This window comes from Pseudogracilibacillus sp. SO10305 (assembly GCF_037072005.1).
In the GTDB taxonomy this organism is placed as follows: domain Bacteria; phylum Bacillota; class Bacilli; order Bacillales; family Amphibacillaceae; genus Pseudogracilibacillus; species Pseudogracilibacillus intestinigallinarum.
In genome coordinates this window covers 57,672-104,231 of sequence record NZ_JAXHDE010000012.1, presented here as the reverse complement: position 1 = coordinate 104,231, position 46,560 = coordinate 57,672, and the positions used below count along the sequence as shown (strand labels likewise).

Genomic DNA, 46,560 nt, shown 5'->3' with positions numbered 1-46,560 from the left:
TCAAAACCATCACCCACTTGCGGAATTATGACAGGGAGACCACAATTACACCTCTAAAGTACATCTCTACTAAAAAAAATTTCATTACCACATTACACCCGATTCAAATGGTTGTCTTTAAAATTAGTCATATATTTTAGACCGTATCCAACCGTTCGATCCATTCCAATATGTGCAATCCAAATAAGGCTTACCATGGTGAAGATTTGATAATGCAAAAAATAGCCAACTAACAATAAAACAATTGGTGTTGTATACGTATGAAAAAGATTGTACAAAATGGCTCCTATTTTATTATTCCATACATAACCAATTGCTGATATATCTGGTGCGAGTAAAAGGATCGCAAATAGTAATCCACTAAAACCCAAATAGAAATATACATAGGTACTTACGATAAAGAAAACTAACCCTTCTACGTGTAAAAGTAATTTGTTCAAGCGAGAACACACCTTCCGACGATCCGTTATTTATATCAATTTATGTTAATTTTATCATATTTATGATAAGAGAGAAGAAATATAAAACAGTACCTTGTAATGAACAGTACCGTATGATAAAATCTTTTTATAATGGTATGAACTATAAGTTGGTACTATACATTGTATAGTAGTGGAGGAGAAAACAATGAATGTTCAATTTAAAAAAGGAGTATTAAACTTATGCGTGCTTGTATTACTTGATAAACAAGATCACTATGGTTACGAGTTAGTCCAAAAAATATCGGATCAAATTTCGATATCAGAGGGATCTGTTTATCCACTTCTGCGTCGTTTGACAAAGGAAGGGTATTTTACAACGTATTTAAAAGAATCTACAGAAGGTCCGCCACGAAAATATTATCAATTAACAGAGTTAGGGCGTTCGTATTTAGATGAACAATTAGTAGAGTGGGAGAAATTTACCCGTGGTGTGAATGCATTGATAGAGGAGGGACGACATGAATAAAGAACGGTTTATTAAAGAGTTACGGAGTGCCATAGCAAAAATACCTAAAGAAGAACAATTGAAAATTTTACAAGACTATGAAGAATATTTTCAGATGGGCCAATTGGATGGGAAAAGTGAAGAAGAAATGACAGTAGCTCTAGGCAATCCTAAATTAATTGGAAAAGAATTAGTGGCGACATATCAAATTGAAAAAGTTGAAAAAAACACTTCCATTGGAAACTTTTTAAAAGCGACTTGGATGGTAATAGGTTTAGGTTTTTTTAATTTAGTTATCGTACTTGGACCATTTCTCGTTATTGCCTCACTACTTCTTGCTAGTTGGGGTGTCGGAATAGGGTTTGCCGCTGCTCCGTTCGTCGTGTTAGTGAATGTGGCTATATACCCAGAGGTATTTTTACTGTTTGATTTGTTTAATTCGCTCGTACTTTGTGGATTAGGCCTATTCATCATCATCGCATCTTATGGTATGACGAAAGTATGTATGAGAGGTTTTATTCGTTATTTAAAATACAATACGAAACTTGTAAAAGGTGGGCTTGAGCATGCTTAATATGAAACGCTTATCTGTTTTAGCGGCAATTATTTTTATGATAGGATTGATTGGTAGTATTATGACATACAAAACCGTTCCAAAAGCAGATACTGTAACGGGAGAATTAGGTAGTACGGATTTTTCGAACATAGAAGTAAATGCCAGTGACGGAGAAATCTCGGTTTCATCTACAAATGAAACAAAACCTAAAGTAGAGGTCATAGGTTATAATCTTGAAGAAAACTTTTCCTTAAATATAACTAATGGAACTTTACATGTGAACTATAAAGATAAATCGAAAAAGTTTTTTAGTTTGGGCTTCGATACTCGGAATGTTAAAATTCATTTATTTGTCCCAGAAAATGAGTATGATGTAGTGAAGGCAGAGGCAGATGATGGAAAAGTTAATACGGACGGTTTACATGCGAGTGAATTGACATTGCATGCAGATAATGGACTATTAGAGGTGAAAGAAAGTAATGCAAAAAAAATGGAGGTAACCTCCGATAATGGCGAAATTAGAGTGGATGGCGTCACAGGCGAAACAGTTAAACTCCGAGCGGATAATGGGAGAATCATTTTTAGTCATGCAGACATCGAATCTTCGGAAATATCGACTTCAAATGGAAAAATTGAATTAACGGAAATTGCCGGTACTATATCCGCGAAAGCGAATAACGGAAAAATTCATTTTACGACAACAACATTAGCATCACCTTTAGAGTTCGTTACAGATAACGGAAAAATCCATATTGAAACAAGTGAAAAACCGACAAATGCGGAAATTCATGCTCAAGTTGATAATGGAAGTATTACTTTATTTGGTGAAAAGACTTCGCATGGCACATATGGAGCTGGAGAAAATAAAATAAATTTACGCGCGGATAATGGAAAAATAATCGTAGACAATTAAAAAAACACAGATATAATTGTTTTACGTGAAAAATGTATGTTGACTAAAACAGCTTACATATAGTAAACTATGCATCATATAAACATGAAAGGGTGATCCAATTACATGAACAACTAATCCTATTTTAAAGAAAAAAATTCAATAAGCACGGGAATAAGTTTGCCCATTTAACTTATTTCATCTCGCTTATATGATGTATTTTCGGAATAGGATTAGATCGTTATATGTAGTTGACCTTTAGAGAGGTAACTCTTTTAAGGTATACACCTATACGGTTTTTTAGCCTCCTATTCTGAATGAATATGGGGGTTTTTATTTTCCCCTAAATACGATATCGGGAGGAAAATATATGCTTTTACTTGAAGGAACATCGCTAAGGTATTTTATTCATGAACATTTATCACTTCAAATAAATAGTTTACAAGTGCACGATGGCCAGCGAATCGGTTTAGTTGGAAGAAATGGATGTGGAAAGACAACATTATTACATATAATTGCAGGAGAATTATTAGCGGATGAAGGAACGATTGCTCCGTCTACTTTTGTCAAATTAGTTCCACAACTAAAACGAACCGATACAACAAAAAGCGGAGGAGAAATAACACAAGAATATTTACAAGATGCTTTTAATAGTGAAGCAGGATTGTTGTTATTAGATGAACCGACAACAAATTTAGACGAGTCTCATATTGAGTGGTTAGAAAAAGAATTGCAATCGTTTCAGGGTGGACTAATCGTTGTGTCACACGACAGAGTATTTCTTGATCAATTATGTACAGAAATATGGGAACTGGATGATGGACGTATCACAATCTATACAGGAAACTATAGTGATTATGCGCAACAAAAAGAGTTGGAAAAAAATGAACAACAATTAGCATATGAAAAATATGAAAAAGAAAAACAGCAATTGAGAGAGGCAATTAGAAAAAAGGAGGAAAGAGCACAACGGGCAACGAAGAAACCGAAACATTTAGGTGCGTCTGATGCGAGACAAAAAGGGGCAAAGCCATATTACGCAAACAAACAGAAGAAATTAAGGAAAACTGCTTCCGCTTTTGAAACAAGATTAGAGAAATTAGAAAAAGTTAAGAAACCAAAGGAATTACCAAACATAAAAATGGATATGTTACAAAAGGAGCCGCTTCATTATCACATTGTTCTTCGTACCGAACAAATGAAGGCCGAGGTAGGAAATCGACGGCTATGGAAACCGGTTGACTTTCATTTGCGTAATGGAGAAAAACTTGCCATCATTGGGAAAAATGGCGTCGGAAAAACAACGTTATTAAAGAAAATATTACATGATGATAAAGAAATAATACGATCACGAGCAATTAAAATCGGTTATTTCGCACAAAATTTGACGATTTTAGATGGTGAAAAAACTATATTAGAAAATGTACAATCATCCTCAGAACAAAATGAGACATTTATTCGTACAGTACTTGCGCGAATGCACTTTTTCAATGACGATGTTCATAAAAAAGTAAATATGTTAAGTGGTGGAGAAAAAGTAAAAGTTTCATTATCGAAAATTATTTTAAGTGAAGCGAATTTGTTAATACTAGATGAACCGACAAACTATTTAGATATCGCTTCCTTAGAAGCATTAGAAACTCTTTTGACAAATTATGTGGGCACAGTTATCTTTGTTACACATGATCGGATGTTTGTCCGTAATGTCGCAACAAAAATATTAGAAATAAAAAATGAACATATACGTATTTTTGATGGAACGTATGAAGAGTACGAGAAACAACAGATTCCTTCACAAGAGAAGGGAAATGAAGACGAACTATTGTTATTAGAAACGAAAATTGCAGATATTATAAGTCGGTTAAGTATAGACCCTTCCGAAGCATTAGAACAAGAATTTAAAAATTTACTCGAAGAAAAAAGACGCATGAATAAAAATTAGCAATGAAATTTGTCAGTATTAAAGAGCAGATATAATAAGACTTTTTTAAGTATAAAAGAGAGTAATTCATCTTTTACTTAAAAAGTCTTATTTTTTATTGTATGATATACCACCTTATGATACATTATAAATGGATATATCATAAAGTGATACACAGGAGGAGAAAATGAAACCATTTGAACCATTAACAGATTCGATGTTTTATATTATGGCGGCATTCACTGAACCTCGACACGGGTATGCAGTCATGAAATTAATTGAAGATACGACAGCAGGTGATTTTACAATTGGACCAGCATCATTGTATACAATTATAAAAAAACTGATGAAAGAAAATTTTATTAGATTACATGATATTTCAGATGGAAGGAGAAAAGTGTACGTATTAACAGAGCTAGGGCGTAACGCATTGGAGTGGGATTTGGACCGACGGAAAGCAATGGTTCATTTAGCAGAGAAAGGTTTGAGAGGAGAAGTAAAAAATGAAGAAAAAGACTAAATATATGATGTCTGGTGGTCTCGCTTTTTCGGAGAAATCAGATATGAAAAAGTTAAGCAAGAAATCATTACAAGGATGGCATTTAAAGAAATTTAGTTTTATGGGATATGGGTTAGAAAAAGGAGAACCATCTGAAGTCATCTATACGATTGATTATCACTTAGTGGAGGAGAATGATAAGGAGGAGTACTTTGAATTATTTGAAATGGCAGGTTGGGAGCATGTCTGTTCAGAGTATAATATGCACATATTTAAAGCCCCGAAAGAAACAGAGCCTATTTATACAGACAAAATTACAACAATAGAGAAATATAACCGTCTAAGAAAACCATTACAGAAATGGGCAATCAGTATCACTTTACTTCTATTAGTTTTTATTATGCTTACTACACTTACGACAGGAATTGTTAAGGAAATAAGTGTCATAGGGCTATATATTATGATTGTTTTGTTCGTACCATCTATCATGACATTTATTGCAGCCTTTACCAGACAATTGAAAAGCACTAGAAGGGGAGAGTTGTAATGCAACGTTTGTAACTGTAAAATGCCAAAGAGAAATATGTAAACAAAATCAACATGTCTGAATAAAAGGAGTAAACATGTTGATATACTTGGCAAAATTAAAAAAGGTTAAAAAGCAGCACCTTTACAACTTAGTAAAGTTATAAACGGCTGAACACAAGTTATTAAATGCTTAAAACCTTAAAAGTTTTGTTCAATTTAGTGTTGACATTCCAGTCACCCAAGAAATATCGCTGTAGATAATGACGGAACAATAATATTTAATATAAAAACGTAATTGATAAATCGAAGTTACAATTTGTAGCTTCGTTTTTTTCGCCCTAAATGTTAGACAACAAATCAATCATGTTACACACAAAAATATGAAAGAGAGACATATGAAGCACAAATATAAGTATGAAACTGCCATACTGTAATTATTATGAGTCAAAGGAAAGGGGCTGTGTGCAATGATTACGCTAAAAAATATTTATAAATCATACAATGGAAAAGTAGTTCTGGATGACATAAATGTAACGATACGAAAAGGAAGTTGTTTCGGATTGGTCGGTCCGAATGGGGCTGGAAAATCGACGCTCGTAAAAATTATTACTTCGATTATTCGAAGTGACAAAGGCTTCCTTTATATAAATGGAGCTGAAAAGGGAAAAAAAGATTTATACAATATTGGTTATGTTCCACAACATATTTGTTTAGAAGAAAAGCTCACAGCGATACAGAACTTACGTTATTTTGGAAAATTGTATGGGCTACACGGAAAAGAATTACATGCACAAGTTGAAAAGGTATTAGAACAGATCGGTTTAACAGTATACGGAAATGAGAAAGTGAATACTTTCTCAGGAGGAATGAAACGGCGCTTAAATATAGGTTGTGCATTCATGCATAAACCGACAATTATTATAATGGATGAACCAACAGTTGGAATTGATGCACAATCGAGAAATTATATATTCGAGATGATAGAAAGATTAAAACAACAAGGAACGACCATTATTTATGTAAGCCACTACATGGAAGAAGTAGAACAACTTTGTGATGAAATTGCTTTGATGGATCATGGTAAAGTGATCGAAACAGGTACTATATCTATGTTATTAAATAAGTATAGTCAGCCGTCGGTTTTTGTGAAAAGAAAACCTAATCATGTCATTGATTTACCTACTGTTACAAATGTTCATCCTAAAAAGGATGGTTATGTATATAAGACGGCATCTCCGCTACAAGTGATGCAAGAAATAATCGAAGATAGTATTAAAAATGATTACCATGTAGAACAGTTAGAAATAATGCGACCGAAGTTAGAAGAAGTATTTTTTCACTTAACAGGGAGTCAACTTCGTGAATAGGTATGCTAAACTATAGAAAGTAGGGATTAAAAATGAAAGCAATCATGCAGACGGAAGGGATCAAGCATTTACAAGACCGTGGAATGATCTTTTGGGCGGTTATTTTACCTATTTTATTTACAGTATTATTCATTAGTTTATTTACATCTGGTATAGAGGAATCAATGAAAGAGGAAGTCATTATCTCGATTGTCCCAGGCTATGTTGTCATGTTTATCTTTTTTATTATGATATCGATGGTAACAACTTTTATAAAGGATAAAGAAGGGGGTATGGTTGCTAGAATAGCTAGTACGCCTATTTCGTCCATCGCTTTTTTACTTGGAAAATGGATGCCATTTATCTTCATCGTGTTCATTCAAATAGCAATCTTATTTACATTTGGTAAAATCGTTTACCATATTCCACTAGGAAATCCTTTATATATTGTTATTATTTCTCTGTTTATTACATTTGCAGTAACAGGTTTAGGGTTAGCTTTAGCATTATTCGTCCGATCAGAAAATATGGGAATTGCATGTACACAGATCATTGCGCTCGGTGGGGCGATGTTAGGTGGGTTATGGATGCCAATTGATACGATGCCAAGCATTGTTCAAACTATTGCAAAAGTAACGCCGCAATATTGGGCACACCAAGCATATCAAGGAGCAATGACTGATACATTATCCGGTGGCGATTTATTATTATCTTTATTTATTTTATTCCTTTATGGCAGTATCGGTTGTCTATTAGCTTATATACGCTATCCGCGTTTTTTGAACGAAGCTAAACATTAATCGTTTAGGGGAGGGGAAACATGAAAATTCATATTGACCTTGACGATAAATTTGAGGAAACTTCCATTACAATACAAGCGAAAGAATGGTCCAAAGAGTTAGATGACTTAATTTCAATGATTAAACAACAAAAACCACAACGTTTATTCGGTGTGAAAGAGGAGCAAACGATATTATTAGAACCTGCTAATATCGATTATGTTTTTGTGGAAAATCGAAAAACATATGCTGTTGTTCAAAAGGAACAAATAGAGGTTAGAATGAAGTTATATGAAGTAGAAGAGGTGTTGGTGTCTCGACATTTCATGCGATTTTCCAAATCTGTTATAGGGAATTTACACCAAATTGCCCGATTTGAATTATCTTTTAATGGGAATCTATGTGTTTATTTTCATTCGGGAAATAAAGAATATATTACGAGAAAATATGTAAACAGCATAAAGGAAAAGCTAATGATTGGAGGGCTTACAGATGATAAGTGAGATCATGAAACGTGCTATATATGGGCTTGCTTATGGAGGGGTTGTAACCTTTATCGCCTTAACGGTATTAATGTTTGCAAATATGAACCCTTCCATCCAAACGATATGGCTATATACGAGCATGGGATTCGTTTTAAGTATATATTTTGCCTTTGCTTCTTTTATATTTGATGTAGAAAAATGGAGCCCACTAAAAAAGACAATCATCCATTATAGCCTGTCGATTATCGTTTATTTTATAATCGCTATTTCTGTCGGTTGGGTTCCAATTCGTATTGGCCCAATATTCATTTCTATTATAATGTTCACAGTAGTGTATCTCGTCTTTTGGTATAGCTATCGCATATATTATAAACGGGTGGAAGCTTCTATGAATGAGTCTTTAATGAAAAATAAATAACACACTTATTGTAATGTTCTTCTAATAAAAAGATTTCAGCAATTTTTTGCTGGAATCTTTTTGTCGTTTCGTGGCTATAAGTTTTGTTAATCTGTCGAACGATTTTTGGAATGACTTTGTAAATTTCGAGCATTATTGACATGAGTTATGTGGTGCAATATACGTATCCATTGTGCAACACCAAAAATAAATTCAAAGGAGTTAATGTGATGACGTAACGATATGTAGATGATCTGGCACTTATGTGTCAAGGACCGATGCTCTTAAAGTAATTTCATGCAATAAGTAGAAAAATAGAAACAATATAAGGGGGAATTTTCATGAACAATGTATTAAAAATTAGTAGCAAAAAAACAGTCGTATTTTTAGTCATATGTTTATTATTTATTTCTTTTCCTATCTCTTTTCTACAAACGAATATTATCATTGCAGAAGAACAACATACAGAAACAAAAGAAGGGCACGGGTCCATTTTAAATAGTGATGGGGCACGAGATTATGAACGAGCTATTATAAATAAAAGCGTTTCTTTTGGTAATAAACCAGGCGAATATTTTATCGATTTACATGTGAAAGGAAAAGAAAAAACCGAACAAACGACAACAGATATTGTACTCGTTTATGATAATTCAAATAGTATGGAAAGTAGAAATCGTGTCGGTATTGCAAAGGCTGCGACGACCAATTTTGTCCAACAAATATTGCATGCAGATAATGCATTGTTTCAATTTTCCTTAGTTACATATGGAAGTGCTGTTTTTGATGGTAGAGAACGTAATTGGCCAGCTGGGAATACAACGACATATGAACATGGTCCAACGAATGATTATTCGTTCAAAACTTTTACTAAAAATCCAGCAGATATTACGGACAAGCTTCCAGGTAATGTGCCTTCTAATCGTGGAAAAACATGGGATGGTGGAACGTTTACTCAACAAGGATTAGAAGAAGCGAGTAAAGTATTAGCACAAAGTACAGCAACGAATAAAGTGGTTATTTTAATTACGGATGGTGTGACTACTTTTAGTTATGCGGATGATCGCAAGTCTGTTGTAGGAGATGGATCAAACTATGAAGCGGCACATGGAAATCGAACGATTGCTGAGAGTAAAGCACTGCAAAATAAAGGATATGATGTCTTTACGGTTGGAGTGGAATTAGCGGCAGAACAAGGGATTACAAAAGGTGAAGCAGAACAATTAGTGCAGCAAATCGCTTCCTCTCCGGACAAATCGTATGTAATCGATGATGTAGCAAAATTAGAAACATCTTTACAAAACATTGGGAAAGAATTAGTCGATACAGTTGTCGATGGGAAAATAATAGATCCGGTTAGAGAGCAATTTATTATTCAAGAAAATGATAGCTTTACGAAAGCTTCAGATGAAACTTTATCAGATGGTCATTATTATGTTACTGCTACAAATGAACATATACTTCAGGATGTATCTGTATTTGTCGACAATGACCAAGTCATGGTCGATGGATTAAATTTAGGGGCAAATGATGAAATAAATATTCGGTACAAAATTCAAATTGATACAGAACTGGAACATATGATTCCGAATGTATTGTATGAAACGAATGGAGAGGCTGTATTAATTCCTATCGTAGAGACATCTGAAGCATATACATTTCCAGAACCGAAAGCATCGGCTGTATCTACATCGGTTATCGGGGAGAAGGAGTGGCAAGATTTTGGCTATGAAGTGTATCGACCAGATGAAATTATGGTAGAGTTACTTCGTACGTCTGATGGAGAAAATATCGTTGTAGATGAAACAGAAGTAACGGCCAATAAGGAAGGGAAATGGACTTTTAGTTTTGAGGATTTATTTTTATATGACCGAACAGGAGAGACGATTGATTACACAGTCCATGAAAAAGATGTCGTACATTATACGATGGATGTAGATGGAACGACAATAGTAAATATGCTGGATCAACAAGCTTCGATTGAATTAACGAAGGTAGGAAAGGGATCGCTAGAAAATGACGACAAAGTAGAAGTTGGAGAAAAAATAAACTATGTATTTACAATAAAAAATAATGGAAATATCCCGCTAGGAAACATTCACCTAACCGATGACATGGTAGGGTTGAGTGATATTCAATATGAAACAGTGAATGATGAAGTAGTTGCTGGGAAAATAAGTGATGTCATTTTGGAGCCAGGTGATCAACTTGTTGCTACTGCAACATATAAAGTAACAGAAAATGATTTAAAAGAAAATGTGATTCATAATGTCGCAATCGTTGAAGGAACACCAACTGTACCGACACCTGGACCTGACTTTGATGATACGCCTATACAGGATGAAGATGTATTTGACATCGAAGTCATCGAAGGAGAGTCAAAAAAAGATGATGCAATAGTGAACGAAGTAGAACAAGTAAGAAATGGGGACGATGAAACACCGAAAACAGATGAGCAATTGAACGAAGAAGAGACGACTGTGGAAGTTGTAAAAGTAGGGGAGGAAACGGGAGCAAATAATACATTAGAGGAACAGGCGAAAAAAGGATTACATCTACCAAATACTGCAACAAATACGTATACGATCATGCTTATCGGGGCTCTGTTAGCTATTATAGGAATTGGTTTCTTCATTTGGAGGAGAAAAGTAAATCGACAAGTGTGATTGTGCAACTTGTAAATAGAAAAAACACGTTTGTTCCATGATCACATGAGCAAACGTGTTTTGTTTTGAAAGTGATTTATTTGTTCGTTCGGACAATTTTTGTCCCCAATAATGAATCTTTGACAGGGCAAAATGCATCCACATGTGCCAATAATGCTTCAATATTTTCGTTGGCAGAAGGGGAATCGACTGTGACCTCATAACGAATTTCTTCGTAACCAACTTTTGCATCGGGGTCTATGCCACGGAAGCCGTCTGGATTTAAATCTCCTTCAACATGTACTTGTAAGTCTTGAATTTCAACATTGAACTGTGGAGCAAATGAATGAGCTAGAACATTGATACAACCACCAAGTGCAGCTAAAACGTACTCCAAAGGATTAGGACCTTGATCCGTTCCACCTAATCGGGGCGGTTCATCGATGATCATTTCATGTCGATTTATTTTGGCAATAGAGCGGACACCTTCATCTGAACGAATATGTGCTTGAAATGTTACCGTTGGCATATAATATATCCTCCTAGATTATTGTAAAATGAGTAACCATATGTATAATCCACATAATGTCATGAATAGAACTGGAATTGTTAACACGATTCCTACTTTAAAATAAGTTCCCCATGAAATTTTGATTCCTTTTAATGCTAACACATGTAACCATAAAAGTGTTGCTAATGAACCAATTGGTGTGATTTTTGGACCTAAATCAGCACCGATAATATTGGCATAAATAAGTGCATCTTTCATGACTCCAACTTGATCTGTCTCGGCAACTGCAAGTGTATTAATTAAAATTGTAGGTAAGTTGTTCATCACAGAAGATAAAATAGCAGATAAAAAACCCATAACCATCGTTCCGATAAACAATCCATGTGAAGCACCATAATCAATCAGTTGGGCTAACAAGCTCGTTAATCCAACATTTCTTAACCCGTATACGACAACATACATTCCTATTGAGAAAAAGACGATAGCCCATGGTGCACCTTTCATTATTTCTTTCGTATGTACAACAGGACTTTTTCTAGAAACGATTAAAAATAGTATTGCAACGATCGAAACGATTATGGAAACAGGGACACGCACGAATTCACTTCCAAAATAACCTAATAAAAGAACCCCTAATATTGGCCAAGCTAGATAAAATAACTTTATATCGCGGATTGCTTCTTTCGGTTGTTTTAACTGATGCATCTGATACGTTTTTGGGATACTTTTACGAAAATATAAATAAAGGACGATGATACTTGCGAGTAATGCAAATAAATTTGGCACAATCATATGGATTGCATATTCGACGAAGCCAATACCAAAATAATCTGCTGAAACGATGTTAACTAAGTTACTTACGATAAAAGGTAAGGACGTAGTATCGGCAATAAATCCACTTGCCATAATAAAAGCAAATACCATCTTGTCATCAAAATGAAGGGCGCGCACCATCGCTAATACGATTGGTGTTAATATGAGCGCAGTTCCATCATTTGTAAATAAGGCAGAGACAATCGCTCCTAAGATGGTCACATAAATGAACATAAGGACTCCATTTCCCTTCGCAATACGTGCCATATGGAGTGCGGCCCATTCGAAAAAACCAATATGATCTAAAATTAATGAAATAATAATAATACCTATAAGGGCGAGTGTGGCATTCCAAACGATATCGGTAACTTCAAGGACACTTTTAATATCGACGACACCGACGATAATAGCGATAACAGCTCCACCACAGGCAGACCAACCGATTGATAGATTACGAGGTTGCCAAATAACGAGAATGAGCGTAATGACAAAAATCGTTATAGCTAAAAAAACTTGCACGAATAGGCCCCTCCTTTATATAAAATATTTTAAGAATAGATGAAATAGATTTAAAACATCACATTTATCATATAGAAGTTAAGGAATACCGTCAATTACGGATTTATCAAAATTGTCCGTCTGATTTTATCGAATAACTTGATTTTTCAGAAAAATCTTATTATACTTTTCTTTATCTCATTAAACAAATAATATAAAAATTTGAGGGGGAGCAAGATGAAGAATACGAAAAAGTTTATCCTTACGATGATTGCTGTTATGGCAATGGTTGTCCTCGCTGCATGTGGTGGGAACAGCTCAAGTTCATCGGATAATGATAATGGAAACAACAATGGTGGTGGAAGCGGTGAGACTGTTTCTGCAAACATTGGTGTAGTTTCATTTATGACCGGTTCAGGTGCGGCTTATGGAGAGGCGATTACGAACGGCCTGAAATTGGCACAAGAAGAATTAAATGAAGCTGGCGATGTTAATATTGAATTATTAATTGAAGACTCAGCTGGGGAAGCAGACCAGGCATTATCAGCTGCTCAAAAATTAATGAACTCAGAGGATATCGTTGGATTAATCGGACCGACTTTAAGTACAGAGTTCGAAGTAGTGGCACCAGTTGCAGATCAAAATGGTATTCCAATTTTAGGAACATCTGTTACAGCAGAAGGAATTCCACAAATTGGTGATTATGTATTTAGAGACTCTATTCCTGAAACATTAGCAATTCCTGCTTCAGTTGAAAAAGCAGCAGATGAAGTGGATGCAAAAACAGTTGCATTATTATATGGAAATGATGACGTATTTACAAAAGCTGGCTATGATGCAATGAAAGCCGCGGCTGAAGAGTTAGATTTGGAAGTTGTTACGACAGAAACGTTCCAACAAGGACAAAGTGACTATAAAGCACAACTATCAAAAATTAAACAAGCAGACCCTGATTTAGTTTTAGCTTCTGCATTATATAATGAGGGTGCAGTATTAATGAAACAAGCTCGCTCAATGGGTATTGACGTTCCATTCGTCGGTGGAAATGGATTTAACTCTCCACAAGTAATTGAAATCGCAGGAGATGACGCAGATGGATTAGTAGTTGCAACTCCTTGGTTTACAGATAGTGATGATGAACGTGTACAAGCATTCGTTGAAAAATATACAGAAGAGTTTGGTAAAGCACCAGACCAATTCGCTGCACAAGCGTATGATGGTTTATATATTATGGCTGACGCATTAAAGCGTGCAGGAGATGCAGATTCTGAAAAACTACGTGAAGCTCTTTTAGAAACGCAAGACTTTGAAGGGATTTTAGGAACGATGTCATTTGATGAAGAGGGAGACATCGTAATGGATCCGATCGTTCTAACGATTAAAGACGGAAAATTTGTTGAGATGGAATAAAAAATAAAGAATGAATGATTGATGAAGCGATAAAGAGAAGGTTTGTTTGAACACGAACATTTGAGAAGAATCATTTTATTTTCTTTAAAATTGTTCGTGTTTTACCCTTTATTTTATCGTTTTTTCATGAATAAGGATGTGATAGCATGTTTCTAGAACAATTAATTAATGGTTTAACGACTGGGAGTATATATGCTATGGTTGCCCTCGGGTATACGCTCGTATTCGGTGTACTCGGTATCATCAATATGGCACACGGGGAAATTTTTATGTTCGGTGCTTTTATGGGTGTTGTTATTACTACAACATTTGGGCTTCCATTATGGTTAGCATTTTTAGTTGCGGCAATCGTAACAGGAATTATGGGATATTTATTGGAATTATTAGCTTTACGACCTTTACGAAAAAGTTCAGAAAGTTCGCACTTAGCTCCGCTCATTAGTACGATAGGGGTTTCTATCTTTTTAGAAAACGCAGCAGACCAATATTTTGGTTCTGGAAACCATCCAGTTGAAAGTGGTTGGTTGGATACTAGTTTTACGATTGGTTCTGTAACGATTTATACAGTCCAACTAGTCATCTTTTTTATTGCGATTGCATTAATGATTGGACTTTCTTACTGGTTATTAAAAACAAAAGGTGGAAAAGCATTACGTGCCACGGCAGAAGATTTAGATACTGCTAGTTTACTAGGGGTAAATACGAAGAGAATGATTACAGCAACAGTCGTATTAGCATCTGTCATTGGTGGTATTGCCGGTATTCTAGTAGGGATGGCGTTTAGTTCTGTAAACCCACAAATGGGATTAGCTATCGGTTTAAAAGGACTTGCAATTATCATTTTAGGTGGAATGGGTAGTGTGAAAGGTGCGGTAGTTGGTGGAATGATTCTAGGATTATCTGAAACAGTTATCGTAGCGATCGGTCTATCAGGTTATCGTGATGCAATTGCATTCGTGATGATCATCATTATTTTATTACTACGTCCTCAAGGATTATTTGGAAAGAAAACAGCATAATTGGATGCATTTAGGAGGTGAACGAGGATGTTAGGTGAATTTATTAACCCATATTATTTACAAGTGGCTTCTTTTATTCTTATTAATATTATTTTAGCTTTAAGTATATATATTACACTTGCTTCAGGGCAATTATCATTAGGTAGTGCGGGTTTCATGGCGATCGGTGCATATACGACAGCACTTTTAACAACGAATTTTGAAGTGTCTATCATTGTTGGAATTATCGCTGGTACATTGTTAGCTGGAATATTAGGAATTATTATCGGCATTCCATCATTGCGTTTAACCGGGGTGTTTTTAGCTATTGCGACATTAGGTTTTGGTGAAATTGTCCGAGTCGTTCTAATTAACACCGAGGAAATTACAAGGGGTGCGATCGGTATTTCAGGGATTCCCCAATTAGGAAAAGAAATATTAACTTTTTTCGAAGGATTTGGATTTGATCCAAATAATCTCGGATTAACACCAAACCAATTCGTGTTTTCAGCAATTTTTCTCGTATTACTTATTATTGATATTTTATTAATTTGGTTTTTCCTAAGACAAAAAAATTCACGTGTCGGTCGTGCGTATTCGGCGATTAATATGGACGAGGATGCGGCAGCAACGATGGGAATTAATGTGACATATTATAAAGTATTGTCATTTACACAAGGTGCAATTTTAGCAGGATTTGCTGGGGCATTATATGCACATGTTTTATCGTATATTAGTCCAGCAGATTTCTCTTACCATAAGGCAGTTGAAATATTAGTATTCTCCGTATTTGGTGGTAGTGAAGTAGTCGTTGGGGCTATTTTTGGAGCATCATTTTTAACATTATTACCCGAAATATTACGTAGCATTAGCGATTATCGCTTTATGATTTATGGGGTACTCCTCGTTGTTATGATGGCTTATAGACCACAAGGAATTATTGACGAAAGAATGTTACGTTGGGTAAAAAAACGTTTTAAAGGAGGGAAAAAAGATGGTACTAAACGTGAAGAAAATTAGTAAAAATTTTGGTGGAATTCAAGCGTTAACAGATGTTTCCTTTTCAATTAATGAAGGAGAAATTCTTGGTATCATCGGCCCGAATGGTGCAGGAAAAACGACGATGTTTAATATGATTACTTCGTTTTATACACCTTCCTCTGGAGAAATTACATTTAAAGATGAAGTAATTAGTGGATTGAAACCACATAAAATTACGGATAAAGGAATTTGTCGTACATTCCAAAATATCCGGCTTTTCCCAGAAATGACGGTATTAGATAATGTGCTCGTTGGGACACATAGCCGTACAGTATCTGGTGTGTTAAAAAGTGTTTTACGAACGAAATCACAAAAACAAGAAGAAAATAATATTCGTGCAAAAGCGATGGATTTATTAGAAACGGTTAATTTATTAGATCAATATGATGATATTGCAAAGAATTTATCTTATGGGCAACAACGTCGGTTAGAAATTGCACGGGCATTAGCGAGTGACCCGAAACTAATTCTATTAGATGAACCAGCTGCAGGAATGAACGAGCGAGAGACGGCAGAACTACACCATTTAATTATGAAAATTAAAGAGATGGGTATTACGATTTTATTAATCGAACATGATATGCCACTCGTTATGAAAACTTGTGATCGTCTCGTTGTATTAAACTTCGGAAAGAAAATTGCAGAAGGTGATCCAGAAGAGATTCAAAAAGACCCTGAAGTAATTAAAGCTTACTTAGGTACTGAAGAGGATGATGAAAGTGCTTAAAGTTTCGAATGTACACACATATTATGGAAATATCCAAGCCTTAAAAGGAATCGATTTGCATGTGGAAGAAGGAAAAATTGTTACGATCTTAGGGGCAAATGGTGCAGGGAAAACGACGATGATGAAAACAATTATCGGATTTTTACGTCCCAAAGAGGGCTCGATACAATTTTTAGGAGAAGATATTACGAATGCTCGACCAGATCAGTTAATTCGAAAAGGATTGACGCTCGTTCCAGAAGGACGCGCCATGTTAGCGAATATGACCGTACTGGAAAATTTAGAAATGGGAGCATTTTATCGTTCAGATAATGAAGTGAAAAAAGATATGGATCGAATGATGGAAATCTTCCCTATTTTAGCGGAACGAAAAGAACAATTAGCCGGAACAATGTCTGGTGGACAACAACAGATGCTTGCAATAGCTCGTGCATTAATGGCACGTCCAAAATTATTGTTGCTGGATGAGCCTTCTATGGGTCTTGCTCCTTTAATCGTTGCAGATATTTTTAAAATGATTAAAGAAATTAATAGTGACGGAACGACGATTCTTCTAGTAGAGCAGAACGCGAAACAAGCATTAAAAATTGCTGACTATGGGTATGTGATCGAAACAGGCCGTCTAGCAATGGAAGGCGAAGCAAAAGAATTGCTTGAAAACACGAGTATTGCTGAAGCGTATTTAGGTGGATAAATGAAAAAGGTAATGATGACGGTAATCTTTTGCCAAATCTATCATTACCCTTTTTCTTTTGTATGGACATCGAGTATATACAGATAGTTAGGAGAGAAGACGATGAAGGTTTCTTTATTTATGACTTGTCTTGGTGAAATGTTTACACCAAAAGTTGGAATTGATGTGGTAGAAATATTAGAACGGCTCGGATGTGAGGTAGATTTGCCACAAGCACAAACATGTTGTGGACAAGTTGCTTACAATGGTGGGTACCGTGAAGATGCGATAAAAGGAGCAAAACAGACGATTAAAGCGTTCGAAATGTCTGAGTATGTAGTGACACCGTCAGGATCATGTGCTGGAATGATTTATGGCTATGTCGATTTATTGAAAGATGATAAATTTTGGCTAGAACGTGCACAAGCATTGAAAGAAAAAACATACGAATTTACACAATTTATCGTAGAGAAGTTAGGAAAGACAAACATAGGGGCATCGTTTCCAAAAAAAGCAACCTATCATGCTTCATGCCATATGACACGGTTATTAGGGGTATCGAATCCACCACGTCAACTTTTGGATAATGTGGAAGGATTAGAAATAGTCCCTTTATCGAATTATTATGATTGCTGTGGTTTTGGTGGGACATTTTCGGTAAAAATGTCCAAAATATCAGAGCAAATGGTGGATGAAAAAATTCGTCACATAGAAGAGTCAGGAGCAGAAGTAGTCATCGGTGCAGATGGTAGTTGTTTAATGAATATAAAAGGAAGATTGGAACGATTACAAAAACCGATTCAAGTTTTGCATATTGCGGAAGTATTAAATGATGCATTCAAAAAGGAAGGAGAGAAAAAATATGTCGATTAAAATTGGAGACCTTCCATTTAAAGAAAGTGTCGAAGAAGAAGTAAAAGATACATTTATGCGTAATGCTATCGCGAATGCACAAGATAGTTTACGAAGTAAAAAACTGAGTGCAACGGAAGACGATACTCAGTTTGGAGACTGGGAAGCATGGCGTGAAGCGGGGGCAGAGATACGACGTCACACATTAAATAATTTAGATTATTATTTACATATGTTGAGTGAAAAAGTACAGGAACGTGGGGGACATGTGTATTTTGCTGAAACACGTGAAGAAGCAAGTGATTATATTAAACAAGTCGTCCAACAAAAAGAGGCGACAAAAGTAGTGAAAACAAAATCGATGGTAACCGAAGAAATCGAATTAAACAAAACATTAGAAGGAATCGGTTGTGACGTATTAGAAACAGATTTAGGGGAATATATTTTGCAAATTGATGAAGATCGTCCATCACATTTTGTCGCTCCTTCGTTACATAGAAATAAAGAACAAATTCGTGATATGTATACAGAAAAGATTGGATATACAGGCACAGAAGACCCATCAGAATTAACGAGTTATACGCGAGAAGTGTTACGTGAAAAATTTGTTGAAGCGGAAGTTGGTATTACAGGATGTAATTTTGCCGTTGCAAATTCAGGTTCTGTTGCACTTGTAACGAATGAAGGAAATGCAAATATGGCTACAACTATGCCAGATACACAAATTGTCGTAATGGGGATGGAACGAATTGTTCCAGATTGGGAAGATTTAGACGTATTAGTTAGTTTACTTTGTAGAAGTGCAGTCGGGCAAAATTTATCAACATACGTGACAGTTATAGCACCAGATACAGAAGAGGGAACGGTCGATGTACCGAAAGATTTTCATTTAGTTATTTTAGATGGTGGGCGCTCAAATGCTTTAGGGACGGAATTCCAAGAAGCATTACATTGTATCCGTTGTGCTGCATGTGTGAACGTATGCCCTGTTTACCGACAAATTGGTGGGCATGCATATGGAACGATTTATCAAGGACCTATTGGAGCAGTTTTAACGCCGATTTTAGAAGGGTATGAAGAATATGGTGATTTACCATATGCATCGAGTCTATGTGCAGCCTGTACGGAAGCATGCCCAGTAAAAATTCCATTACATGATTTATTAGTTCGTCATCGTGAACGGATTGTTAGTGGAGAAGGTGATTTTAGCCAGGCAGAAAAAGCAGCAATGAAAGGATATGGTTCTGTCGTTGCGACACCATCATTGTATGAATTAGCGATGAAATCGGCAAAAGTTGGTGCTACACCATTTAGAAAAAAAGGAAAGATTTCAACTGGTGTCGGACCTTTAAAGGAATGGACAGATATTCGAGATTTCCCAACACCAGACGGATTAGACTTCAGAAAGTGGTTTAAAAAACATAAGGCTGGTGAACATCATGAATAAAGGGACCATTCAACATAGAACGAAATTTTTAGAAAAAATCGCAGGGAAAATGCATCGCAAACCGAGAGATATGGCGAACCCGATTGAACGTCCTAAACGATTATTTACACCAGAAAAGGATGTTTTAGCACATATTGCAGGTGTAGACCTATTACCGGTGTTTTATAGGGAATGTGAAAAAATTTTAACCGACGTAGTGGAAACGACTGCTGCATCATTAGATAACGTATTAAGAAATTTAGTAAAAGCACATGGAAATGGCGAAGTAGTTATTTCCAAGGACGCTCGCTTTACAGCATTTGGTTTAAAAGATTTTTCGGAGGAAGATTTTGTTTATCGGTGGGATCCGGCCAAAGGTGAGGAAAATGTTATCGTGACTGAACGAGCACAAACAGGCATTATGTTTTCAGATATTACGTTAGCGGAATCGGCGACAATGGTCATGTTTAATGATAAAGATAAGGGTAGAGCGATTGGACTTTTACCGGAGACATTTATCGGTATTATTCCGTTAAGTACGCTAGTACCTCGCATGACACAAGCTGCTGAGGAGATTAACCGTCGAATTGAAGCAGGAGAAACGATTGCCTCATGTGTGAATTTTGTGTCTGGACCAAGTAATAGTGCAGATATTGAATATAATTTAGTTGTAGGTGTACATGGTCCAGTGAAAGTGTCGTATATTATTGTGACAGATCGTTAATATTCGGAATGGATACGTAAAACGATGAAGAAAAGAGTTTGAAACAAACAAAGGGTTAAAAGCAATACGAATGATAACTAGAAATAGCTAAGTATATTTTTAGGACGAGAATCTCGCATTTTATATTCGTATTACGAAATCTTTTACTAACTTATGTTTCAAACTCTTTTTTTGTTTTGATTAAATGATAGAATAAAATGACAAAAAATTGCTGAAATAAGCAGTTCTATATGTAATTTTCATCAGAATTATGATAAAATTAAATGGAATTTACCTTAAATTCGGACAAGTAGGTGACGCAAAAATATAACTATTTCGTTTTAGAGAAAAATAACGAAAAGGATGACCTAATCAGGAGGTGAATTCCTTGTATTGATCGAGGTACAAGGAACATATTTGATTATATTAAATATAACTTTAGTCGCCTTATTAATTTTAATGACAGCATTTTTCGTTGCAACGGAATTTGCTATTGTAAAAGTAAGAACGACAAGAATTGATTATTTAATTGAAGAAGGAAATAAAAACGCAATACTCGTAAAGAAAATTTTAAGTAATTTAGACGGCTATTTATCTGCCTGTCAATTAGGAATTACAGTTACAGCCCTTGGACTAGGATGGTTAGGAGAGCCGACAATTATGCGATTGCTCGGTCCATTGTTTGATGAGTTAGCCATCAATCAGGCGGTAGCGTCTATCTTATCATTTGGTATAGCTTTCTTTACGATTACGTATTTACACGTTGTTATTGGAGAATTAGCACCAAAAACAATAGCCATTCAAAAAGCAGAAGCTCTTACATTATTTTTAGCAAGACCATTAATTTTGTTCTATAAAATCATGTACCCATTCATTTGGTTATTAAACGGGTCTGCCCGTATATTCATTCGTTTATTCGGATTTAAGCCGATGGACGGGCATGAAGTAGCACATACAGAGGAAGAGTTACGCATTATTTTATCGGAAAGTTATAAGAGCGGTGAAATTAATCAAGCTGAAATGACATACGTGAATAATATTTTTGAATTTGATGAACGAGTTGCAAAAGAAATTATGGTACCACGAACAGAAATGATTTGTTTTTATAAAGAAGATAGTTTTCAAACGAACTTAGATGTCGTCTATGATGGCCAATTTACAAGATATCCAGTTGCAGATGGAGATAAAGATAATATTATCGGGCTTGTAAACGTAAAGGAAATTTTTACGGCACGTTTAAAGGAAGAACAACCCGTCACTATTGACCAATACGTTCGACCAATCATTCATGTTTCAGAAGCAACACCAATTCGCCAATTATTATTAAAAATGCAAAAAGACCGAATCCATATGGCAGTTGTTATCGATGAATATGGAGGAACGGCTGGGCTTGTTACAGTAGAGGACATTTTAGAAGAAATCGTTGGAGAAATTCGTGATGAATTTGACGAAGATGAGCAGGAAGAAATAGAAGAAAAAGAAAACGATACGTTAGTCGTTTCTGGTAAAGTTCAATTAGATGAAATAAATGAATTGATCGGCACACATTTAGATGAAGAAGATATTGACACAATCGGTGGTTGGATTTTTGCGAAAAATTTAGATGCAACTGAAGTAGGTACAATGATAAAACATGAAAATTTCCAATTTACTGTATTAGAAATTGAAGGATACCAAATTAAAACGGTCGAAATTAAAAAATTATATGAAGAAAACAAAGAGGAAGAAACGTAAGCAAAGGGATGCTTATGTTTCTTTTTTTACAAAAATTAGGTTATTTTATTATAATAATTTCCACCATTGCTTTATGATTGGTATAGAAACTAACTTATATAATCGGAATAAAGTGAGGCATTTATATATTGTTAAATCGTATACATAATAAATTTGGTTTAAGAACATTGAAGGGGAGAATTATTCTTTTTTATATTGTGTTTTCCCTCGTTTTAGCACTTTTTATTTTTTCTCCACTTCTGTTTATAGGAAAAGAGCAGCGACTAGTAGATGCGGAAAATGAAATTAATCGAGTAATCCATATTCAAAAAATGTTCATTAGTAATTGGTTAGAAGAACATTTAGTTCAATTGAAGACAATGGCAGAGATTTCACGTAAAAATATTGATGATGATATATTTATGACTAATATGATTGAAGAAATAAAGAAAAATCATGCAGGTTTTGATACTGTTGCATATGCAAATAAACAAGGTATCATTGAGGAGACGACATCAAATATTACGAATATTGATGTTTCTAGTCAAGATTATTTTAAAGAAGCAAAAAAAGGCAATGCATATATTTCAGATGCCTTTTATGGCAAGATTAGTAAAAATAAAATTGTGACATTTTCAGCGCCAGTTTTAGATGAACAAAATAATTTTAACGGTGTGTTAGTTGGAGCGGTGAAGTTAGAAACCATCAATGAAGTAATGGGAAGCTATAAAGATGAATCTGCTGAAACGTATATTACGGATAATGATGGGAGATTCATTACTAATTCTAGCAAAGGGGATTTTGGCGAGAAAATCCATTCTGATATTTATGAAAAGGCAATTTTACATGAAGAACCGAATGACATGTATGAGTCCAATGATGGAGAAATAGTATTAGGAAATTACGTATGGGTAAATGATGATCGTTGGTTGATCATTGGTGAAAAAAATAAGGAAAATATATATGCTCCGTTCAAAGGAATTGTTAAAATATTTATTCTTGGGTATGTAGTGTCAGCGTTACTTGGGTTATGTATGATCCTTTTTCTATCGCAACATATCCAAAAATCGATTGATAGAGTATTAAAAGGTACTAGGAAAATCGGTAACGGCGAATGGGGACACCGGATTGAGGAAATAAATAGCGATGCACAGGAATTTAAGGAATTAAGTCATAATTTTAATAAAATGGCCGACTTAATTGAAGAGCAAGTCATCTCATTAATGGAGAGTGAAGAAAAGTTTAGAACGATTGCTGAATATTCTAGTGACATCATTTCTGTCCATGAAAACAACGGGAAATTCACGTATATTTCTCCAGCGGCAAAGGAAATTTTACAGTATGATCCTGATGAATTAATCGGAAAAACTGGTGTACATTTAGTTCATGAAGCGGATAAGGAACAAATTTTAAAATGGTATAGAAAGCTAGATACTTCTGGATATGCAGTCATAACATTTAGAATAAAGAGAAATGATGGCACCTATATTTGGATTGAATCATCAGCGAAAAAGATTTTTTCAAATGATGCACGGTTGAATCGAATGTACATGTTTTCAAGAAATATTACTGATAGAAAAAAAGTGGAACAACAATTGAAAGATATAGCGGTAAAAGATAGTTTAACAGCAGTTTATAACCGTCGTGCATTTAATGAAGATTATGAGAAAGTATGGGACGAAGCGATTCAACATGATCGTAGCATTAGTTTAATGATGATAGACGTAGACTTTTTTAAGAAGTTTAATGATTGTTATGGACATTTAGCTGGTGATGATTGTTTAATAGAAATTGCAAGGACGATGGAGCGAATTGCTCAGGAAGAACACGGAAAAGTGTATCGGTATGGTGGAGAAGAATTTGTCGTACTGTTACAAAATAAAAATGTCCAAGACACGTTGAATATTGCTGAGAATATACGAAGTGCGATAGAGCAATTGAAAATTATCCAACAAGTTTCAGAAAATAAGCCGTACGTGACGGTTAGTATTGGGGTCAATCATTGTGTACCAACTAGCAATCTATCATATATGAAATTTTTAGAACAAACGGATGCTGCATTATATCAAGTGAAAAATAATGGTGGGAATAATATTTTTTATGAATAAAGGAGTATGGAGAAATGAGATGTGGAGAAAAGAAATTTATTGTAGAAACATCTGATGGAATGAAACATACAGTCCGTGGGCGAACACAAGCGGAAGCTCGAAAAAAGGCTAGAGAGTTATGTGGGAACAATATAACGATATATTCTGTTCGTTCAAGTATGAACGAACAGAAATAAGCATTACCTTCTTTGCCAATAATTATTCGCTCTTGCAACAGTTTGGAAATGAATAGATATTACTTCAGAAGCACGAATTAAGCTATTTGCATTCCTTGAATATTTTGGTCGTAGTTTGTTTCGAATGGCCTCTGATGGTTGTGTGTATTCTACCCCTTTTTGGGCAAGTTTGATAGCTAATTCAAATCCTTCTTGGGGATTTTTCGTTTTTAATGAAGGAAGCCAAGTTTGTTTCATAGGTAACTATCTCCTTTCGTTTATATATATTTATTCAAGGGTATTAAATAAGTGAAAATTCATTTGAAGGATAGAATACGAAAAAATTTGAAAAAATAAGTTTTTTTACAGAAATATTTCTTTTTTGTATAGTATAATAGTCATAGTCGAGAAGTGGTTGCTTCGAATTATTTGTTTCCAAAAGGAAGGATTTGAGTAAGTTGGATAATGAAAATCAACTAGTAAATAAATTGAAAAATATTCAGTATGCCTTAAATGAATCTGCCATTGTTGCGATTACGGATAAAACAGGTGTCCTTACATTTGTAAATGATCGGTTTTGTGAAACGTCTAAGTATAGTCGGGAAGAATTAATTGGAAGTTATCAAAATATCGTTAACTCTGGGTATCATTCCCGAGAATTTTTTAAAGAAATGTGGCGGACAATTGGGAACGGAAAAATATGGCAAGGAGAAATTAAAAACAGAGCAAAAGATGGGACTTTTTATTGGGTAGATACGACCATCGTTCCATTTTTAAATGAAAAAGGAAAACCGTATGAGTATATAGCGATACGGTATGAAATTACGCAGCGAAAAGAATACGAAGAAAAATTAAAAAGGGTTGCCTATTATGATCCATTAACAGGATTACCAAATCGAAATATGCTAGATGGTTGGCTAGCGATGAAAGCTGAATGTGCAAATGACGCTACTATCAGTGTGTTAATGATAGATATCGATCGTTTTAAGGCTATTAACGATACATTTAGTTTTGATACAGGAAACTTAATACTAAAAAATGTCGCTAAACGACTAGAAAATATCATTGGAACGGAAGATCTTCTTATTAGAGAAGGAGCAGACAAGTTCATTATATTTTTATTTAATGTTTCTTCTAAAAAAGAAATTTTGGAGACGATTAGCCTTATAAAACAACAGTTAAGTGTACCATTTCAAATGAAGCAAGAAAGGGTCACTATATCTGTTAGTATCGGGATAAGTATAGAAAAATTGGAATTACATCATTCATGTCGAGTGGACATGTTACAAAATAATGTTCAGAAAGCCGATACGGCTATGTATCATGCAAAAGAACAATTTGGGAATTCACATTGTTTTAATACGGATGATCAAAATGTTGAACAAAAAAGATATACAGAATTGGAACTTGGATTACGAAAAGCATTACAGGAAGAACAGTTTCATGTTGTATATCAACCAATTATTGATATAAAAACGAATAAAATAAACGGTGTTGAAGCATTGCTTCGATGGACACATCCAGAGTTAGGGATAGTAAGTCCTGCTGAATTTATTCCTATATTGGAAGAAATTGGTTCCATCATTCCGGTTGGAAATTGGGTACTACAGACAGTTATTAAACAAATGAAACAATGGCATGAGGATGGAATTTTCATCAATCGTGCTTCTATCAATGTTTCACCTATACAATTCAGAACAGATTGTTTTGTAGAGAATTTAAGAGAGATGTTAGAGAAAGAGGATTTAGACCCAAAATATATTGATTTAGAAATAACCGAGGGAACTATTTTAGATATTCAAGGTTCACAACCTATACTGGAAAGACTTCGGAATCTAGGTGTGTACGTGTCGATTGATGATTTTGGGACAGGCTATTCTTCTTTAAGTTATTTGAAGCAATTGCCAATTTCAACGATTAAAATCGATCAATCGTTTATTTCAAATTTAGACGAGCAAGATGAAATGATTGTCAATACGATTATAAATCTAGGTGAAAACTTATTTTTCAATATTGTCGCAGAAGGTGTAGAAACGAAAGAACAATTAGACTATTTACAACAACAAGATTGTTATGAAGGACAAGGCTACTATTGGAGTAAACCAGTAGAACCAGAAAAAATTATCGAATTTTATGGAGAAAATAACGAATGATAGAAAGCATCCTTTCGATTATGGAAGGATGTTTTTCCATGAAAAGAAAACTATCTATTCCGCTTTAGATAAACTATAATATATGATATGTAATAAGTTTAGGAGGATTTACTTGTGACGATAAAAGGCGAAACATTTATAACGAATATTCATCGTTTAAATGATAAAGGGCAAGGACAAGCAGCTGTTTGGAGAAAAAATGAAAAAGGAAATGAACGTAAATTAAGACTTACGATTCCATATACATTAGTTGGAGAAGATGTTCAAGTAACAGTGGAACGTCCAGAAAAAAGAAGATGGAAATGTAAACCAGATAAAATCATTACACCTCATTCACAAAGGGTGGAAGCGAGATGTCCTCATTTTGAGTTATGTGGTGGTTGTATTTGGCAACATTTCAGTTATGAAGAACAATTAGAAACTAAAACAAATTATGTGAAAGAAATGGTTCGAAGTGAAGGGTTTGATGACAATTTAGTTGCTCATACACTTGGCATGGACGAACCGTGGTTTTATCGTAATAAAATGGAATTTACTTTTGCAACAGATGGTTCATTAGGATTGCACGAACAAGGAAATTTTCGTCGCATTATCCCATTAGAAACATGTTTCTTAATGCATGAGGAAATGAAAGAAGCTGTATTAGAAATTGCTCATTGGGTGAAAAATTATGAATATAGTGGGTATAACAAAGATACACACGAAGGAATTTTTCGTCATGTGATGGTACGTCGTGGATTTAAAACAGGAGAAATTTTATTAGCAATTTTTGCAACAGAAAGTCCTGAAAACATCGCATATGTGGACGAGTTAGTTCAAATAATAGAGACGAAATATCCATCTGTAAAAGGCCTGTTATGGCTGGAAAACCGTGACTGGGCGGATCGTGCTCAAGCTGAGGCAGAACATGTATTACTTGGGCGTGATTTTATTTATGATGAGTTGATGGGATATCGTTACCGTCTATGGTTCGATACATTCTTCCAACCTAATCCAAAACAAGCTGAAAATTTAGTAGATTATGCAATGGAATTTGCAGATGTGAAAGAAACAGATACGATGATTGATCTATTCTGTGGGGTCGGTACATTCTCATTACCATTTGCAAAACGAGTGAAATCATTAGCTGGTATTGAAATAGTAGAAACGTCAATAGAGTCAGCAAAACGTAATGCAAAGGATAATGGTATCGACAATACGTATTTTCTTGCTAAAGATGCTCGACACGGAATTGATGAAGTGTTAGAACAATTTGGCACACCAGATGTTTTATTACTTGATCCTCCAAGATCAGGGGCAGGGGGAAAGGTAATGCGTCGAATCGGACGAGCTCAACCAGAACGTGTCGTTTATGTTTCATGTAACCCTGCATCTTTCGCAATAGATATAAAAGAATTAAGCGCATTTGGTTACAAACTGGAAAAGGTACAACCAGTAGATCAATTTCCTCAAACGCATCATGTGGAGTTGGTAGCATTGATGTCTAGGGAATAAGTACATCAGTAATTAAAGTATTGATATAGCAAGGTTTGTAGGGTTTCATCTAAGTTTATTTTATGTGAATAAACAAGTGAAACCCTTTTTGTTATTGGCTTTAAAACCACTGAAATTCGGGGTTGAGTTGATAGAATGGATTTTGGGTAGGGGAGTTGACAGGATAGATAGTTGGGGGGAATCGTGTTATATTTAGACTAACTAATATTACGAAAAGTGCATTGAATGTGATTAGTCTAAATCTAATTATTGGAGGATAAAAAAATGTCTGAAAATCGAAGGGTTCATTTCATTCCACCTAGACCTGTGCAACGAGAGAAACGAGTGGGGATATATTGCCGGGTTAGTTCAAACAGCATGGAGCAGTTAAAAAGTCTAGCAAATCAAGTCTCTGCACTTACCAGGTTAACAGCCCTCACTCCGAATTGGTTGCTTGTCGATACATATATAGATATTGCATCAGGAAAGTTTGGTTCAAAAAGAAAAGAATTTATTCGTATGTTAGAAGATTGTCAGGCGAAAAATATTGAAATTGTTATCACTAAAAATATTAGCCGATTTGGTCGTGATACAGTTGAAGTGCTAGAATCATTGAATAAACTGAAGGAACATGGAGTTCGTGTTATTTTTGAACAAGAAGGATTAGATACAGCCGATACGGATAGTGAAATGATGATTTCAATTATTGAATCCATTGCCCAAGCAGAAAATGAATCTCGTAGTGAAAATATTAAATGGGGTTATAGACGTCATGCGGCACAAGGCACATCAAAATTATATAACCGAAAATGTTACGGTTATGAAAATGATACAGATGGAGAACTGATCATTAAGGAAGATGAAGCTAAAAATGTCCGATTAATTTTTGAACTGTATTTGCGCGGGTTTAGTATTATTGGTATAAAGCGAGAGTTAGAAAAACGAGGAATAAAAACCCCGACCGGAAAAGAAAATTGGAGTAAACGAACGATTGATGTCATGCTGAGCAATGAGAAATATATCGGTGTAGTTAGGCTACTTAATGCGGGAGAAAATCAAGAACATTATGTTTCAGAAAATAACCATCCAGCAATTATTTCAAAAGAGCAATTTGAAGCGGTACAAGAGGAAAAGAAAAAGAGAAGTAATGTTGTGAAAACTGAAGATGGAGTACAAAGAAAGAGTAAGAAATATAGTTCGAAAAAGTAATAAGCAGGCATGATAATTTATTTTGATTTCTTAAAAATGTTGTTTTGGAGAGTGGGGATACTTTGGGGTATGATAAATTCAAAAATAAAGTATGTAATTATTATAGGACATACCAAAACACAAAAAATAAAATTGAACAGTTTAAGTCTACTTTGGATAAAATAGTTGCTCACGAACTTCCAAAAAGAGATAATGAACAGTTTTTTCAAATTAGGGATTTTACAAACACTTCAGAGTTAAAATTAAACTTAAATTACAACAACATCTTCTGCTATTATTCGGATGAAGAAAATGTACTAAAGGTGGGCATTGTGTGCCCTAATTGGAGTCGTGGGTGGAGAGATATATCGAAGGACAAATTTGTGACTGATCAGATTGATATTTTGTTCCATTTTATATCTCAGTATGTTTATCGTAGTTATCAAGTAAATTTGATAGGAGCCATTGCGTTATCTACAGGTATTCCAACAGATTTTAGAGGAAATACCCTTACGAATATCTATGGAGATAATGTTGCGCAAGAGGTGAACAATTTTAAAAATTATATAGATAGAGAACCTTCCATTTTAAACTCGAAAACATTAGGTTATCTAAAGTTGATAAACGCGCTTGATCCTTATGTAAATAAAGCAGTATTTTATTATGTTAGATTTTTGGAACTATATGAATTGGACTTTACAGAAGAATCATTAACAGCAGCGGACAATATGGTTGACGTTATATTTCAGTCGTTAAAGAAGCGGCTTAAAAAACCAACACAAAGTCGTGAACAAATGAGTGATTATGTATATGATGAAATTAAGTTTTATGATAGTGTCGCAAAACATCATTTAGAAAGATTATATTTGTTAAGGTGTAGATTTACTGCCCACCCGTCAAAATCAAAATGGTGGGATTTTTATGAAATATACGAAGATGAGATGGAAACAATAAAAATATCTGTTCGTAAATTGTTGATAGCCTATTTAAAATATGAAAATGACAATAGAGAAATTGATGCAAATCCTATGTTATGGAGTTCATGGTTTAAAGAACACTGTGGCATTATATATGATGCTGTATGGTTTCATGAAGTACCGTAAAATAGCCTAATTAAAATCTACATCTCGGCTTGAAAAGATTGATGTTAAAATACTTTGAAATAAGGTTTTAGTTGGTTTTTTCGGAGTATAGAATAGACTAAGTATATCATGTCGAGTTGGTAGCATTGATGTCTAGGGTGGATGGATAGGGATTGATGAAGTGTTGATAGAATAAGGTTTATAGGGTTTCGCCTATGTTTATTTTATTTGAATAGACAGGTGGACCCCTTTTTGTTATTGGATTTAAAAGTACTGAAATTTGGGGTTGAGTTGACAGAATAGATTTAGACTAGGGAAGTTGACAGATTAGATGTAAAACTTTTTGTATCAAGATAGATAAGAAAGTGTAACTATAATGATTTTACAAGTGTTAAATTTCAGATTTAACATATTGTTGTTCTATTAAAAACCCTCGTAAAATAGATATACTAAAATCTAAAATACAAGGGCTATTAGAACAAGTTTGTTATTACTTTTATAGGTCTATACTTTTTCTTTTCTTAATACTAAAATATGTTCATTAGTCATGGTAGTAACTTTTTTGCCTGCTTTGTTTGTGGGTGAGTTTAAGCTAGGCATAACTTTGTTCGGTATATTTCTAGCTATGGTATGCACATGTTTTAATCCATAATGTTCTCCCATTTCTATAATGATCTGGCTTGTTTTTAAGTTTTCGTTTTTTACAGTTCTGTTTGCGACTACCCAAAATTGATAACTATTATCTTTACATTTTTTTGTAATTGTCTCAATGGACTTTTCGAGGTCCTCGTAGAAACTATATACATCTCCAGCTCTTTCCGTATTTTTAGGATCCTCTAATATCTTGTCTAGAGAATTTTTTAATGTCTTACTCTTAAGTTTGTATTCGAATCCTTTTCTATATTTATTCCCACCCATTAAACTCTTATCAATGCCAGTTATATCTGCAGGTTGAATATTCTCTAAATCCATCCATTGTAAAGAGACTCTGCTAAACTCTCCATATGCCACAGTTGTTCTACTATCTCCATAAGGAGGTGAGGTAACTACAATATCGACAGTGTTATCGGGTACATCATTCAATTCTCGTGCATCATTATTCAAAACATGTACCTCTGTTGTTTTGTCCCTACATCGATCGATAAATTCTCTCATTTTATCTATATTGTTTGTTAGTATTGAGAAAAATATACTTTTAACATCTGGCCTGAATTTTTTAATTTTCTCAGCTGGCATACGATACATTTTAAATTCACCATTTCTTCTATTTGATACCAGCCTTGTTGTTTCCGAAAAAGCTACCTTTATAAATTCAAGAATTTCTAAATTGTCTATTTTATATATAGCATTTTTAATAATTTGTAATTCTATAATGGCATTAGGTACAAACCAATAACCAATATTTTTAAAATCAGGTATTTGAAGTTCTTTATTATGTTCTTCTATAAATAACTTTAAAATACCGGGAGCACTAGCCCCCCATCCTTCTTTTACTGTAGCCTTTTCTGTTATATCAATACCCTTATTTTCCAAGTGATCATAAACTGTTTGCAAGATCAATCCAAATTCAACATATGATTTTTCAATATCCTTTTGTAAAATTTCTACTTGTCTTTCAAGTTTCTCATAACTCAAAATTCTTGTTTTTACCGCACTAATTAGCTGAGCTAAGGGGTTTAAATCTGTTCCATAAACCTTTGAAAAACCAGCAAATATTCCTTCTACTAAACTAGTCCCTGATCCCATAAAGGGATCCAGCAAAACTTCTAAATTTTGATATTTTTTAACAGTTTTAATTATTTCTCTACTTATAGGATACACCATTACCGCTGGATAGGTATGTATCCCGTGAGTCATTTCTTTTGTATCTTCGTTTCTGAAATCCCAATAATTTAAAGGTAACTTTTTAAATTCGTTAATTAATTGGGAATCCACTACCTCTAATTCCTCTTCCATTTGCTCACCTCTTGAATTATTTGTTTAAAGCATTTGTATATTAGCATTTTTTACTGATAATATGAAGTCAATTTATGACTAAGTTAGAATAAAGATAACTGCTGATGCTTTTTAACTTCAACTGTACATATAGTATCGTTATGCCAGCCTCCATGAGGTACAAGAAGTATTCTAGATATCTCAAAACCATTAGTTTTGCCTATTCCACCACTATTCCACCCGAAAGTAATAATTTTACCTCCGAGTTTTATTATTCTAGATAACTCTTTTTTTTGTTTGCCCCAAAAAGAAGCATTTGTAGTTTCCCATGTCACGTCATATCCAAAATCATTATAACATTCACTGACCTGTCTTGGAGAATATGGAGGGTCATATAAAACCCCATCTACAGAATTATCCTCAAACATCTTTAGAAAATCTAATGCATCCATATTATAATTAGTGCCAAATTCTGGGTTTAAATCATTGGTTATTGTTGCTAATTTATTTTTATTTGCAAATGGGTCTATCCACAAACCTTCTGTTTTTTCTTCAAGAATTAATTGTTTAATTGGTAAAATATCAAAAGTGTTCTTATTAGGCATTGCCCAGACTCTTTCAATTCTCATATTATTCTCCTTATGAATAGGTATTAACAAAAGCCATTCTATTTTTTTTCATCTCTCTTTTAGGTATTTTAAAATATGTTTGCCTAAAATTCCCACTAACAGATGTCATCTCTGGGGCTATACCTTCATTATAAACTTCTTCCACATTTAACTTTTTAAAATACCACTCTTTTATATTCGGAGGCTCTGAATTTAATCTTAAAAACCCAAAAATCGAAAGAGTCATATCTCGAGTAAAATTGTAAAGTACAAAATGATGTACATTGAAATTCAATCTCATAAAAAATTCAAACATTTTCATTTGTCCAGTGTTAACTCCAAAGTAACCATCCTTACTTTCATATTTATACTTTATTTCTATTACATTTATTTGTTCATTTTTCTTAGTGAACATATCTATATTAATCATTCCTCTAAAATATACAGTTAGAAAGTTATTGGCAAATTTTCTTTCAATTGCTATTTTTCTCAAAATTTTATTTTCTCTAAAAAAATTAATTGATTGTTTTTGTCTATTAAAATTTCTTGTTTCTTTTGATGCTGTCATTGGATTTCTTATTTTAAATAGTTCATATTTGCTAACAAAATCTTCCTCGAATAACTTAATATTATTATTTTCAAAAATAAACTTATCCTGTTGTAAATATACATGCCAACATTCATGTTGAGGAGAGATCAGGTTGATTATTTCTTCATCTAGGGGGCATAGTTCTTCCTTTACGATAAAAAACAATTTATTATTTTTATATTCAGTTGTCCACCAACCATCCGTACTGGGTATGGTATTATTTTTCAAAAACTGATTATAAAAAAGGTGCTCTGTTATATAGCCTTCTAGTAATGTATGTTTATCTTTTAATAATTGTTTAACTGCATTTTTATCGTCATCAAAAATATTCTTCACCTTTTTATCCTCTCCTCCTCAACAAAACAATAATTATAAATGTTTTTTTTATGATTAAATTATTTTGTTATACCTATCAAAGCATAGTTCTAGATAATTTGGCTTAATTCTGATCCCTGTTCCATGGTCATGTGATTTTCCTTTATTCTTTCCTCCAGTATATATACCAATCCTTATATCTATATCAATAATACCCTCTTTTAAATGTTCTAACATTTTGTGTGCACTAAAATGTTCTAAATAATATACCTCTTTATAATGAAAATATTCATGTCCATCTACTAATTTTGAATCAGCTTTCACATAATACATTTTCTCTTGAGGATATTTCTTTTTAAAAGCTGTTAATAGTGAGTCTTCCGACCAGAAGACATTATCGAGAATTCCATCATTTGCATGCTCTAAATACATTTTATTATCATTGAATGTTAGCTTTAAGTATGGATTGCCATGTAGTTTATTAAAATCAATTCCATTAACAGTAGAATGTAAAATATTTAGATTTGGATTTAATTCAATAGATTCATCAGTTTTATAACCATAATTATCGCGTAACCATGAATTTGCTCCTCTTATATCGGGGGATTTAGTGGTAAGGGTTAACATACTGTTTGAATTAATTCTAGCTGATTTTAATTCGACTGTACCTAGATCTGGCGTAGATATACAGTTTTCTTCTATTCCAAGTAAATCTTCTAATGTTTTTCCGATAGAAGTAGGTCCTTTTCTATGAGCTTTAACAAAACCTTGGTTACTGATTTTAAACATTGCATCTTTAAACTCTTCTATAGTATTAATTGGTTTACTTATTATTATCTTTCTTTTTGACATTTTTTTCGCTCCTTTACTAATGATGAATTATAAAATTCTTAATTTATTATCAAAACAATTATATAACTCTGATTTAACTATCCTAAAAGCAGTACCATGATTACGCACTTTATTATTTACCTTCATATGCATACGTAGGTCTATTTTTATATTTCCTTCCAAAATGTTCGACATAAACCCATCAAAGCTAAATCCTCGAAGATAATAAGCTTCGTTATAGTGAAAAGTTTCGTTAAAATCAGAATGCTTTGTATCTGCTAATACAACTATTAATTCGGGTAGTTTTTGTTCAAATACATCTTTTAGAAGCTTGTAAGGCCAATAAATGTTTAAATCTTCATCCTTATGAATAAGAAATAATCCTTCTTCTGTTACTTCTAAGCTAAAGCCCTGTGAATTAAAAGAATTAGCTGAAATCGTGGTGTACAGATTTAATATCCTATCATTTTCTGAGGCGTCATTTCCAAATGTGTTTAACAAATACCTGTCTCTACTCCTACCATGGTCAGATAGAGGTTCTTTTGTAAATAAAGTTAACATAGACGCAGTGTGCTTTCTAAAGGCTTTTAATTCAACCTTCCCTTCAATATCTGGTATTGATAAATTGTTTTCCGTAAGTCCTAGGTGCTGCTCTAAAGTTTGACCTACTCCAGTATTACCCTTTCTTAAAGTGGGGATATATCCCATTTCTTCAATACCTTTTAATTTTTTTTTGAATTCTTGAATGTGCATAATTATCCTCCTTTTTAATTTCTAAAAATAACATGTATTTTATGTTCTAACCCTAATTGTTTAGTGATGGAAAATAAGGTAGATAAATACATGTCCTTCACAGAATTGTTTTTTGTGCTTAGTAACTTATTTATATATTTATAATCAGAATATCCCATTTTTTCAGCTATTTTGCTTTGGGTTAACCCTTCTAGTCGTGATAAGTTTGCTTGTTGAATTTTTAAGTTTTTTTTAACTATTTTCAATATGTTATTTTCTGCACAAGCTTTTTGATAGTTAATCGTTTTCTCAGATGGTATTGAAAAATTAAAGAATAATTCTATGTCTACATTTAAACTTAATAATATTTTATAAAGAGTTACGAGGGTGGTATCACTGTTACCTGAAAATACTTTATAAATCTGTGATTGGCTTATGCCACTTTTCTTTGCAATATAAGATACATTTATTTTTTGATGACGTATAATTTCTATCAATCTTATATTGGTAATCTCCTTAAATTCACAATACTCCATTTAATCCCCCTTTCAGTAGACAAGATTAATTATATCACCATTTATATTTGGTGAACACCTACATTTATGAGAAAATGATGTATAAGTAAATTAACAAAATGTAATGTTACTGTTATAGTTAATAGACACATCTTGGTTAATTCTTTAAAATAATAAAGGTATAGATATAAGAGTGTTAAAATTAGAACTATAATTTTTGTTTAGTTAACATAGTATAATTAAGTTAATCTAAGGGAGGAATTCTATATGGCGAGTAGTCGTTCATTTAAAAATTATGTGGCAGTAAAATTTGAGGATGAGCTTTTTACCGCCATAGAATCCTTTGTTGAAGAAAATAAATATGATATAGATTTCAGACTATACCGTGTTAATAATATCGGTGAAATCTATCTATCTGACTCTGAAATAGAAGTTCGATATGTTTTTGTTAATAATTTAGTTGGAACAGAGTTAGAATTCGATGTTATTGTTGAACAATATTTGGAAGTGTTTGATGCAAACTATCGTTTAGATGAATCAGAACATATACAAGAATGGTTTCATATTTCATGTTCAGGTGATATTGAAAGAGAGTTTGAGGACTTTACTATACATAATATTGAGAAATACTGTGAGAAAGAGAAAAATAAGAATCCTTTATCAGACAGTCTGGTACCTATTATTTATAAAAGAGACTTAGAACAGGTAGCAAGAATTTTTTTAGAAAAACACTATCCAGAAGCGTTATCAAAACCTATTCCAATAGATACCAAAGAATTAGCCAATCGAATGGGTCTATCAGTAGAAATGCGAGAGATAACAGAAAATCTATCTATTTTTGGGCAAATTTTTTTCAGGGATAGTAATTCAGAATTTTATGATAGTGATAAAGGTGTTTATTATAGCGAAGATGTAAGCGCTAAAACGATATTTGTTGATCCTAAAGCGTTCTTTTTACGAAACTTAGGGTCAGTAAATAATACGATTATCCATGAATGTGTACATTGGGAATTGCACCGTTTAGCTTTTGAATTAGAGCGGTTATATAATGACGAACTGACAGCAATAAGTTGTAAAGTCATCGGTGGTATTGAAGAATCGGATGTTGATTCTGCAAATTGGATGGAATGGCAAGCGAATGCATTAACACCTAGAATTCAAATGCCACTAGCAATGTTTAAAACTAAGGCATTTGAACTGATTAAACATTATCGTGAGAAGTTCAATACGGATGAAACTATTGATGTGTTAGAAATAGTTGTAGATGAACTTGCAACTCATTTTGTAGTTTCAAGAGAAGCTGCAAAAATAAGGTTGATAGATGTTGGTTATGAAGAGGCTATTGGCGTTTATAATTATATAAATGGTAAGTATGTAGCACCGTATAAAGTTAAAGAAGGAATTTTAAATAGAAATCAAACATTTAGCGTTGATTATAAAAGTTTAGTTATAGAGAGTCTGCAAAATCCAAGCTTGAAAGACTTAATTGATAATGGAACCTATTTATACATAGACTCACACTTATGCTTGAATTCTTCTAAATATATTGAATACGATATTTTTGGAAATCCAAGCTTAACTCGATATGCTAAATTGAACATGGAAGAATGCTGTATAATATTCACTTTAACTTTAGATTTTAAAAACAGGTATGGGAAACAATATTATACAGAGTGTGTTCTATTTAAAAATGCTGAGGGTCTAAGTTTTAGAGTCGCATTCGATGGTGATGAAAATATTTCCCCTCAGGAGAAAGCTACTTTAATTATTCAATATAATAAGGAAGTTAATGACATTTTGAAAAGATTACCTAACCATTTTCCTGAAGCACTAAAAGCTTTGATGAAGTGGAAGGATTTAAAGAACGAAGAATTAGCTGAAAGATGTCTGTTAAGTTCAAAAACAATTCAAAGAATGAGAAATGAAGAAGGCTATGAACCAAAACTAAGAACTGTTATAGCCCTTTGTGTGGGAATGCAACTCCCACCTATTTTAAGTAGAAAACTTATTGAAATAGCGGGATATGCGATTAGGTTTGCTGTTGAAGAACATGCAATGTTTGAGGCGATTATAACTGGCTATTATAAAGCGTCAATCCATGAATGTAATGAACTTTTAGAAAATGCAGGTTTTAAATTTTTAACATCAGAAGAATAAATTTTAAGTTTTTCGGACACGGCTTGTCCGGTATTAAAACTCTATAATGTTATTGTTTTTTAAAGCATGAAACTGTAAGTTTTTACGGTTTCATGCTTTTTTTTGTTTGTATTAATGTTTAAAACGGACATGAAGTGTCCGGGTCAAGCGCGTTTAACTCTCCTATACTGGAATTATCTGATAGAGAAACAGCTGTTATCTATTAAAAAAATATCAAGTGCCTGATTTGCAATAAGGGCAAAGGATACATATTGAAGTACGTAATCCACACCAGGATTGTAGTGTCTCAATATTAGTACCCTTACCTTGTTGCGCACTTTTTTAAGTAAAGGTCAGGTTACTAAAGGACAAGTTCTTCATTGTTTGCATCCTTTGCCCTCCGCAAATCGGCGGAGAGGATGCCAAACAATGATAAAAAAGTACAAAACAAGCCAAAAGAACAGAGAATCTTACATTTACTATTCGGGAGGTAAAAAGATAGCAACCATCGTACCGGGGGAAAATGGTGTAACAGAGGTTGATATTGAATATTTACATTCTGAAGATGATCAGGAAGTGGACGAAGGTCGCCGCTATGATTACCGAATTGCTTGTAATTTAGAATCTTATGTAGATGAAAACGGAGATTCAAAAGCTGAACATAACAAACTTTTAGCAGATTGGGATGCAAATCCATTCAATAAAATTTTGGAAATGGAGAACTGCGAAGAGAGACAAAAGTTAATCGAAAAATTGCACAAAGCAATGGGGCAGTTAACAGATAAACAATTTAGAACCATACAAAAGAAATTTTATGAACAAAAAACAAACGTTGAGATTGCATCCGAAGAAGATGTGACTGAAGCGGCTATCAGAAATCGTTTAAATAAAATATACGGAAGATTAGAAAAACTGATAAGAAGGGGCTCTTAATTGAGCCTTTTAAATTTTATTTTAAAAAGGGGTTCGAAAGGGCATGATTTTTCGCTTACTAGTAAGGGACGAAATAAAACCCTTAGAAAGGAGTGTTTCGGATGAGTCTAAAACACAAGGTAATCATCAATGTTAAAGATGAAAATGGTGAAAAAACGAGAGTGGTTGAAGGTAAGCGCAAAACAGTGCGTAGCCGAATGCTAGATTTATTGTTTGGTAAAAAAGTAAATCTGCTTGTTATCACACCAGGTGACTCAGTAGAAACAGTGGAAATAAAAGAAACTCGGAAAGGCGGTGAAGCTTAATATGAGCAGAACAAAGTTACTTCTTGATGTAGTCACTGATTTACAAAATTTAGCTGGCTCACTTCAGACGATTGCTGAGGTGTTAGCGAGTAATGAAGAAACACCACGAACGGAAGAAAAAGCACCAGTTAAAAAGGCAAAGCCGAAAAAGAAAAAAATATCGCTTGAAGAAGTTCGTACATTACTGGCACAAAAGAGCCAAGCAGGTTTTACAGCCGATATTAAAAAGCTACTTGAAAAGTACGGTGCGACCAAGTTAAGTGAAATTGAAGAAAAAGACTATGAAGCATTGATGAAAGATGCGGAGGAATTGTAATGACGAAACATGCCATTTTATCTGCGTCAGGAGCACATCGATGGATGAATTGTACTCCATCGGCTCGCCTTGAATTAGAGTTTGAAGATTCTAGTGGTGAAGCGGCTAAGGAAGGGACAGCCGCTCATGAACTGGGAGAACATAAGCTTAGAGCCGCATTAAAGGTCTCAACGAAGAAACCAACATCTGTTTATGATTCTGAAGAGATGGATCGTTATACCGATGAATATGTCCAGTTCATTTTAGAAGAATTAGCGGCAGTAAAGCAAATAACAAAAGATCCACTTCTTCTTATTGAACAGCGATTGGACTTTTCGAATTATGTCCCAGAAGGTTTTGGGACAAGTGACTGTGTCATTGTTGCAGATGATGTGGTTCATGTTATTGATTTTAAATATGGACAAGGTGTTTTAGTTGAGGCGGATAATAATCCGCAAATGATGCTTTATGCACTTGGGGCACTTAATCTATTTGATGCGATTTATGATATCAGTGCAGTAAAAATGACCATCTATCAACCAAGACGTGAAAACATCTCAACTTTTGAAATAAGCAAAACTAGTCTAATAGATTGGGCAGAAAACACACTTAAACCAAAAGCTGAATTAGCGTTCAAAGGTGATGGTGAATTTAAGCCAGGTGAATGGTGTAGGTTTTGTAAGGCATCTGTGGAGTGCAGGGCAAGGGCGGAAGAAAATTTGAAGGTAGCAAAATTTGAATTTAAAAAGCCGCCTTTATTAACAGATGATGAAATAGCTGAAATTTTACTTCATGTCAATGACCTTACTAAATGGGCAAATGAAATATTTGCTTATGCAACGAATGCTGCTATTCAGCAAGGAAAACAGTGGGCAGGTTTTAAAGTTGTAGAAGGTAGGTCTAATCGTAAATATGCAGATGAAGAAGCAGTAGCTGAAGCCGCAAAGAAGGCAGGCTATGAAGATATTTACAAGCAAAGTCTGCTTACGATAACCAACATGGAAAAATTGATGGGTAAAAAGAAATTTAATAAAGTGCTTGGTGATTTTATTATTAAGCCAAGCGGAAAACCAACGCTTGTTCCGGTATCGGATAAGCGTCCAGAAATAAATATATTAACAGCAAAAAATGAATTTATGGAGGAGAAATAATTATGTCGAAAACAGTAAAAAATCCAACAAAAGTAATTACAGGTGTAGTGCGCTTATCTTATGCAAACGTGTGGGAGCCTAAGTCAATTAATGGTGGAAAAGAAAAATATAGCGTGAGTGTGATTATTCCAAAAAGTGATACGAAAACATTAAAAGCGATTGAAAAAGCAGTAGATGCTGCAATTGAAGAAGGTCGTGGAAAGTTTGGTGGAAAGATCCCAAACAAGCAGTCGTTAAAATTACCGCTTCGTGATGGAGATATTGACCGTTCAGATGATGAAGCGTATGCGGATAGTTTCTTTGTTAATGCAAACAGCATTACACCACCACAGATTGTAGATGCTGATATTAATCCAATTTTAGAGCGCTCAGAGGTTTATTCAGGAGTGTATGCTCGTGTAAGTATTAACTTTTATGCGTTTAATTCAAATGGTAACCGAGGGATTGCTTGCGGCCTTGGTAACATCCAAAAAATTCGTGATGGGGAGCCATTAGGTGGAAGAACGGATGCATCGGTAGACTTTGCTACTGATGTGGATGATGACTTCTTATCATGAAAACATTAAATATTGATATTGAAACATATAGTAGTGTGGACCTCGCTAAAAGCGGGGTCTATCGCTATGTGGAGGCAGATGATTTTGAAGTAATGCTATTTGCTTACAGTGTGGATAGTGGACCTGTTCATGTTATCGATTTGGCAAACGGTGAGTCTATCCCGTCTGAAATTGAACAAGCGATATTTAATGAAGGTGTTACAAAATGGGCATTCAATGCTCAGTTCGAACGGATCTGTTTAAGTAGACATTTCAAGCAACATTTATCACCTGTTGATTGGCGATGCACAATGGTGTGGTCTGCTTATTTAGGTTTACCGTTATCTTTAGAAGGAGCTGCAATGGTTACGGGGGCGGATAAACAAAAGCTGTCGGAAGGGAAAGATTTAATTCGTTTTTTCTCTATCCCTTGTAAGCCAACAAAAACAAATGGCGGCCGAACAAGAAATCTAAAAGAACACGATCCGAACAAATGGAACAGTTTTAAAGCATATAACAAACGTGATGTAGAAACCGAAATTGCGATACAAGATAAACTATCAAAATTTCCGATGCCCGAAGTAGAGTGGGATAACTACCTTCTTGATCAGTTAATTAATGATAGAGGAATAAAGATAGATTTGGAGTTAGTTGCTCAGGCTATTAAATGTGATGATTTAATTCGCAATCAGTTAGTCAGTCGTATGAAGGAAATAACTAAGCTAGAAAACCCAAATTCCGTAAAGCAAATGCGTGAATGGTTACAAACAAAAGGTGTAGAAACAGATAGTTTAAATAAGGCAGCAGTAACACATTTAATTGAAACCAATGAAGATGAAATTAAGGAAGTGCTTCAATTGAGAAAACAACTCGCAAAATCCAGCGTGAAAAAATATGCGGCTATGGAAAATGTCGTTTGTCGTGATGGACGAGCTAGAGGATTAATTCAGTTTTACGGTGCAAATCGTACGGGAAGATTTGCAGGAAGGTTAATTCAAGTCCAGAACCTACCACAAAACCATATATCCGATTTAGACGAAGCACGTGCTTTATTGAAACAAGGGAACTTTGAAGCTTTGCAAATTTTATATGATTCAGTTCCGAGTGTACTTTCTCAGCTTATAAGGACCGCATTTGTTCCTATTCGGAACAATCGCTTCATAATCGTTGACTTTAGTGCAATTGAAGCACGTGTGATTGCCTGGCTTGCAGGCGAAACTTGGCGGAATGAAGTGTTTACATCACACGGGAAAATCTATGAAGCATCGGCTGCGCAGATGTTTAAAGTTCCCTTGGATGAGATTACTAAGGATAGTTCACTTAGACAAAAAGGAAAAATTGCTGAATTAGCGCTTGGTTATGGTGGTTCTGTTGGTGCGCTGAAATCAATGGGTGCAACCAACATGGGACTTGAAGAACATGAATTAAAACCACTTGTCGATGTGTGGCGGCAGTCAAATTCAAAAATAGTGAAATTTTGGTGGGATGTTGATCGTGCAGCAAAAGAAACTGTGAGACAACGAAAAGCACATATGACCCATGGAATTCAGTTTGAATATCAAAGCGGAATGTTGCTGATTGGTTTACCTTCAGGTAGATGGCTCTCTTATGTAAAGCCAAGAATAGGGATAAATAGTTTTGGAAATGAATCTGTTTCCTATGAAGGTATTGGATCAACAAAGAAATGGGAGCGAATATTTAGTTATGGTCCGAAGTTTGTCGAGAATATTGTCCAAGCAATATCAAGGGATTTATTATGTTTTGCTTTGCAACGTGTTCACAATGAAGGATTTCGTATTGTCATGCATGTGCATGATGAAATAGTGATTGAAGCACCAAACGATGTAACGGTCGAATATATCAGTGACTTAATGAGTCTATCTCCACCTTGGGCAGAAACGCTAGAATTACGTGCGGATGGGTTTGATACAAACTTCTATAAAAAAGATTAATTTAGAGGGGGTCGAATACCCCTTTATCTTCGCATATAGGTGAGGGTAAATTTATTTACTCTACAACTATTTGTAGGAGGTTCATTTATATGATGAACAATATTAAAATTTTTAACTTCGAAGGAAATGAAGTAAGAACATCTTTTAAAGATGGTAACGTTTGGTGGGTTGCAAAAGATGTGTGCGATGTCTTAGGAATTAAAAATAATCGTGATGTTATCGCTCGATTAGATACAGATGAAAAGGGTGTAGATACTATCGACACCCTTGGCGGACAACAGGAAGTATCCGTTATAAACGAGAGTGGGTTATACAATATTATATTACTTTCAAGAAAACCAGAAGCAAAAAAATTCAGAAGATGGATTACACATGACGTTCTACCCTCCATTCGAAAACATGGATTGTACGCAGTGGATGAAGTGTTAGCTAATCCAGATATTTTAATAAAAGCATTGGAAGAACTAAAAGCTGAGCGTTTAAAAAACAATCGATTAGCAGAAACAGTGAAAGTCCAGGAACAGCAAATTATCGAAATGAAACCAAAAGCGAGTTATTACGATGTTGTTTTAAATTGTAAGGACGCAGTCGCTATTTCAGTGATAGCCAAAGATTATGGAAAGTCTGCTCGTTGGTTAAATAAATATTTACACGAACAAGGGGTTCAATATAAACAAGGGAAGATTTGGTTGCTATATCAAAACCATGCCGAGTTTGGATATACAACAACAAAAACTCACACATATAAAGATAGCAATGGATATGATCGTTCAAAAGTTCATACTTACTGGACGCAAAAAGGTCGATTGTTTATTTATGACTTACTAAAAGCAAAAGGAATCTTACCTAAAATTGAAATGGACAGTTAAGCATTGGAGGTAATCGATATGAAAATAGCTGTCGGAAATAGTCGAATGGACAGAAAGTGGAAGAACAAAGATGTAACGTGGGACGAGTTTATAAATCTTGTAAATCAGACAATCCGTACAACTGAAACGGTAGATGAATATAAAAAAATGAATCGTGCAAAACAAGATGCAACAAAGGATGTTGGTGGCTTTGTTGGCGGTGCTTTAAAGCAGGGGAAAAGAAGGAACGGACATGTTTTGTCTCGTTCACTTCTTACTCTAGATATGGACTACGCAGTACCTGGTATTTGGGATCAAATTGAACTTCTTTATGATTTTAAATGCTGCGTATATTCAACACATAAACACACTCCAGAAAAACCAAGGCTACGTCTAATTATTCCGTTTAAACGTGATGTTTCGGAAGATGAATATCCAGCAGTAGCAAGAATGGTCGCAAAAGAAATCGGTATTGATTATTTTGATGATACAACATATGAACCCTCAAGATTAATGTACTGGCCATCGACACCATCAAATGGTGAGTTCTTTTTTGAGAAAAAAGATGGTGAGTTATTAGATCCCGATTTCTATTTGTCGAAATATGACGATTGGAGAGATACGACAACGTGGCCTGTGTCATCAAGACAATCCGAAGTTGTACAACGAAACATCAAAAAACAGGCTGATCCATTAGAAAAGGACGGAATTATTGGTGCTTTTTGTAGGGCTTATTCTATTGAAGAAACGATAGACACTTTTTTATCCCACGTATATGAACCTAGTTCGATGGAAGGTCGATATGATTATATTCCAGCTGATTCATCTGCAGGTGTTGTTGTATATAATAGGAAGTTCGCTTATAGCCATCATGCGACAGACCCTGCATCGGGATATTTGTTAAATGCATTTGATTTGGTTCGATTACATTTGTTTCAAGATTTAGATGATAAATCAGTTTATTCAACAGCGACAACAAAGCTACCATCCTTTAAAGCAATGACGGAATTTGCTTTAAAGGATGAACTGGTGAAAGTGCAGTTTGCAGAAGAGCGAAAAGAACAAGCAGAGATTGAATTTACAGAAGATGACTGGGAAGGACAACTTGACCTTGATAAAACAGGTGCAGTTAAAAATACACTAAGAAATCTAACTTTAATATTGGAACATGATGAAAACCTTCAAGGTATTGTTTTTAATGAGTTATCGGATAATTTGGAGATTGTAAGTCCTGTGCCTTGGTCGCATCCATCTAAATATTGGCGGGATGCGGACGATGCTCAGTTAGTCAGTTATATTGATACGCACTATGGTTCGTTCTCGGCTAGAAATTATGATATAGCAATTGCGAAAGTAGCTGATGATAGATCATATCATCCGATTCGAGATTACCTTGATGAATTGCCCGAGTGGGATAAAGTGCCGCGAGTCGATACGTTATTAATTGATTATTTAGGAGCGGATGATAATCCATATGTTCGTGCTGTAACAAGGAAAACATTATGTGCGGCAATATCTAGAGTTCTCACACCTGGCATTAAATTTGATTCAATGCTCGTTTTAAACGGACCTCAAGGAGTCGGGAAAAGTACGCTTATTGCAAGGCTTGGTGGTGAATGGTTTTCGGACAGCTTAAGTTTATCGGACACAAAAGATAAGACAGCTGCTGAGAAATTACAAGGTTACTGGATCATTGAAATCGGAGAACTTGCTGGACTTAAAAAAGCAGAAGTAGAAACACTGAGGAGTTTCCTTTCACGACAAAACGACATTTATCGAGCGAGTTTTGCAAAAAGAGTTACACCACATTTAAGGCAATGTGTATTCTTTGGAACAACTAATGCTGAAAAAGGTTATTTAAGGGATACGACAGGTAACAGACGATTTTGGCCTGTGAAAACTCCAGGCGATGGAGTAAAGAAATCGTGGGAAGTAACTGAAGAAGAAGTGCTGCAAATATGGGCAGAAACACTCGAATACGTGAAGCAGGGTGAAAAGCTGTACCTTGAACATGATATTGATCAGTTAGCAAAAGAAGAACAACGAATGGCGATGGAATCGGACGAGCGAGAAGGTTTGGTTCGTGAATACCTTGAAACGCTACTTCCTAATGATTGGGACGATATGGACTTATTTGAACGTAGAGCATTTATCAATGGAACTGAATTTGGTGATAGTCCAAAACAAGGTGTTTGGAAACGGGAGCATGTTTCTAATATGGAGATTTGGTGCGAATGTTTCCAAAAGGAACGTTCCAATTTAAGACGGATAGATGGTAACGAAATATCAACCATTATGGCCAGCATTGGTGGCTGGACAGGTTTATCAAAGAAAAAGAGACTTCCCATTTACGGAACGCAGTGGGTGTATGAATTAAAAAAGT

The 46,560-nt window shown here is 34.5% G+C and carries 45 protein-coding genes (1 of these 45 cut by a window edge); 35 read left to right on the top strand and 10 right to left on the bottom strand.

From position 1 onward, the window contains the following. Positions 1–92: 92 nt before the first annotated feature. Positions 93–440 carry a DUF4260 domain-containing protein gene (locus tag SPD45_RS10635; protein ID WP_336267727.1) on the bottom strand — a complete coding sequence of 116 codons (348 nt, stop codon included), beginning with the start codon at positions 438–440 and terminating at the stop codon, positions 93–95. Positions 441–627: 187 nt separating this feature from the next. Between SPD45_RS10635 and SPD45_RS10630 the strand changes: the two genes are divergently transcribed. The 11 genes from SPD45_RS10630 to SPD45_RS10580 all read left to right on the top strand — a co-directional run bounded on the left by SPD45_RS10630 (position 628) and on the right by SPD45_RS10580 (position 10,993). After that, positions 628–948: a PadR family transcriptional regulator gene (locus SPD45_RS10630; RefSeq protein WP_336267726.1), complete on the top strand. Its 321-nt coding sequence runs from the start codon at positions 628–630 to the stop codon at positions 946–948. Continuing rightward, positions 941–1,501, top strand: coding sequence for an HAAS signaling domain-containing protein (locus SPD45_RS10625; RefSeq protein WP_336267725.1), 561 nt, complete (start codon positions 941–943; stop codon positions 1,499–1,501). Before SPD45_RS10630 ends, SPD45_RS10625 begins: the two co-directional genes overlap by 8 nt. Next, positions 1,494–2,396: a DUF4097 family beta strand repeat-containing protein gene (locus SPD45_RS10620; protein ID WP_336267723.1), complete on the top strand. Its 903-nt coding sequence runs from the start codon at positions 1,494–1,496 to the stop codon at positions 2,394–2,396. The genes SPD45_RS10625 and SPD45_RS10620 overlap by 8 nt, the downstream gene beginning before the upstream one ends. Before the next feature lie 349 nt (positions 2,397–2,745). Continuing rightward, positions 2,746–4,317, top strand: a complete 1,572-nt coding sequence (locus tag SPD45_RS10615; RefSeq protein WP_336267722.1) for a Vga family ABC-F type ribosomal protection protein — start codon at positions 2,746–2,748, stop codon at positions 4,315–4,317. 166 nt (positions 4,318–4,483) lie between these two features. Further along, positions 4,484–4,816 (top strand): PadR family transcriptional regulator, encoded by a 333-nt coding sequence (locus tag SPD45_RS10610; protein ID WP_336267721.1) that lies wholly within the window; start codon positions 4,484–4,486, stop codon positions 4,814–4,816. Further along, positions 4,800–5,342 (top strand): DUF2812 domain-containing protein, encoded by a 543-nt coding sequence (locus tag SPD45_RS10605; RefSeq protein WP_336267720.1) that lies wholly within the window; start codon positions 4,800–4,802, stop codon positions 5,340–5,342. The genes SPD45_RS10610 and SPD45_RS10605 overlap by 17 nt, the downstream gene beginning before the upstream one ends. 448 nt (positions 5,343–5,790) lie before the next feature. Then, positions 5,791–6,690 carry an ABC transporter ATP-binding protein gene (locus SPD45_RS10600; protein ID WP_336267719.1) on the top strand — a complete coding sequence of 300 codons (900 nt, stop codon included), beginning with the start codon at positions 5,791–5,793 and terminating at the stop codon, positions 6,688–6,690. A gap of 32 nt (positions 6,691–6,722) precedes the next feature. Beyond that, a complete protein-coding gene (locus SPD45_RS10595) occupies positions 6,723–7,469 on the top strand; it encodes an ABC transporter permease (protein WP_336267718.1) in 747 nt (248 codons plus the stop codon). 20 nt (positions 7,470–7,489) lie between these two features. Continuing rightward, positions 7,490–7,951 (top strand): LytTR family DNA-binding domain-containing protein, encoded by a 462-nt coding sequence (locus SPD45_RS10590; protein WP_336267717.1) that lies wholly within the window; start codon positions 7,490–7,492, stop codon positions 7,949–7,951. After that, on the top strand, positions 7,941–8,351 hold the full coding sequence (locus SPD45_RS10585) for a DUF3021 domain-containing protein (protein ID WP_336267716.1): 411 nt from the start codon (positions 7,941–7,943) through the stop codon (positions 8,349–8,351). The genes SPD45_RS10590 and SPD45_RS10585 overlap by 11 nt, the downstream gene beginning before the upstream one ends. Before the next feature lie 320 nt (positions 8,352–8,671). After that, positions 8,672–10,993 carry a DUF7507 domain-containing protein gene (locus SPD45_RS10580; protein WP_336267715.1) on the top strand — a complete coding sequence of 774 codons (2,322 nt, stop codon included), beginning with the start codon at positions 8,672–8,674 and terminating at the stop codon, positions 10,991–10,993. A gap of 76 nt (positions 10,994–11,069) precedes the next feature. Here the strand turns inward: SPD45_RS10580 and SPD45_RS10575 are convergent, their stop codons facing one another. Beyond that, complete coding sequence (locus SPD45_RS10575; protein ID WP_336267714.1) at positions 11,070–11,501, bottom strand: OsmC family protein; 432 nt, start codon at positions 11,499–11,501, stop codon at positions 11,070–11,072. Positions 11,502–11,519: 18 nt separating this feature from the next. Continuing rightward, positions 11,520–12,815 (bottom strand): arsenic transporter, encoded by a 1,296-nt coding sequence (locus tag SPD45_RS10570; RefSeq protein ID WP_336267712.1) that lies wholly within the window; start codon positions 12,813–12,815, stop codon positions 11,520–11,522. A 216-nt stretch (positions 12,816–13,031) separates the two neighbouring features. Here SPD45_RS10570 and SPD45_RS10565 point away from each other — a divergent pair, with 216 nt between their 5' ends. The 11 genes from SPD45_RS10565 to SPD45_RS10515 all read left to right on the top strand — a co-directional run bounded on the left by SPD45_RS10565 (position 13,032) and on the right by SPD45_RS10515 (position 24,621). Further along, positions 13,032–14,204: an ABC transporter substrate-binding protein gene (locus SPD45_RS10565; RefSeq protein WP_336267710.1), complete on the top strand. Its 1,173-nt coding sequence runs from the start codon at positions 13,032–13,034 to the stop codon at positions 14,202–14,204. A gap of 146 nt (positions 14,205–14,350) precedes the next feature. Then, a complete protein-coding gene (locus SPD45_RS10560) occupies positions 14,351–15,223 on the top strand; it encodes a branched-chain amino acid ABC transporter permease (protein WP_336267709.1) in 873 nt (290 codons plus the stop codon). A 27-nt stretch (positions 15,224–15,250) separates the two neighbouring features. Then, entirely contained in the window at positions 15,251–16,222 is a 972-nt protein-coding gene (locus tag SPD45_RS10555; protein WP_336267707.1) for a branched-chain amino acid ABC transporter permease, read from the top strand. Continuing rightward, positions 16,197–16,970 (top strand): ABC transporter ATP-binding protein, encoded by a 774-nt coding sequence (locus SPD45_RS10550; protein WP_336267705.1) that lies wholly within the window; start codon positions 16,197–16,199, stop codon positions 16,968–16,970. The genes SPD45_RS10555 and SPD45_RS10550 overlap by 26 nt, the downstream gene beginning before the upstream one ends. Beyond that, positions 16,963–17,664, top strand: a complete 702-nt coding sequence (locus SPD45_RS10545) for an ABC transporter ATP-binding protein (protein WP_336267704.1) — start codon at positions 16,963–16,965, stop codon at positions 17,662–17,664. The genes SPD45_RS10550 and SPD45_RS10545 overlap by 8 nt, the downstream gene beginning before the upstream one ends. Positions 17,665–17,766: 102 nt before the next feature. After that, on the top strand, positions 17,767–18,516 hold the full coding sequence (locus SPD45_RS10540; protein WP_336267703.1) for a (Fe-S)-binding protein: 750 nt from the start codon (positions 17,767–17,769) through the stop codon (positions 18,514–18,516). Then, positions 18,506–19,942 (top strand): LutB/LldF family L-lactate oxidation iron-sulfur protein, encoded by a 1,437-nt coding sequence (locus tag SPD45_RS10535; protein ID WP_336267702.1) that lies wholly within the window; start codon positions 18,506–18,508, stop codon positions 19,940–19,942. Before SPD45_RS10540 ends, SPD45_RS10535 begins: the two co-directional genes overlap by 11 nt. Beyond that, on the top strand, positions 19,935–20,645 hold the full coding sequence (locus SPD45_RS10530) for a LutC/YkgG family protein (RefSeq protein WP_336267701.1): 711 nt from the start codon (positions 19,935–19,937) through the stop codon (positions 20,643–20,645). Before SPD45_RS10535 ends, SPD45_RS10530 begins: the two co-directional genes overlap by 8 nt. A gap of 396 nt (positions 20,646–21,041) precedes the next feature. After that, positions 21,042–22,358, top strand: coding sequence for a hemolysin family protein (locus SPD45_RS10525; RefSeq protein ID WP_336267729.1), 1,317 nt, complete (start codon positions 21,042–21,044; stop codon positions 22,356–22,358). Between the two features lie 128 nt (positions 22,359–22,486). Next, the gene (locus SPD45_RS10520; RefSeq protein WP_336267700.1) at positions 22,487–24,445 is read left to right on the top strand and encodes a sensor domain-containing diguanylate cyclase; all 1,959 of its coding nucleotides are present in this window, start codon (positions 22,487–22,489) and stop codon (positions 24,443–24,445) included. A 14-nt stretch (positions 24,446–24,459) separates the two neighbouring features. Beyond that, entirely contained in the window at positions 24,460–24,621 is a 162-nt protein-coding gene (locus tag SPD45_RS10515) for a hypothetical protein (protein WP_336267699.1), read from the top strand. A 3-nt stretch (positions 24,622–24,624) separates the two neighbouring features. Here SPD45_RS10515 and SPD45_RS10510 read toward each other — a convergent pair whose 3' ends face one another. Then, complete coding sequence (locus SPD45_RS10510; RefSeq protein ID WP_336267698.1) at positions 24,625–24,858, bottom strand: hexameric tyrosine-coordinated heme protein; 234 nt, start codon at positions 24,856–24,858, stop codon at positions 24,625–24,627. 200 nt (positions 24,859–25,058) lie between these two features. On the opposite strand from SPD45_RS10510, the gene SPD45_RS10505 reads away from it, so the two are divergent. The 4 genes from SPD45_RS10505 (at position 25,059) to SPD45_RS10490 (ending at position 30,517) form a co-directional block, all read left to right on the top strand. Then, positions 25,059–26,753 (top strand): bifunctional diguanylate cyclase/phosphodiesterase, encoded by a 1,695-nt coding sequence (locus tag SPD45_RS10505; RefSeq protein WP_336267696.1) that lies wholly within the window; start codon positions 25,059–25,061, stop codon positions 26,751–26,753. A 114-nt stretch (positions 26,754–26,867) separates the two neighbouring features. Next, positions 26,868–28,247 carry a 23S rRNA (uracil(1939)-C(5))-methyltransferase RlmD gene (gene rlmD / locus SPD45_RS10500; protein WP_336267695.1) on the top strand — a complete coding sequence of 460 codons (1,380 nt, stop codon included), beginning with the start codon at positions 26,868–26,870 and terminating at the stop codon, positions 28,245–28,247. 264 nt (positions 28,248–28,511) lie between these two features. Beyond that, positions 28,512–29,435, top strand: a complete 924-nt coding sequence (locus SPD45_RS10495; protein ID WP_336267694.1) for a recombinase family protein — start codon at positions 28,512–28,514, stop codon at positions 29,433–29,435. Positions 29,436–29,497: 62 nt separating this feature from the next. Further along, positions 29,498–30,517 carry a hypothetical protein gene (locus tag SPD45_RS10490; RefSeq protein WP_336267693.1) on the top strand — a complete coding sequence of 340 codons (1,020 nt, stop codon included), beginning with the start codon at positions 29,498–29,500 and terminating at the stop codon, positions 30,515–30,517. Between the two features lie 483 nt (positions 30,518–31,000). Here the strand turns inward: SPD45_RS10490 and SPD45_RS10485 are convergent, their stop codons facing one another. From SPD45_RS10485 to SPD45_RS10460, 6 genes are all read right to left on the bottom strand, one after another. Further along, positions 31,001–32,452 carry a hypothetical protein gene (locus SPD45_RS10485; protein WP_336267692.1) on the bottom strand — a complete coding sequence of 484 codons (1,452 nt, stop codon included), beginning with the start codon at positions 32,450–32,452 and terminating at the stop codon, positions 31,001–31,003. Between the two features lie 83 nt (positions 32,453–32,535). Next, on the bottom strand, positions 32,536–33,060 hold the full coding sequence (locus tag SPD45_RS10480; RefSeq protein ID WP_336267691.1) for a hypothetical protein: 525 nt from the start codon (positions 33,058–33,060) through the stop codon (positions 32,536–32,538). Between the two features lie 10 nt (positions 33,061–33,070). Then, positions 33,071–33,964 carry a hypothetical protein gene (locus tag SPD45_RS10475; RefSeq protein WP_336267690.1) on the bottom strand — a complete coding sequence of 298 codons (894 nt, stop codon included), beginning with the start codon at positions 33,962–33,964 and terminating at the stop codon, positions 33,071–33,073. A gap of 54 nt (positions 33,965–34,018) precedes the next feature. After that, complete coding sequence (locus SPD45_RS10470) at positions 34,019–34,795, bottom strand: MvaI/BcnI family restriction endonuclease (RefSeq protein ID WP_336267689.1); 777 nt, start codon at positions 34,793–34,795, stop codon at positions 34,019–34,021. Between the two features lie 27 nt (positions 34,796–34,822). Beyond that, positions 34,823–35,527 (bottom strand): MvaI/BcnI family restriction endonuclease, encoded by a 705-nt coding sequence (locus SPD45_RS10465; RefSeq protein WP_336267688.1) that lies wholly within the window; start codon positions 35,525–35,527, stop codon positions 34,823–34,825. A gap of 14 nt (positions 35,528–35,541) precedes the next feature. Continuing rightward, positions 35,542–36,042 (bottom strand): helix-turn-helix domain-containing protein, encoded by a 501-nt coding sequence (locus tag SPD45_RS10460; protein WP_336267686.1) that lies wholly within the window; start codon positions 36,040–36,042, stop codon positions 35,542–35,544. A gap of 246 nt (positions 36,043–36,288) precedes the next feature. Between SPD45_RS10460 and SPD45_RS10455 the strand changes: the two genes are divergently transcribed. The 9 genes from SPD45_RS10455 to SPD45_RS10415 form a co-directional block, all read left to right on the top strand. Continuing rightward, on the top strand, positions 36,289–38,178 hold the full coding sequence (locus SPD45_RS10455) for a transcriptional regulator (protein ID WP_336267684.1): 1,890 nt from the start codon (positions 36,289–36,291) through the stop codon (positions 38,176–38,178). Positions 38,179–38,586: 408 nt separating this feature from the next. Then, positions 38,587–39,090, top strand: a complete 504-nt coding sequence (locus SPD45_RS10450; protein ID WP_336267683.1) for an RNA polymerase sigma factor — start codon at positions 38,587–38,589, stop codon at positions 39,088–39,090. Between the two features lie 101 nt (positions 39,091–39,191). After that, positions 39,192–39,395, top strand: a complete 204-nt coding sequence (locus tag SPD45_RS10445) for a hypothetical protein (RefSeq protein WP_008357760.1) — start codon at positions 39,192–39,194, stop codon at positions 39,393–39,395. 1 nt (position 39,396) lies between these two features. Beyond that, positions 39,397–39,711 carry an rRNA biogenesis protein rrp5 gene (locus tag SPD45_RS10440; RefSeq protein WP_336267681.1) on the top strand — a complete coding sequence of 105 codons (315 nt, stop codon included), beginning with the start codon at positions 39,397–39,399 and terminating at the stop codon, positions 39,709–39,711. Next, positions 39,711–40,841 carry a DUF2800 domain-containing protein gene (locus SPD45_RS10435; protein ID WP_336267680.1) on the top strand — a complete coding sequence of 377 codons (1,131 nt, stop codon included), beginning with the start codon at positions 39,711–39,713 and terminating at the stop codon, positions 40,839–40,841. Before SPD45_RS10440 ends, SPD45_RS10435 begins: the two co-directional genes overlap by 1 nt. A gap of 2 nt (positions 40,842–40,843) precedes the next feature. Beyond that, positions 40,844–41,398, top strand: coding sequence for a DUF2815 family protein (locus SPD45_RS10430; RefSeq protein ID WP_336267679.1), 555 nt, complete (start codon positions 40,844–40,846; stop codon positions 41,396–41,398). Continuing rightward, positions 41,395–43,329 (top strand): DNA polymerase, encoded by a 1,935-nt coding sequence (locus tag SPD45_RS10425; RefSeq protein ID WP_336267678.1) that lies wholly within the window; start codon positions 41,395–41,397, stop codon positions 43,327–43,329. The genes SPD45_RS10430 and SPD45_RS10425 overlap by 4 nt, the downstream gene beginning before the upstream one ends. 92 nt (positions 43,330–43,421) lie before the next feature. Then, on the top strand, positions 43,422–44,198 hold the full coding sequence (locus SPD45_RS10420) for a phage antirepressor KilAC domain-containing protein (protein WP_211651082.1): 777 nt from the start codon (positions 43,422–43,424) through the stop codon (positions 44,196–44,198). An 18-nt stretch (positions 44,199–44,216) separates the two neighbouring features. Next, on the top strand, positions 44,217–46,560 hold the 5' portion of the coding sequence (locus tag SPD45_RS10415; RefSeq protein WP_336267677.1) for a virulence-associated E family protein. 2 nt of this gene lie beyond the right edge of the window; the window shows 2,344 of its 2,346 coding nt (coding positions 1–2,344); it begins with the start codon at positions 44,217–44,219; its stop codon straddles the right edge of the window (only 1 of its three bases is visible, at position 46,560).

What these genes read in the sequence shown, in the direction of transcription:
- SPD45_RS10560 (WP_336267709.1), top strand. Translation starts at nt 14,351, where the DNA reads ATGTTTCTAGAACAATTAATTAATGGTTTAACGACTGGGAGTATATAT.
- SPD45_RS10625 (WP_336267725.1), top strand. Translation starts at nt 941, where the DNA reads ATGAATAAAGAACGGTTTATTAAAGAGTTACGGAGTGCCATAGCAAAA.
- SPD45_RS10535 (WP_336267702.1), top strand. Translation starts at nt 18,506, where the DNA reads ATGTCGATTAAAATTGGAGACCTTCCATTTAAAGAAAGTGTCGAAGAA.
- SPD45_RS10425 (WP_336267678.1), top strand. Translation starts at nt 41,395, where the DNA reads ATGAAAACATTAAATATTGATATTGAAACATATAGTAGTGTGGACCTC.
- SPD45_RS10445 (WP_008357760.1), top strand. Translation starts at nt 39,192, where the DNA reads ATGAGTCTAAAACACAAGGTAATCATCAATGTTAAAGATGAAAATGGT.
- SPD45_RS10575 (WP_336267714.1), bottom strand. Translation starts at nt 11,501, where the DNA reads ATGCCAACGGTAACATTTCAAGCACATATTCGTTCAGATGAAGGTGTC.
- SPD45_RS10455 (WP_336267684.1), top strand. Translation starts at nt 36,289, where the DNA reads ATGGCGAGTAGTCGTTCATTTAAAAATTATGTGGCAGTAAAATTTGAG.
- SPD45_RS10580 (WP_336267715.1), top strand. Translation starts at nt 8,672, where the DNA reads ATGAACAATGTATTAAAAATTAGTAGCAAAAAAACAGTCGTATTTTTA.
- SPD45_RS10595 (WP_336267718.1), top strand. Translation starts at nt 6,723, where the DNA reads ATGAAAGCAATCATGCAGACGGAAGGGATCAAGCATTTACAAGACCGT.
- SPD45_RS10530 (WP_336267701.1), top strand. Translation starts at nt 19,935, where the DNA reads ATGAATAAAGGGACCATTCAACATAGAACGAAATTTTTAGAAAAAATC.
- SPD45_RS10615 (WP_336267722.1), top strand. Translation starts at nt 2,746, where the DNA reads ATGCTTTTACTTGAAGGAACATCGCTAAGGTATTTTATTCATGAACAT.
- SPD45_RS10600 (WP_336267719.1), top strand. Translation starts at nt 5,791, where the DNA reads ATGATTACGCTAAAAAATATTTATAAATCATACAATGGAAAAGTAGTT.
- SPD45_RS10515 (WP_336267699.1), top strand. Translation starts at nt 24,460, where the DNA reads ATGAGATGTGGAGAAAAGAAATTTATTGTAGAAACATCTGATGGAATG.
- SPD45_RS10610 (WP_336267721.1), top strand. Translation starts at nt 4,484, where the DNA reads ATGAAACCATTTGAACCATTAACAGATTCGATGTTTTATATTATGGCG.
- SPD45_RS10565 (WP_336267710.1), top strand. Translation starts at nt 13,032, where the DNA reads ATGAAGAATACGAAAAAGTTTATCCTTACGATGATTGCTGTTATGGCA.
- SPD45_RS10435 (WP_336267680.1), top strand. Translation starts at nt 39,711, where the DNA reads ATGACGAAACATGCCATTTTATCTGCGTCAGGAGCACATCGATGGATG.
- SPD45_RS10495 (WP_336267694.1), top strand. Translation starts at nt 28,512, where the DNA reads ATGTCTGAAAATCGAAGGGTTCATTTCATTCCACCTAGACCTGTGCAA.
- SPD45_RS10460 (WP_336267686.1), bottom strand. Translation starts at nt 36,042, where the DNA reads ATGGAGTATTGTGAATTTAAGGAGATTACCAATATAAGATTGATAGAA.
- SPD45_RS10620 (WP_336267723.1), top strand. Translation starts at nt 1,494, where the DNA reads ATGCTTAATATGAAACGCTTATCTGTTTTAGCGGCAATTATTTTTATG.
- SPD45_RS10555 (WP_336267707.1), top strand. Translation starts at nt 15,251, where the DNA reads ATGTTAGGTGAATTTATTAACCCATATTATTTACAAGTGGCTTCTTTT.
- SPD45_RS10485 (WP_336267692.1), bottom strand. Translation starts at nt 32,452, where the DNA reads ATGGAAGAGGAATTAGAGGTAGTGGATTCCCAATTAATTAACGAATTT.
- SPD45_RS10630 (WP_336267726.1), top strand. Translation starts at nt 628, where the DNA reads ATGAATGTTCAATTTAAAAAAGGAGTATTAAACTTATGCGTGCTTGTA.
- SPD45_RS10605 (WP_336267720.1), top strand. Translation starts at nt 4,800, where the DNA reads ATGAAGAAAAAGACTAAATATATGATGTCTGGTGGTCTCGCTTTTTCG.
- SPD45_RS10590 (WP_336267717.1), top strand. Translation starts at nt 7,490, where the DNA reads ATGAAAATTCATATTGACCTTGACGATAAATTTGAGGAAACTTCCATT.
- SPD45_RS10430 (WP_336267679.1), top strand. Translation starts at nt 40,844, where the DNA reads ATGTCGAAAACAGTAAAAAATCCAACAAAAGTAATTACAGGTGTAGTG.
- SPD45_RS10470 (WP_336267689.1), bottom strand. Translation starts at nt 34,795, where the DNA reads ATGTCAAAAAGAAAGATAATAATAAGTAAACCAATTAATACTATAGAA.
- SPD45_RS10440 (WP_336267681.1), top strand. Translation starts at nt 39,397, where the DNA reads ATGAGCAGAACAAAGTTACTTCTTGATGTAGTCACTGATTTACAAAAT.
- SPD45_RS10480 (WP_336267691.1), bottom strand. Translation starts at nt 33,060, where the DNA reads ATGAGAATTGAAAGAGTCTGGGCAATGCCTAATAAGAACACTTTTGAT.
- SPD45_RS10450 (WP_336267683.1), top strand. Translation starts at nt 38,587, where the DNA reads ATGATAAAAAAGTACAAAACAAGCCAAAAGAACAGAGAATCTTACATT.
- SPD45_RS10465 (WP_336267688.1), bottom strand. Translation starts at nt 35,527, where the DNA reads ATGCACATTCAAGAATTCAAAAAAAAATTAAAAGGTATTGAAGAAATG.
- SPD45_RS10420 (WP_211651082.1), top strand. Translation starts at nt 43,422, where the DNA reads ATGAACAATATTAAAATTTTTAACTTCGAAGGAAATGAAGTAAGAACA.
- SPD45_RS10550 (WP_336267705.1), top strand. Translation starts at nt 16,197, where the DNA reads ATGGTACTAAACGTGAAGAAAATTAGTAAAAATTTTGGTGGAATTCAA.
- SPD45_RS10585 (WP_336267716.1), top strand. Translation starts at nt 7,941, where the DNA reads ATGATAAGTGAGATCATGAAACGTGCTATATATGGGCTTGCTTATGGA.
- SPD45_RS10510 (WP_336267698.1), bottom strand. Translation starts at nt 24,858, where the DNA reads ATGAAACAAACTTGGCTTCCTTCATTAAAAACGAAAAATCCCCAAGAA.
- SPD45_RS10540 (WP_336267703.1), top strand. Translation starts at nt 17,767, where the DNA reads ATGAAGGTTTCTTTATTTATGACTTGTCTTGGTGAAATGTTTACACCA.